This window comes from Sphingomonas sp. CBMAI 2297 (assembly GCF_029870595.1).
Lineage (GTDB): Bacteria > Pseudomonadota > Alphaproteobacteria > Sphingomonadales > Sphingomonadaceae > Sphingomonas.
Genome location: NZ_JAPDIR010000011.1, coordinates 1 through 56,199 on the forward strand (window position 1 = coordinate 1; position 56,199 = coordinate 56,199).

The 56,199-nt window shown below is 69.0% G+C and carries 54 protein-coding genes, 1 tRNA gene and 1 pseudogene (1 of these 56 only partly in view); 27 read left to right on the forward strand and 29 right to left on the reverse strand.

Features of this window, described 5'->3' with window-relative positions:
* Positions 1-247, reverse strand: a pseudogene (locus tag OMP43_RS15475) (hypothetical protein); the annotation flags it as partial.
* A gap of 154 nt (positions 248-401) precedes the next feature.
* Between OMP43_RS15475 and OMP43_RS15480 the strand changes: the two are divergent.
* The 4 genes from OMP43_RS15480 (at position 402) to OMP43_RS15495 (ending at position 3,740) form a co-directional block, all read left to right on the forward strand.
* A tRNA-Ser gene (locus OMP43_RS15480) sits at positions 402-491 on the forward strand.
* Positions 492-686: 195 nt separating this feature from the next.
* Complete coding sequence (locus tag OMP43_RS15485) at positions 687-1,472, forward strand: FadR/GntR family transcriptional regulator (protein ID WP_280280419.1); 786 nt, start codon at positions 687-689, stop codon at positions 1,470-1,472.
* Positions 1,473-1,599: 127 nt separating this feature from the next.
* Complete coding sequence (locus OMP43_RS15490) at positions 1,600-3,171, forward strand: aldehyde dehydrogenase (NADP(+)) (protein ID WP_280280420.1); 1,572 nt, start codon at positions 1,600-1,602, stop codon at positions 3,169-3,171.
* Between the two features lie 140 nt (positions 3,172-3,311).
* Entirely contained in the window at positions 3,312-3,740 is a 429-nt protein-coding gene (locus OMP43_RS15495) for a nuclear transport factor 2 family protein (RefSeq protein ID WP_280280421.1), read from the forward strand.
* 33 nt (positions 3,741-3,773) lie between these two features.
* Here the strand turns inward: OMP43_RS15495 and OMP43_RS15500 are convergent, their stop codons facing one another.
* The 4 genes from OMP43_RS15500 to OMP43_RS15515 are packed head-to-tail and all read right to left on the reverse strand — an operon-like array spanning position 3,774 to position 9,610.
* A complete protein-coding gene (locus tag OMP43_RS15500; protein WP_280280422.1) occupies positions 3,774-4,814 on the reverse strand; it encodes an aldose epimerase family protein in 1,041 nt (346 codons plus the stop codon).
* A gap of 5 nt (positions 4,815-4,819) precedes the next feature.
* The gene (locus OMP43_RS15505; RefSeq protein WP_280280423.1) at positions 4,820-7,282 is read right to left on the reverse strand and encodes a glycoside hydrolase family 3 protein; all 2,463 of its coding nucleotides are present in this window, start codon (positions 7,280-7,282) and stop codon (positions 4,820-4,822) included.
* A 43-nt stretch (positions 7,283-7,325) separates the two neighbouring features.
* Entirely contained in the window at positions 7,326-8,846 is a 1,521-nt protein-coding gene (locus tag OMP43_RS15510; RefSeq protein ID WP_280280424.1) for an ABC transporter permease/substrate-binding protein, read from the reverse strand.
* Positions 8,843-9,610, reverse strand: a complete 768-nt coding sequence (locus OMP43_RS15515; protein WP_280280425.1) for an ATP-binding cassette domain-containing protein — start codon at positions 9,608-9,610, stop codon at positions 8,843-8,845. Before OMP43_RS15515 ends, OMP43_RS15510 begins: the two co-directional genes overlap by 4 nt.
* A gap of 56 nt (positions 9,611-9,666) precedes the next feature.
* Between OMP43_RS15515 and OMP43_RS15520 the strand changes: the two genes are divergently transcribed.
* Positions 9,667-10,446 (forward strand): SDR family oxidoreductase, encoded by a 780-nt coding sequence (locus OMP43_RS15520; protein WP_280280426.1) that lies wholly within the window; start codon positions 9,667-9,669, stop codon positions 10,444-10,446.
* Positions 10,443-10,985, forward strand: coding sequence for a hypothetical protein (locus OMP43_RS15525; RefSeq protein WP_280280427.1), 543 nt, complete (start codon positions 10,443-10,445; stop codon positions 10,983-10,985). The genes OMP43_RS15520 and OMP43_RS15525 overlap by 4 nt, the downstream gene beginning before the upstream one ends.
* A 566-nt stretch (positions 10,986-11,551) precedes the next feature.
* Here OMP43_RS15525 and OMP43_RS15530 read toward each other — a convergent pair.
* Complete coding sequence (locus tag OMP43_RS15530) at positions 11,552-11,842, reverse strand: 4a-hydroxytetrahydrobiopterin dehydratase (protein ID WP_280280428.1); 291 nt, start codon at positions 11,840-11,842, stop codon at positions 11,552-11,554.
* A 45-nt stretch (positions 11,843-11,887) separates the two neighbouring features.
* Here OMP43_RS15530 and OMP43_RS15535 point away from each other — a divergent pair, with 45 nt between their 5' ends.
* The 4 genes from OMP43_RS15535 to OMP43_RS15550 are packed head-to-tail and all read left to right on the forward strand — an operon-like array spanning position 11,888 to position 13,993.
* Positions 11,888-12,280, forward strand: a complete 393-nt coding sequence (locus OMP43_RS15535) for a metallopeptidase family protein (RefSeq protein ID WP_280280429.1) — start codon at positions 11,888-11,890, stop codon at positions 12,278-12,280.
* Positions 12,277-12,843, forward strand: a complete 567-nt coding sequence (ccmA, locus tag OMP43_RS15540; RefSeq protein ID WP_280280430.1) for a heme ABC exporter ATP-binding protein CcmA — start codon at positions 12,277-12,279, stop codon at positions 12,841-12,843. Before OMP43_RS15535 ends, ccmA begins: the two co-directional genes overlap by 4 nt.
* On the forward strand, positions 12,840-13,478 hold the full coding sequence (locus OMP43_RS15545) for a heme exporter protein CcmB (RefSeq protein WP_280280431.1): 639 nt from the start codon (positions 12,840-12,842) through the stop codon (positions 13,476-13,478). The genes ccmA and OMP43_RS15545 overlap by 4 nt, the downstream gene beginning before the upstream one ends.
* Positions 13,478-13,993, forward strand: a complete 516-nt coding sequence (locus OMP43_RS15550) for a barstar family protein (RefSeq protein WP_280280432.1) — start codon at positions 13,478-13,480, stop codon at positions 13,991-13,993. The genes OMP43_RS15545 and OMP43_RS15550 overlap by 1 nt, the downstream gene beginning before the upstream one ends.
* Here the strand turns inward: OMP43_RS15550 and OMP43_RS15555 are convergent.
* The 14 genes from OMP43_RS15555 to coxB form a co-directional block, all read right to left on the reverse strand.
* The gene (locus OMP43_RS15555; protein WP_280280433.1) at positions 13,990-14,286 is read right to left on the reverse strand and encodes a hypothetical protein; all 297 of its coding nucleotides are present in this window, start codon (positions 14,284-14,286) and stop codon (positions 13,990-13,992) included. The genes OMP43_RS15550 and OMP43_RS15555 overlap by 4 nt on opposite strands.
* Entirely contained in the window at positions 14,286-15,155 is an 870-nt protein-coding gene (locus tag OMP43_RS15560) for a class I SAM-dependent methyltransferase (RefSeq protein ID WP_280280434.1), read from the reverse strand. The genes OMP43_RS15555 and OMP43_RS15560 overlap by 1 nt, the downstream gene beginning before the upstream one ends.
* Positions 15,156-15,219: 64 nt before the next feature.
* Complete coding sequence (gene thrC, locus OMP43_RS15565) at positions 15,220-16,611, reverse strand: threonine synthase (protein ID WP_280280435.1); 1,392 nt, start codon at positions 16,609-16,611, stop codon at positions 15,220-15,222.
* A gap of 132 nt (positions 16,612-16,743) precedes the next feature.
* The gene (locus tag OMP43_RS15570) at positions 16,744-17,271 is read right to left on the reverse strand and encodes an HAD family hydrolase (protein ID WP_280280557.1); all 528 of its coding nucleotides are present in this window, start codon (positions 17,269-17,271) and stop codon (positions 16,744-16,746) included.
* 5 nt (positions 17,272-17,276) lie between these two features.
* A complete protein-coding gene (locus tag OMP43_RS15575) occupies positions 17,277-17,900 on the reverse strand; it encodes an SURF1 family protein (protein ID WP_280280436.1) in 624 nt (207 codons plus the stop codon).
* Complete coding sequence (locus tag OMP43_RS15580; RefSeq protein WP_280280437.1) at positions 17,897-18,319, reverse strand: DUF983 domain-containing protein; 423 nt, start codon at positions 18,317-18,319, stop codon at positions 17,897-17,899. The genes OMP43_RS15575 and OMP43_RS15580 overlap by 4 nt, the downstream gene beginning before the upstream one ends.
* On the reverse strand, positions 18,300-19,202 hold the full coding sequence (locus tag OMP43_RS15585; RefSeq protein ID WP_280280438.1) for a cytochrome c oxidase subunit 3: 903 nt from the start codon (positions 19,200-19,202) through the stop codon (positions 18,300-18,302). Before OMP43_RS15585 ends, OMP43_RS15580 begins: the two co-directional genes overlap by 20 nt.
* Positions 19,203-19,288: 86 nt before the next feature.
* On the reverse strand, positions 19,289-19,849 hold the full coding sequence (locus OMP43_RS15590) for a cytochrome c oxidase assembly protein (RefSeq protein WP_280280439.1): 561 nt from the start codon (positions 19,847-19,849) through the stop codon (positions 19,289-19,291).
* On the reverse strand, positions 19,846-20,025 hold the full coding sequence (locus OMP43_RS15595; protein ID WP_280280440.1) for a hypothetical protein: 180 nt from the start codon (positions 20,023-20,025) through the stop codon (positions 19,846-19,848). Before OMP43_RS15595 ends, OMP43_RS15590 begins: the two co-directional genes overlap by 4 nt.
* A complete protein-coding gene (locus OMP43_RS15600; RefSeq protein WP_280280441.1) occupies positions 20,022-20,924 on the reverse strand; it encodes a heme o synthase in 903 nt (300 codons plus the stop codon). Before OMP43_RS15600 ends, OMP43_RS15595 begins: the two co-directional genes overlap by 4 nt.
* Positions 20,925-20,986: 62 nt before the next feature.
* Entirely contained in the window at positions 20,987-21,403 is a 417-nt protein-coding gene (locus OMP43_RS15605) for a hypothetical protein (protein WP_280280442.1), read from the reverse strand.
* Positions 21,404-21,782: 379 nt separating this feature from the next.
* Positions 21,783-22,673, reverse strand: a complete 891-nt coding sequence (locus OMP43_RS15610) for an aspartyl protease family protein (protein ID WP_280280443.1) — start codon at positions 22,671-22,673, stop codon at positions 21,783-21,785.
* 178 nt (positions 22,674-22,851) lie between these two features.
* Positions 22,852-24,519, reverse strand: coding sequence for a cytochrome c oxidase subunit I (gene ctaD, locus OMP43_RS15615; RefSeq protein WP_280280444.1), 1,668 nt, complete (start codon positions 24,517-24,519; stop codon positions 22,852-22,854).
* Between the two features lie 4 nt (positions 24,520-24,523).
* Positions 24,524-25,621: a cytochrome c oxidase subunit II gene (gene coxB / locus OMP43_RS15620; RefSeq protein ID WP_280280445.1), complete on the reverse strand. Its 1,098-nt coding sequence runs from the start codon at positions 25,619-25,621 to the stop codon at positions 24,524-24,526.
* 172 nt (positions 25,622-25,793) lie between these two features.
* Here coxB and pyrE point away from each other — a divergent pair, with 172 nt between their 5' ends.
* Genes pyrE through OMP43_RS15660 form a run of 8 tightly spaced genes read left to right on the forward strand, consistent with a single transcriptional unit; the run spans position 25,794 to position 32,544 of the window.
* On the forward strand, positions 25,794-26,378 hold the full coding sequence (gene pyrE, locus OMP43_RS15625; RefSeq protein WP_280280446.1) for an orotate phosphoribosyltransferase: 585 nt from the start codon (positions 25,794-25,796) through the stop codon (positions 26,376-26,378).
* 13 nt (positions 26,379-26,391) lie between these two features.
* Positions 26,392-27,144, forward strand: a complete 753-nt coding sequence (locus OMP43_RS15630) for a pyridoxine 5'-phosphate synthase (RefSeq protein WP_280280447.1) — start codon at positions 26,392-26,394, stop codon at positions 27,142-27,144.
* On the forward strand, positions 27,141-27,428 hold the full coding sequence (locus OMP43_RS15635; RefSeq protein WP_280280448.1) for a hypothetical protein: 288 nt from the start codon (positions 27,141-27,143) through the stop codon (positions 27,426-27,428). Before OMP43_RS15630 ends, OMP43_RS15635 begins: the two co-directional genes overlap by 4 nt.
* Positions 27,425-27,829, forward strand: coding sequence for a holo-ACP synthase (acpS, locus tag OMP43_RS15640; RefSeq protein WP_280280449.1), 405 nt, complete (start codon positions 27,425-27,427; stop codon positions 27,827-27,829). Before OMP43_RS15635 ends, acpS begins: the two co-directional genes overlap by 4 nt.
* Positions 27,829-28,701: a signal peptidase I gene (lepB, locus tag OMP43_RS15645; RefSeq protein WP_280280451.1), complete on the forward strand. Its 873-nt coding sequence runs from the start codon at positions 27,829-27,831 to the stop codon at positions 28,699-28,701. The genes acpS and lepB overlap by 1 nt, the downstream gene beginning before the upstream one ends.
* Positions 28,698-29,864, forward strand: a complete 1,167-nt coding sequence (locus tag OMP43_RS15650) for an AI-2E family transporter (protein WP_280280452.1) — start codon at positions 28,698-28,700, stop codon at positions 29,862-29,864. The genes lepB and OMP43_RS15650 overlap by 4 nt, the downstream gene beginning before the upstream one ends.
* A complete protein-coding gene (maiA, locus tag OMP43_RS15655) occupies positions 29,861-30,481 on the forward strand; it encodes a maleylacetoacetate isomerase (RefSeq protein WP_280280453.1) in 621 nt (206 codons plus the stop codon). The genes OMP43_RS15650 and maiA overlap by 4 nt, the downstream gene beginning before the upstream one ends.
* Positions 30,478-32,544, forward strand: coding sequence for a TonB-dependent receptor (locus OMP43_RS15660; protein ID WP_280280454.1), 2,067 nt, complete (start codon positions 30,478-30,480; stop codon positions 32,542-32,544). Before maiA ends, OMP43_RS15660 begins: the two co-directional genes overlap by 4 nt.
* A 6-nt stretch (positions 32,545-32,550) precedes the next feature.
* Here OMP43_RS15660 and OMP43_RS15665 read toward each other — a convergent pair whose 3' ends face one another.
* Complete coding sequence (locus tag OMP43_RS15665) at positions 32,551-33,642, reverse strand: glycosyltransferase (RefSeq protein ID WP_280280455.1); 1,092 nt, start codon at positions 33,640-33,642, stop codon at positions 32,551-32,553.
* A gap of 194 nt (positions 33,643-33,836) precedes the next feature.
* Between OMP43_RS15665 and OMP43_RS15670 the strand changes: the two genes are divergently transcribed.
* From OMP43_RS15670 to OMP43_RS15680, 3 genes are read left to right on the forward strand one after another with little or no spacing between them, the layout of a single operon-like run.
* On the forward strand, positions 33,837-34,769 hold the full coding sequence (locus OMP43_RS15670) for a hypothetical protein (RefSeq protein WP_280280456.1): 933 nt from the start codon (positions 33,837-33,839) through the stop codon (positions 34,767-34,769).
* Positions 34,766-35,305, forward strand: a complete 540-nt coding sequence (locus OMP43_RS15675; protein ID WP_280280457.1) for a DUF2141 domain-containing protein — start codon at positions 34,766-34,768, stop codon at positions 35,303-35,305. The genes OMP43_RS15670 and OMP43_RS15675 overlap by 4 nt, the downstream gene beginning before the upstream one ends.
* Positions 35,306-35,317: 12 nt before the next feature.
* Positions 35,318-36,517 carry a glycosyltransferase gene (locus tag OMP43_RS15680; RefSeq protein ID WP_280280458.1) on the forward strand — a complete coding sequence of 400 codons (1,200 nt, stop codon included), beginning with the start codon at positions 35,318-35,320 and terminating at the stop codon, positions 36,515-36,517.
* Here the strand turns inward: OMP43_RS15680 and OMP43_RS15685 are convergent.
* Positions 36,454-38,007, reverse strand: a complete 1,554-nt coding sequence (locus tag OMP43_RS15685; protein ID WP_280280459.1) for a hypothetical protein — start codon at positions 38,005-38,007, stop codon at positions 36,454-36,456. The genes OMP43_RS15680 and OMP43_RS15685 overlap by 64 nt on opposite strands.
* A gap of 162 nt (positions 38,008-38,169) precedes the next feature.
* Between OMP43_RS15685 and OMP43_RS15690 the strand changes: the two genes are divergently transcribed.
* Complete coding sequence (locus tag OMP43_RS15690; RefSeq protein WP_280280460.1) at positions 38,170-39,789, forward strand: alkaline phosphatase D family protein; 1,620 nt, start codon at positions 38,170-38,172, stop codon at positions 39,787-39,789.
* Positions 39,790-39,936: 147 nt separating this feature from the next.
* Here OMP43_RS15690 and OMP43_RS15695 read toward each other — a convergent pair whose 3' ends face one another.
* The 3 genes from OMP43_RS15695 to pepN all read right to left on the reverse strand — a co-directional run bounded on the left by OMP43_RS15695 (position 39,937) and on the right by pepN (position 44,655).
* Complete coding sequence (locus OMP43_RS15695) at positions 39,937-41,439, reverse strand: AarF/UbiB family protein (protein WP_280280461.1); 1,503 nt, start codon at positions 41,437-41,439, stop codon at positions 39,937-39,939.
* A gap of 37 nt (positions 41,440-41,476) precedes the next feature.
* Positions 41,477-41,962 carry a methylated-DNA--[protein]-cysteine S-methyltransferase gene (locus OMP43_RS15700; RefSeq protein WP_280280462.1) on the reverse strand — a complete coding sequence of 162 codons (486 nt, stop codon included), beginning with the start codon at positions 41,960-41,962 and terminating at the stop codon, positions 41,477-41,479.
* Between the two features lie 104 nt (positions 41,963-42,066).
* The gene (pepN, locus tag OMP43_RS15705) at positions 42,067-44,655 is read right to left on the reverse strand and encodes an aminopeptidase N (protein WP_280280463.1); all 2,589 of its coding nucleotides are present in this window, start codon (positions 44,653-44,655) and stop codon (positions 42,067-42,069) included.
* A gap of 120 nt (positions 44,656-44,775) precedes the next feature.
* On the opposite strand from pepN, the gene OMP43_RS15710 reads away from it, so the two are divergent.
* From OMP43_RS15710 to OMP43_RS15725, 4 genes are read left to right on the forward strand one after another with little or no spacing between them, the layout of a single operon-like run.
* Positions 44,776-46,464, forward strand: a complete 1,689-nt coding sequence (locus OMP43_RS15710; RefSeq protein WP_280280464.1) for a M28 family metallopeptidase — start codon at positions 44,776-44,778, stop codon at positions 46,462-46,464.
* 2 nt (positions 46,465-46,466) lie between these two features.
* On the forward strand, positions 46,467-48,053 hold the full coding sequence (locus OMP43_RS15715) for a M20/M25/M40 family metallo-hydrolase (RefSeq protein WP_280280465.1): 1,587 nt from the start codon (positions 46,467-46,469) through the stop codon (positions 48,051-48,053).
* Positions 48,050-49,684 carry a M28 family metallopeptidase gene (locus tag OMP43_RS15720; RefSeq protein ID WP_280280467.1) on the forward strand — a complete coding sequence of 545 codons (1,635 nt, stop codon included), beginning with the start codon at positions 48,050-48,052 and terminating at the stop codon, positions 49,682-49,684. Before OMP43_RS15715 ends, OMP43_RS15720 begins: the two co-directional genes overlap by 4 nt.
* 36 nt (positions 49,685-49,720) lie before the next feature.
* A complete protein-coding gene (locus OMP43_RS15725; protein ID WP_280280468.1) occupies positions 49,721-50,533 on the forward strand; it encodes an NAD(P)-dependent oxidoreductase in 813 nt (270 codons plus the stop codon).
* Here OMP43_RS15725 and OMP43_RS15730 read toward each other — a convergent pair.
* Both OMP43_RS15730 and OMP43_RS15735 read right to left on the reverse strand, forming a co-directional pair.
* Positions 50,443-51,354: an EamA family transporter gene (locus OMP43_RS15730; protein ID WP_280280469.1), complete on the reverse strand. Its 912-nt coding sequence runs from the start codon at positions 51,352-51,354 to the stop codon at positions 50,443-50,445. The genes OMP43_RS15725 and OMP43_RS15730 overlap by 91 nt on opposite strands.
* Positions 51,355-51,403: 49 nt before the next feature.
* A complete protein-coding gene (locus OMP43_RS15735; RefSeq protein ID WP_280280470.1) occupies positions 51,404-52,405 on the reverse strand; it encodes a beta-eliminating lyase-related protein in 1,002 nt (333 codons plus the stop codon).
* A 158-nt stretch (positions 52,406-52,563) separates the two neighbouring features.
* Here OMP43_RS15735 and OMP43_RS15740 point away from each other — a divergent pair, with 158 nt between their 5' ends.
* Positions 52,564-53,349, forward strand: a complete 786-nt coding sequence (locus OMP43_RS15740) for an alpha/beta hydrolase (RefSeq protein ID WP_280280472.1) — start codon at positions 52,564-52,566, stop codon at positions 53,347-53,349.
* 70 nt (positions 53,350-53,419) lie between these two features.
* Here the strand turns inward: OMP43_RS15740 and OMP43_RS15745 are convergent, their stop codons facing one another.
* Positions 53,420-55,216, reverse strand: a complete 1,797-nt coding sequence (locus OMP43_RS15745) for a PBP1A family penicillin-binding protein (protein WP_280280473.1) — start codon at positions 55,214-55,216, stop codon at positions 53,420-53,422.
* A gap of 344 nt (positions 55,217-55,560) precedes the next feature.
* On the reverse strand, positions 55,561-56,199 hold the 3' end of the coding sequence (locus OMP43_RS15750) for a serine hydrolase (RefSeq protein ID WP_280280474.1). Its footprint extends 948 nt past the window's final position; the window shows 639 of its 1,587 coding nt (coding positions 949-1,587); its start codon lies beyond the right edge, outside the window — the gene reads right to left on this strand; it ends in the stop codon at positions 55,561-55,563.

Genomic DNA, 56,199 nt, shown 5'->3' on the forward strand with positions numbered 1-56,199 from the left:
GGGCCTGGCCGGCGGGGCCGGGCGGCTGCTGTCGCGCGGGATAGGGGTCGTCCTGCGCGGGCGGCGCGTCCTGGCGCTGCTGCGCGGGGGCGGCATAGGGGTCCCGCGCGGGCGGCGGGGTGTGCAGGTCCGAATCGATCGCGGTGTTGGGATCGACCGTGGTCATCTGCTGCTGCGCCGCGGCGGGCACGGCGCCCATCGCGAGCGCGGCCGTCGCCGCCGTCAACACCAGATCCCGAACGCGCATGGTCGAATTACCCCAGCCCAGCAGATGCCCGATCTATAGAGGGCGCGGCTGTCCCGGCAATGAACGAGCGGCGGATCGAGTCGATTTCACGTCAAGCTGGGCGTTGATTGCTCGGAAACCCCTCGCTATAGCGCTCGCCTTCGAGCCGTTATCCGGAGACGTGGGTGAGTGGCTGAAACCAACGCTTTGCTAAAGCGTCATACGGGAAACCGTATCGAGGGTTCGAATCCCTCCGTCTCCGCCAACTCGACAAGCCAATGATATTACAGCCTTTTCCCAAGGCATCGCGCCAAGGCCGGCGGTTTTGCGTGCCCGGCATTTCCAACTTTTCCTACGATCGGCGCGGCTCTTGGCAGTGGGATGCAAAGGGCCTAGGGATTCGGACCATGCCCAGCTGGCAGACGAAATCTTCCGTCTTCGCCATCGCCTAGGAAATTCGATGCGAGGCGCTTCCTCCAAGCTCACCGAAAGAAAGCCCCGTTCGCGCAAGCCCCGGCCGCGTTCGCTGCGCCTGCATGGCACCGTCGCCCGGACGCTCGGCGTCCGCATCGTCTCGGGCGAGATCGCGCCGGGCGAGATCCTCGACGGCGAGATCGCCGCGAGCGAGCAGTTCAAGGTCTCCCGCACCGCCTATCGCGAGGCGATCCGCATTCTGGCGGCCAAGGGCCTGGTCCATTCCCGTCCGAAGATCGGCACCCAGGTAAGCCCGCGTCGCGAATGGCACCTGCTCGATCCGGACGTGCTCAGCTGGATCTTCGCCGGGGCGCCCGACGATGCGCTGATCGAGAGCCTGTTCGAGCTGCGTCGCATCGTCGAGCCCGATGCCGCCCGTCTCGCCGCGTTGCGCCGCACGCCCGAGCAGCTTGCCCGGATGCAGCAAGGGCTCGCCGGCGTCGATCGCCATGGCTTCGACTCCGAGGAAGGGCGATGCTGCGACGAAGCGTTCCACTCCGCGCTGCTCGAGGCTTCGGGCAATGATTTCATCATGTCGCTCACCAGCGGCGTGGCCGCGGCCATCGAGCTGACCACCGCGTTCAAGCAGCGGCACCTGCCCGCCCCGCACGACGCGCTGCCGGTGCACCTCGCGGTGCTCGAGGCGATCGAGGCGCAGGATGCCGAACGCGCGCACGATGCGATGGCCCGCCTGGTCGAGCGCGGTTTCCAGGACACGATGGAAGCGCGCAAGCCCGTGAACAGCGTCGGCAGCCGGCGCGCCGCCCGCTGAGCACCGGTCCGATCGCTCCGCCCCCCAACTTCGCAGGCGCGCCCGATTGCTTTTTGGCACGGCGCTGCCTAAGTCCCGCATGGGCAATGTTACCGCTAACGTAAATCGGAAAGACAGGAGAGCAGGCATGGCGCTGACCGGCGAATTGTTCATTGCTTCGAAGCGGGTGCGCCGCGATGGGCCGGGCTTTCGGGCCGTTGCCGCCTCGACCGGCGCGTCGCTGGAGCCGAGCTTCGACATGGCGACGCGGGAAGATGTCGAGGCTGCCGCGGCTGCCGCCGAGGCCGCTTTCCCCGCCTACGCCAATCTGCCGCGCGAGCAGCGTGCCGCCTTTCTGGAGGCGATCGCCGACGAGATCGACGCATTGGGCGAGACGCTCACCGAGCGCGCGATGCAGGAAAGCGGCCTGCCGCACGCCCGCCTCACCGGCGAGCGCGGCCGCACGTCGGGCCAGTTGCGGCTCTTCGCGAGGGAATTGCGCCTCGGCGAGTATCTGCGTGCGCGCATCGATCACGCGATCCCCGATCGGCAGCCTGCCCCCAAGCCCGACCTGCGCCTGCGCATGATCCCGCTCGGCCCGGTCGTGGTGTTCGGCGCTTCGAATTTCCCGCTCGCCTTCTCGGTCGCGGGTGGCGACACCGCCTCGGCCCTCGCCGCGGGCTGTCCGGTGATCGTGAAGGGGCATTCCGCGCATCCCGGCACGTCGGAGCTGGTGGCCGGAGCGATCGCTCGCGCCGTCGAGAAGACCGGCATGCCCGCAGGCACATTCTCGCTGATCAACGGCGCCGGCAATGAAGTCGGCGCGGCGCTCGTCTCCGATCCGCGGGTCAAGGCGGTCGGCTTCACCGGCTCGCGCGGCGGCGGCACGGCGCTGATGAAGATCGCCGCGAACCGTCCCGTGCCGATCCCCGTCTATGCCGAGATGAGCAGCATCAACCCGGTATTCCTGCTGCCGCATGCGCTCGAAGCGCGGGCCGAGGCGCTGGGCAAGGGCTATATCGCCAGCCTGACCATGGGCGCCGGCCAGTTCTGCACCAATCCCGGCCTCGTCCTGGCGCTGGAGAGCCCGGCGCTGGACCGCTTCCTCGCCGCGGCGACCGAAGCGGTGTCGGGCGTGGCGGCGCAGACCATGCTCACCCCCGGCATCCTCAAGGCGTATGAGAACGGTGTGGCCCGCTGGGCCGCCGCGCCGGGGCTGACTCGGGTCGCCCAGGGCCAGGAAGGTTCGGCCAGCTGCGGGCGTGCCGCGCTGTTCACCATGACCGGCGCGGACTTCATCGCCGATCCCAGCCATGCCGAAGAGGTCTTCGGCGCCGCCTCGCTGCTCGTGCGCTGCGCCGATCTGGACGAGATGCTCGGCGTCGTCTCGCTGCTCGAAGGCCAGCTCACCGCGACGCTGCATCTCGAGGATGCCGATACCGAGACCGCGGCCAGGCTGTTGCCGATCCTCGAGCGGCTGGCCGGCCGCATCCTCGCCAATGGCTGGCCGACCGGTGTCGAAGTGACCGACGCGCAGGTCCATGGCGGGCCGTTCCCGTCGACGGCGGACGGCCGCAGCACGTCGGTCGGCACGCTGGCGATCGATCGCTTCCTGCGCCCGGTCGCCTATCAGGACCTGCCGGCGGCGCTGCTTCCCGCCGAACTGCGCGATGGCGATGCGGGCGTGCCGCGCCGCATCGACGGCAAGCCGACGCTATAGCCTCTATCCCGCTTCCCGCCCGGGAAGCGGAAGGAGCCCGGAGTGCCGTTCGTCCCGTCCGCCGGGCGTTCGGCCCGGGCCGGGTGCGCGGCCCCATGGCATGGACCAGGCTGGAGACCTCCCCGCAACCGGAGGTCTTCATGCGCTCCCTGATCCTCGCCGCCAGCCTGATCCTCGCCGCCCCGCTCGCCCATGCGCAGGACAAGGACGAGGCCGGCGCGCGCGCCGCCGTGAACCACTATCTCGCCGGCCATGCGACCGGCAGCGCGGCCGAGTTCGGCGCGGCCTTTCATCCCAAGGCGATGCTCTACTGGAACCGCGACGGGAGCTTCGCCGAGCGGACGCTGGCCGATTTCATCGCCGCCGCGGCGACCGGAAAGCCGGCGGTGGACGAGGCGCAGCGCAGGCGCTGGATCGAGAGTCTCGACGTTACCGGCAATGCCGGCATGGCCAAGGTGGTGCTCGATTATCCGAGCGTGCGCTTTGTCGACTATCTCTCGCTGGTAAAGGCGGATGGCGAGTGGCGCATCGTGAACAAGATCTTCCAGGCCGACCGGAAAGAGCAATGACGCGGGCCCTTCCTCCTCTGCCGGGGAAGGAAATCAGGAAGCGAACGCCTCCTCGATGCTGGCGGCGGTGCGAAACCGGAAGGCGATGTCGTGGCGGTATGGCGCGCCCGGATCGAGCCGGGGCGAGGGAAAGTCCGGCCGGTTCGGGCTGTCCGGAAATTTCTGCGGCTCCAGGCAGAGCCCGGCACGCGCCGCATAGCCTTGCCCGCTCGTTCCCGGCGCGCCGCCGGCAAGGTGGTTGCCCGAATAGAATTGCAGTCCGGGCTCGCCGGAATGGAGATCGAGCACGCGGCCCGAGCCGGGATCGAACAAGGTCGCCACCCGGCGGACGCGCCCGTCCGCGCCGTCGATCACGAAATTATGGTCATAGCCCTGGCCGTGCCGAAGCTGCTCGTCGTCCGCATCGATCTCCGCGCCGATTCGCCTGGGCATGCGGAAATCAAAGGGCGTGCCGGTCACCTCGGCCAGCGCGCCGGTAGGGATCAGCCCGGCGTCGATCGCGGTGGTCCGGCGTGCGGGGATGCGCAGCAGGTGATCGAGGATCGTCGCTCCGCTCGCCTCGCCGGCCAGGTTGAAATAGGCATGATGCGTGAGATTCACGACGGTTGGCGCATCGGTGGTCGCGGTCAGGCGGATCGCCAGCCCGTCCGCTTCGATCACGTACTGGACCTCGATCGTCAGCGTGCCCGGGAAGCCGTTATGCCCCGCGGGACTGATGTGGCGGAACCTGGCCGAGTCCTCGGATCGCGCCGTCAGATCCCAATATTGCTGGTCGAGACCGAACGGCCCCGAATGAAGACTGTTCGCTCCGTCATTCGCCGCGAGACGATGGGTGACGCCGTCGAGCGTGAAACGCGCCCCGCCGATGCGGTTGGCATAGCGGCCGGTCACCGCGCCGTAAAAGCGCGGCGGCCCGCGATACTCCTCGAGGTCCGCGAAGCCGAGTACCACATTCGCCGGATTGCCCAGGCGGTCCGGCACTTCGAGCACGCGCAGCGCCGCGCCGAGCGTGATCAGCTCGGCGCGATAGGGGCCGCGGGCGATCGCGACCGTCTCGATCCGATCGCCCGCCATCATCGTCACTTGGCGCCGGGGCAGATCGAGTTGGCGGGATCCGACACGATCCGCGCATCGGCCAGGCTGAACGCCAGCGGTCCCGAGGCGCCGATCACCACCGGGGCCGAGACGGCATGCATGTCGGTGCCGTTCGCCTGATAGCATTTGAGCAGGATCTTCACCGTGCGCCACTTGCCGGTCTCGCCGGTGAACAGGCCAGTGGCATCCAGGCCCTTGCCGTCGCCCATGCCGAGCGTCACCGCGCCGGTCGCCGCGCGATCGAGGCGGTAGGTGAGAGCCAGCGACAGGTCGCCATTGGCTTCGCGGCCAAGGTTGATCGGCGCGCCGCCGCCGATGCTCAGCCGGGCCGGGCCGCCGGTCCAGCTCAGCTGCTGCGCGCCTTCCTGGGTCTGCGGTCCATCGATCGGGGCGCGGGTGATCTTCGCTTCGGTGGCGAAGGCGAAGGGCTTGGGCGTCACGCCCTTGGCGAAATAGACGCTGGTGTTGAGCGCCGAGGCGTCGAAGCCGGGCTCCTCGCCCAGCGTCGCGACCGTGCCCGGCGCGGCGTAGCGCAACCCATAACCGAGCGCGAACAGCGGATCATAGCCCGGATCGCCCTTGTTGAGCGTGAACTGGCCGGCGCCCTTCGGCCAGCTGAACGACAGCGTGCCATGAAAGTCCTTGCGCGGCTTGCCCGCCTTGTCGCCGATGATCACGTCGGCGACGCCCGCGCCTTCGCTGCCCGGCAGCCAGGCGGCGACGAAGGCGTCCGAGGCATTGATCTCGGGGTTTACCCAGAGCGGCCGGCCCGAGAGGAACACCGAGACGGTCGGCACGCCCGCGGCCTTCAGCTTCCGGAGCATGGCCAGCGCCTGCTTGTCGCCGGGCTGGAACTCCAGCGTCGCGATGTCGCCGCGCATCTCGGCATAGGGTTGCTCGCCGAACACCACGATCGCGACATCGGGCCTGGCGGTGAAGCTGCCGTCCGCCGAGAGCGTCGCGGTGCCGCCGCCGGCCTTCACTGCCTCGGCGATGCCGGCGAAGATCGTCTGGCCATTGGGGAACATCGAATTGTCGTTGCCGTCACCCTGCCAGCTCAGTGTCCAGCCGCCGGTCTGCTGCGCCATCGAATCGGCACCCGGGCCGGCGACCAGCACGTTCGCCGATGCCCTGATCGGCAACGCGCCCTGGTTCTTCAGCAGCACCAGCGACTTGGCCACCGCTTCGCGGGCGATCGCGCGATGCTCGGCATTGCCCAGCACGCCGGCCTTGCCCTCATAGGGCCGGGCGGGATCGAACAGGCCGAGCTTCACCTTCACGCGCAGGATGCGGCGCACCGCGTCGTCGATGCGGGCCATCGGGATCGTGCCGTCCCTGGCGTGGCGGACGGTGCTCTCGAACAGGCCCTTCCAGCTGTCCGGCGCCATCGCCATGTCGAGCCCGGCGTTGAAGGTCTGGGCGCAATCCTCCTTGGTGCAGCCAGGCACCTGGCCATGGCCGTTCCAGTCGCCGACGACGAAGCCCTGAAAGCCCATCCGGCCCTTCAGCACATCGGTGAGCAGCGACGTGTTGCCGTGCATCTTCGCGCCGTTCCAGCTCGAATAGCTGGCCATCACGGTGAGCGTGCCGGCCTGGATCGCCGGGACATAGCCCTGGGCGTGCGTCCCGATCAGCGCTTCCTCCGAGAGGCGGGTATCGCCCTGGTCGATACCGTCAAAGGTGCCGCCGTCGCCGAGGAAATGCTTGGCCGACGCCGCGACACGGCCTTGCTGAATGCGGTTCTTCGTGCCGGGCGCGCCCTGCAGACCGAGGATCATCTCGCCGGCATAGGCGCGGACCACCGCCGGGTCCTCCGAATAGCCTTCATAGCTGCGCCCCCAGCGATCGTTCTGCGGGACGGCGAGCGTGGGGCCGAACGCCCAGTCGGGCCCGGTCGCGGCGGTCTCTTCGGCGGTGGCCTTGCCGATGCGGCGGATCAGCGCGGGATCGCGCATCGCGCCGAGGCCGATATTGTGCGGGAAGATCGTCGCGCCGATCACGTTGTTGTTGCCGTGCACGGCGTCGATGCCGAAGATCAGCGGGATCGGCTGGTGCTTGCCGCGCGGCTCCATCGCCACCTTGCGGAAGGCCCGGGCGGTCTCGACCCAGGGAGCCTGGGGGGAGCGATCGGGCGCGCCGAGCGGCGGCGAGCTGCCGCCCGCCAGGATCGAGCCGAGCGGATACTGGCGCAGTTCCTCGGGCTTCATCGCGCCGATGTCCGCCTGGATCATCTGGCCGACCTTCTCCTCCAGCGTCATCTGCGCCATCAGGTTGGTGACGAACTTCTCGGTCGCGGGGTCGACCAGGCCCTGCGAGCCGGCGGTCGGCCATTTGGCAGGATTGGCGATCTGCTGGCCAGACAGCGTTGTCGGCGCATGCTGCGCAAAAGCGGGCGATGCGGCCCAGATCATGGTGGTCGACAGCAGAAGCTTCAGGCCTGGCCGCATTTCACTCTCCTCTTTCTTATATTCTGGTAGCGATAACAGAAATTCATCGGGCTAGTCCACGCTCCAGCCAGCGGGCGGCCGCGTCGGGGCTTGCCTTGTCGTCGTCGCGATCGACCATATAGTTGGCCCGCCGCATCCGCTCGACCGGGATCGCGCCGATGAGCGGCCTGAGCGCCGCCTGGAAGCGCAGGTCGTCGGCGCGGCCGGGAGCGAGCAGCAGGATCGCATCATATCCGGGGATCGCGCCCTTGGGATCGGCCAGCACGGTCAGCCGGTCCGCCGCGATCCTGCCGTCCGAGGAGAAAGCGGGGATCACGTCCGCGCTGCCCGAGGCAAGGGCGCGGTACATGAAGGTCGGCTGATAGGGATGGGCGGACTTGAAGCTCAGGCCATATGCCTTCTTCACCGCCGCCCATTCGGGCCGTTCGAGGAACTCGACATCGGTGGCGAGGTTCAGGCTGCCCGCGACCGGCGCCAGATCGGCGATGCTGGCGATGCCGCGCCTCCTGGCATCGTCGCTCCGCATCGCGAAGGCATAGGCGTTCTCGAACCCCAGCGAGCCGAGCAGCGTCACCTTGTGCCGGTCGCGGGCCCAGTCCGCGACGCCGCGCACGATGGCGTCACGCGGCGGCACGTCGCTGCGCCGCATCTGGTTGGTCCAGATCGTGCCCGAATAATCGACATAGACATCGACATCGCCGCTCGCGAGCGCGCTGAACGCGACCGCGGAGCCGAGCCCTTCCCGGTAGCGGACCTTGTATCCCGCCGCTTCCAGCCGGTGCCCGATCAGCCGGGCGAGGATATATTGCTCGGAAAAGCCCTTCGCGCCGATGGTGACGGTGCCGCGTGCCGCCGGCAGCGCGGGGACGAGCGCCAGCGCCATCGCGACCAGCAGCGTGCCGAGGCCGCCCCACGCCAGCCCCCGCTTCCGCTTCGCGATCCCGTGCTCGGCCAGTCCCAGCAGCCCGTCCACCGCCAGCGCGAGCGCCGCGGCGGCGATGCAGCCGGTCAGCACCAGCGACCAGTTCTGCGTCTGGAGGCCGGCGAAGATCAGGTCGCCCAGGCTCGGCTGACCCACCGTGGTCGACAGCGTCGCCGCACCGATCGTCCACACCGCGGCGGTGCGGATGCCGGCCATCAGCACCGGCAGGATCAGCGGCGCCTCGACCAGGCGCAGCTTTTGCGCCGCCGTCATCCCCACGCCGTCGGCCGCCTCGATCACCGCGGGATCGATGTTCGCCAGCCCGGTGACGCCGTTCCGCAGGATCGGCAGCAGCGCGTACAGCGACAGCGCGAGCAGCGAGGGCAGGAAGCCCAGCGCCGGAATGCCGCCGCCGACCAGCGTCGAGAGCGAGAGCAGGATCGGATAGAAGAGCGCGAGCAGGGCGAGGCTCGGAATCGTCTGGACGAGGCTGGCAAAGCCCAGCGCGACGCGCCCCACCAGCCGGTTGCGCGCCGAGATCACCGCCAGCGGCAGCGCGATCGCCAGCCCGAGCAGCAGCGCCGCCAGCGCCAGCAGCAGATGCTGGGCAAGCAGCTCGGGCACGCGGGCCAGCGGATTCACGCCTCCAGCTCCGCCAGCCGGTGCGCCTGTTCGCGCGGCACGGCGACCAGCGCGTCCGCCGCCGCGCCGCCCTTGCCGGCGAGCAGCTCGCGCGGCGTGGCATCGGCGACGATCCGGCCCTTCTCCATCACCAGCACGCGATCGGCGAGCAGCAGCGCCTCGGCCATGTCGTGCGTGACGAGGATGGTGGTGAGGCCCATCCGGTCGTGCAGCGCGCGGATCGCCTTGCCCAGCCCGTCGCGGGTGACGGGATCGAGCGCGCCGAAGGGCTCGTCCATCAGCAAGATGCCCGGCCCCGTCGCCAGCGCCCGCGCCACGCCCACGCGCTGGCGCTGCCCGCCCGAAAGCGCGTCCGGCATGCGCCCGGCCGTCTCGGGCGGCAGCTCGACCAGGTCGAGCAGCTCGAGGACCCGCGCCGCCGTCTCCTTCTCGCCCGCCAGCCGCAGCCCGATGGCGATGTTCTCGCCCACCCGCATGTGCGGGAACAGGCCGACATTCTGGAAGACATAGCCGATCCGCCGCCGCAGCGCCGGCGCCGGGCCGGCATCCACCGGCGCTTCGCCCACCAGCACCGCGCCTTCGCTCGGCACGATCAGCCGGTTGACCATCTTGAGCAGCGTCGACTTGCCCGATCCCGAGGCGCCGACCAGCGCCACGAAGCTGCCCGCCGCCACGTCCAGCGACACGCCGTCCACGGCTCTCACGCCCCCCGGCCAGACCTTGCTGACATTTTTGAAGGTAACGGAGCGGCTTTGCTCTGGCATCGCGGCGCTTTGTGCGGGATGAAATGGCAAAGGTCAAAGACAGGAGAGGCGAGGCAATGGCCAAGGCGGCATTCATCACGGGCGGCGCATCGGGGATCGGCCTCGCCGTCGCGAAGAGCCTGGCAGCGGACGGCTGGCTGGTCGGCCTGGCCGATGTCAACGCGGCGGGGCTGGAGGCGGCAAAGGCTGCGATCCCGGGGGCCGAGACCTATGCGATGGACGTGCGCGACCGCGACGCATGGCAGGCCGCGCTCGCCGATTTCGCGAGCCGGAGCGGCGGCCGGCTCGACTTCCTGTTCAACAATGCCGGGATCGCGGTGGGCGGCCAGCTCGAGACCATGTCCGACGCGGACATCGATCGCGGCCTTTCGATCAACATCAACGGCGTCGTCCATGGCGCGCGCGCCGCGCACGGCCTGCTCAAGGCCACGCCGGGATCGGCGATGATCGTCACCAGCTCGGCCGCCGGTATCTCGGGCAATGCGGGCATGTCGATCTACAGTGCCGGCAAGTTCGCGATGCGCGGCTTCGCCGAGGCGCTCAATGCCGAATGGGGACAGGAGGGCATCTATGTCGGCTCGCTGATGCCGAGCTTCATCGAGACGCCGCTGCTCAACCACGTCACGCAGGATTCGAACCGCAACGTGCGCGAATCGGTGCGCGCCGCCGGGCTGGAGATCACCCCGGTCGACGAAGTGGTGAAGACCGTCCGCCACATGCTGGACGCGCGCAAGGCAGTGCACACCCGCGTCGGCAAGACCGCGCACCGGCTCTGGTTCATGGCGCGCTGGATGCCCGGCACGCTGCGCAAGCTCCAGCAACGGGCATTCAAGTGAGCGGGCGGGAGGGCTCGGCCTCCCGGCGCCCGATCTTCCACCGCGACCGGATGGAATATTGGGCGTTCGTCGGCCAGATCGTCAGCGCGCTCGCGGTGGTGCTCTCGCTCGTCTTCGTCGGGATCCAGCTCTACGAGAGCAACCGGGTGGCGGCGCGCAGCGAGGCGAACGACACCCAGGCGCAATGGGCGGCCTTTCGCGCGTCGATCTATGGCTCGCGCGACATCGCCGAGATGTTCCGGGCCGGCATGGACGGCAGCCGGCCGCTCGATCCCGCCGACCAGCTGCGCTTCGACTATCTGATGCGCGAGCATGGCTGGGCGACCTATCAGGTCTGGCAGCGCGTCCAGGAGGGGCTGATGCCCCGCGCGCATTACGAGCAGGGCCAGGGCCTGGATTTCGTGCGGGTGATCTGCACGCCCGGCGGCGCGGCCGTCTGGGCCCGGATCAAGGCCGAGCTGCCCAGGCCCTATGCTGCCGACACGGACCGCCTGGCGGCGGACTATGCGCGCGCCAGCAAGCTGCACTGCGGATCCTAGGCTGATAGCGCCAAGCAGGCGGGAAAGGTCGCGAAGGTCGCGCTCGCAACGGCTTCCCGCCGCGCGGCGCGCAACGATGCTGGGCTCGCGGGATCCTGCTTCGCCTACCGGTCAAAGAGCGGCCGGACGCGAGCCCGGCCGGACCGGCCAAGCAGGCGAAATCCTACATTGCAAGCAGAGCGCGCCGGCCATTGCCGGTATGGAGAACGGACCCTGGGTTGGGGACTCATATTCTCCGTTGTCATCCTCGCTATCCCTTCAACCGTCATCCCCGCGCAGGCGGGGATCCAGGGCCAAGGGCAAGGACGGCGAGGCTCGCTTTGCCGTTTCCGGCAAGCATCCGCGTGATCGCTTCGATCGTCCCCTACTATCCTGGATCCCCGCCTGCGCGGGGATGACGGGCGTTGCTGATTGAGTCGTGGCCCTAGGTTGAGAACCCAAACAAGTATTTGATTTTCTACCGTCATCCCGGCCTTGAGCCGGGATCCCGCTTCTTCTTGCGCTGGCGAGACAGCGGGACCCCGGCTCAAGGCCGGGGTGACGAAGGAGGAATATGAGTCCTCAACCTAGAGCAGCGCGTCGATCGCCTGCGCCATCTGGATGTCGCGGGTGGAGAGGCCGCCGGCGTCGTGCGTGGTCAGCAGGATGTCGACCTTGTTCCACACGTTCGACCATTCGGGATGATGGTCCGCCTTCTCGGCGAGCAGCGCGACGCGCGCCATGAAGCCGAAGGCCTGGTTGAAGTCGCGGAACGCGAAGTGCCGGGTGATCGCGTCGCGCGCCGGATCCCATTGCCAGTCGGGCAGCGCCGCGAGCGATTCCTCGCGAAGTCCATCCGTCAGACGCGCCACCATCATTGCCTCCCTTGCCGTAGCTCCATTGTCCGGCCTATTCCCCCCGGCATGACCGGGCAAGCCCCAGACGCCGCCGCGATCGAGCGCCTCGCCCGCGCCGCCCTCGCACGCATTCCCGAACCGTTCCAGGCGCATCTCGCCGATATCGTGCTGGTGATCGAGGATTTCGCCGATGACGAGACGCTCGACGCCATGGGCATCGAGGATCCGTTCGACCTGACCGGCCTGTATCGCGGCCGGCCGCTGGGCGAGAAATCCGCCTGGGACGGCATGACCATGCCCGACGAGATCCATCTCTATCGCCGCCCGCTGCTCGACGAATGGGTGCATACTGGCGTGACGCTCGAATCGCTGGTCAACCATGTCGTGGTGCACGAGGTCGGCCATCATTTCGGGCTTTCCGACGACGACATGCACGCGCTGGAGGACAGCGCCGAGTGACGCGCCTGGCCCTGCGCGGTGTCGCCTGTCTGCGCGGGGGGCGGCTGTTGTTCGAGGGGCTGGACCTCGCGCTCGCGGCGGGCGAGGCGGCTTTGGTCACCGGGCCGAACGGCGTCGGCAAGTCGAGCCTGATCCGCATCGCCGCCGGGCTGCTCGCGCCCGCTGCCGGCAGCATCGAATGCGAAGGCGCGCGCGCCCTGATGGCCGAGGCGCCGGCGCTCGATCCCGAATTGCCGCTCGGCGCGGCGCTGCGCTTCTGGGCCGGGATCGATGGCCGGCCCGATGCCGTGCCGGAAGCGCTGGCGGCGGTGGGGCTGGCCGATCTGGCGCCGGTGCCCGTGCGCCTGCTTTCCACCGGGCAGCGCCGCCGGGCGGCATTGGCACGGGTGGTGGCGAGCGGCGCACCGGTCTGGCTGCTCGACGAGCCCGCCAATGGGTTGGATATCGCTTCGATCGCGCTGCTCGAGGGGCTGATCGCCGGGCACCGCGCCGCCGGCGGCATCGCCTTGGTCGCCACGCATTTGCCGGTCGCGCTGCCCGATGCGCGCGAGGTGGCGCTGTGAGCCTCTATGCCGCCCTGATCCGGCGCGAGCTGCGGCGGGCCTGGAGCACGGGCGGGCTGGCGCTGCCGGTCGTCTTCTTCCTGCTCGTCGCGATTCTCTTTCCCTTCGCGGTCGGCCCCGATGCGCAGCTGCTCGGCCGCATCGCGCCGGGCGTGATCTGGGCGGCGGCGCTGCTCGCGGCGCTGCTGCCGGTCGAGCGGCTGGTGACGCCCGACCTGGAGAGCGGGATGCTCGACCAGCTCGCGGTGCGCGGGCTGCCCGATGCCGGCGTGGCCGCCGCCAAGGTGGCCGGCCATTGGCTGGGCTTCGCGCCCGCGCTGCTCGCCGCGACGGTGATCGCCGCGGGCCTGCTCCAGCTGCCGGGTGATGCACTGGCCCCGCTGCTGCTTGCGCTGCTGATCGGCACGCCGGGCCTGGCGGCGCTGGGCGTTGCCACCGCTGCACTGGTCGCCGGGCTGCGCGGGGCGGGTGCGCTCGCCGGACTGGTGATGCTGCCCTTCGCCGTGCCGCTGCTGATCTTCGGCGCCACTGCCGACCAGCCGGGCGCGCTCAAGCTGCTCGGCGCGGTGAGCCTGTTGCTGGTCGCGGGCTGCCCGTTCGTCGCGGGCGCGGCGGTGCGGATGGGGCGGAGTTGATGTTCACGGAAGCCGACTGTCAGGGGCGGCCGGATTGGCATTTGCTGCAGAACGGCGCAGTGAATCTCTTCCATGATCCGGAGATCCTGGCGCGGGCGCGGGCCGATCTGGCTTCGCTGGGTTACGAACTGGCTGAAATATCGTGCCGCGAAAGCATGTCGAGCTTCGAACGGCAATTCTCCGACCTGCTGCACTGGGAGGACCAGTTCGGCTATGCACCCTGGTCAGGGAAGCTCGATGCGCTGAACGACGGGATGAGGGACTATCCCTTTGGCGCTTCCGAGCGGAGCGCGCTGGTCATTGACGGGTTTCACCGGCTCGCTTCGAAGGATGCGGCATATGCGCATGGCTTGCTCGATATCCTGGAGTCCGCAGCGCGGGACCATCTTCTCTTTGGCAGGACGCTTGTCGCACTGATCCAGACCGACGATCGCAGCTACCATGCGTCGGGCCTTGGCGCGCGGCGTGCCAACTGGAACTCGCGGGAGTGGCGGCCCCTCCGTCCGTACGACTAAGCCTCCGGCGGCAGTTCGTCGCCATAGACGACCATCGCCGAGCCCTCCGCCAGCGCATCGGCGGCGGCGGCGCGCAGCACGGGATCGTCGGTCGCGCCCGGGTCGGCGACTTCCATGCCCTTTTCCAGCCGCACCAGCATCCAGCCCGTGCCGAGTGCGACACCGGCGGCCTTGGCCTGCGCTTCCTCGAAGCTGTCGGCCGAGACATAGATCAGCATCGCATGGCGTCCGCCCGGCCGGCGGCCCTCGACAGTGTCCGCCACCGCGGTGGCGAGGAAGACCGAGAGGCCCATCAGCGGCTCCAGCGCGCGAAGATCGCGGTCGGCAGCTCGAGCCCGCGCGCTTCCTCGCGCACCGCCAGCTCGCCGCATTCCACCTTGCCGGGCAGGTGCGCGACATGCTGGCGCAGCAGCTCGCCGATCGCCAGCGCCGACATGCGCACGGCATAGACGGTCAGGAACAGGAAGCACGAGTTCGCGTCGAGCAGCTTCGCCGTGTCGGCGATCAGTCCGGGCAGGCCTTCTTCCAGCTTCCAAACTTCGCCGTTCGGGCCGCGGCCCCATTTGGGCGGATCGAGGATGATCCCGTCATAGCGCCGTCCGCGCCGCACCTCGCGCGCGGTGAACTTGGCGGCGTCGTCGATCATCCAGCGGATCGGCAGGTCCTCCATGCCCGAGAGCGCGGCATTGGCCTTGCCCTCGGCGACCGATTTCTTCGAGGCATCGACATGGGTGACCTTCGCGCCCTTGGCCGCCATCGCCAGGCTGCCGACGCCGGTATAGCCGAACAGGTTCATGAACTCGGGTGCGTCCATCCCGTCGACCTGGCTGCGCATCCAGTGCCAGACCGGCGCCATGTCCGGGAAGAAGGCGAGGTGGCGGAACGGCGTGTTCTGCGCGGTGAAGCGCACTTCCTCCCAGGCGAGCGGCCAGCCTTCGCCCGGCACCGGCTTGGTATAGTTCCAGCGGCCGCCGCCATCCTCGTCGGAGCCGGGGATGAATTCGCCATGCGCGTCCCAGTTGTCGGACGCCGGCGCCCACATCGCCTGGGGCTCGGGGCGGATGAAGCGATATTTGCCGTAGCGCTCGAGCTTGCGGCCATGGCCGCTGTCGACCAGCCCATAATCGGCCCAGGGCTCGCCGGTGAGAGTGATAAGGTCCATGGGGGGTCTTTAATTGGATACGGCGAAGACGCCAATTCCTCCCCGAGACAAGCTGGGGGAAGAACTAAGGGCGCGGCTTGGCGATGCCGGCGATGTATTCGCGCACCGCGTCGAGCGTGCCCGGCAGCACGTCGTAGCGCTCCTGCCGGTCGAACAGGTCGCCCACCCGTGCCGGCAGCCCCGGCCGCACGCCGGTCGCGCGTTCCACCGCGTCGGCGAACTTGGCCGGATGCGCCGTCGCCAGCGTCACCACCGGCACATGGGCGGGGATGTCCGCCCGGCGCGCGGCGGCCAGGCCGATGGCGCTGTGCGGGTCGATCACCTGCGCGGCTTCGGCCGCGGCCCAGCGCATTGCCGCGTTCATTTCGTCCGGCGCGATCCGGTCGCTGGCGAAGATCCCGGCGGCGCCCTGCTGCTGCGCATTGGTGAGGCGCATCGCACGCGTGCTCTCGAAACCGCGCATCTGCTCGGCGACGCTGGTGCCGGCCAGATCGAACAGCAGCCGCTCGAAGTTCGAGCTCACCTGGATGTCCATGCTCGGCGCCGCGGTCGGCGTGACGGTGCCCGCCGAATAGTCGCCGTTCGCCAGCGCGCGGTGGAGGATGTCATTGACGTTGGTGGCGACGACCAGCCGCTCGATCGGCAGGCCCATGCGCGCCGCGACATAGCCGGCAAAGACATCGCCGAAATTGCCGGTCGGCACCGCGAAGGCGACCTTGCGCGCCGGCGCGCCCAGGCGGACGGCGGCGTAGAAATAATAGACCACCTGCGCCATCAGCCGGGCCCAGTTGATCGAGTTGACCGCGCTGAGGCGGAAGCGGCCGGAAAAACCCGCGTCGTTGAACAGCGTCTTCACCATCGCCTGGGCATCGTCGAAGCTGCCCTCGATCGCGATGTTGTGGACATTGGGCGCGAGCACCGTGGTCATCTGGCGGCGCTGCACGTCGGAGACGCGGCCCTTGGGGTGCAGCATGAAGATGTCGACGCCGTGCCGCCCGGCGACCGCGTCGATCGCGGCGCTGCCGGTGTCGCCCGACGTCGCGCCGACGATGGTCAGCGGCTCGCTGCTGCCGGTCAGGAACTTCTCGAAGAGCAGGCCGAGCAGCTGGAGCGCCACGTCCTTGAAGGCGAGCGTGGGCCCGTGGAACAGCTCGAGCAGGAAATGGCGATGGTCGAGCTGGACCAGCGGCGTCACCGCGGCCTGGGCGAAGCGGCCATAGGCCTGCTCGCACAGCGTGCGCAGCTCCTGTTCGCTCAGATCGTCGCCGGTGAACGGCGCCATCACCCGGACGGCGGTCTCGACATAGGAAAGGCCCTGCAGCCCCTCGATGTCCTCGCGACTGAAGCTGGGCCAGCGCGTGGGGACATATAGACCGCCGTCGCTCGCCAGGCCGGCAAGGGTCACGTCACGGAAGCCAAGCAGCGGCGCACTGCCTCGGGTGCTCTGATATTGCATGAGGGCGGGGCCTAGCGGGCGTGGAGGGCGCCAGCAAGCAAGACTAGCTTTAGCCGGCCCGTCCTTCGATCATGCCCCGGGCGGCATCCCGCCAGCGCCGCTTCTCGACGCGGCGCACGTTCGCGCAATCCTTCATCGCATGCAGATAGGCCTGGAGCAGCAGCAACCGCCATCTTCCGGATCGCCTTCGAACGGACGCGGGTAAATGGCATTGCCATAGTTGCGGGCGCACTTCTCCGGCGTGTCGTCGACGATCAGGATGCGCTCCAACGGCCAGCCGCGCTTCCGGACCTTGGTCAGCGGCTTCAGATAATGCCGGTGATCGTCGGGGTAATGGAAATGGCGGTCGTCGGCCATGGGCAGGCGGCCCAGCGTGGCGCGGCTCCGGCCCCAGATGAAATGGAGGTGGGATGGATCGGGAAAGATGTGCCGCACCATTTCGACGACATAGCGATCCGATGCCGATGACCAGATCGCCAGGTCGTACCAGTCCGCGCACGCGGCAAGGAAGGCATCCAGATGCGGGCGCCGGTACACATGATAGCCGAATATCTCGAAATCGGCGGGACGATCCAGCGGCGTTTCGCGGGCATGGATCAGCGTTTCGTCGAGGTCGAGGATGAGCAGGCCCTTCCGGCCTGGCGGCGTGCCGCCCGCCATGCCCGTCACGCCTTGGGCTGCTGCCGCCATCTGAGCGCGAGCAGGTAGATCACCGAGGCGACCAGCGCGAACAGGAACCATTGCACCGCATAAGAGAGATGGTTGTTCGGCACGCTCGACAGGTCGGGCTTCGCCGTCGGCGCCAGGCCCGGCGCGGCGGTGGCCGAGATCAGCATCAGATGCTTGGGCTCGCTGTCGAACAGCCCGGCGAGGAGCGGGCGGTGATCGGGGGCATGGGTGATCGTGCCGGCCACCTGCCCGCCCTGCCACACCGGCTGGAACTTGGGATCGGGCGCCACGCCCATGTCGACCAGCAGCACCGGCCCCTCGGCGCCGGTGCGGCACTGCGCGACATGGCGATAGCCATTGGTGCCGTCGGCGGCCCGCCCGCCCTGGCTCTGCCAGCCGACCACCTGGAGGCAGAAGGCGCTGGCCCGGCGGAACAGATACTGGTCGCCCACCGGCAGGCGGGGAAAGGCCATTTCGGGCTTGTCGAAATTGGCGGCGTAGAGCGTCAGCGCGTCGTGCTTCTCCGCGCGGCGCTGGAGCTGCCAGATGCCGAGCCCGATCATCGCGGCGACGGCAAGGGTGACGATGATCGTCGGGATCAGTGGCAGGCGCGGCATCATTCGCCCCGCACGCGCCCTTCGCCCGCACGGTTGCGATATTCGAGCGCGAGCAGCAGGCCCTTGGAGAAGCGCAGCGCCAGGATCACCAGCGCCGTGGTGATCGGGATCCAGAGCAGCGCATGGATCAGCACGCCCGGCCGGAAGCCGAACTCCACCCATAGCGCCAGCGCCGTGACGAGCGCGCCGATGCCCAGGGTAAGGAACACGACGGGCCCGTCGCCGACGTTGAACCGGGTGAAGTCGAGCTCGCAGGCGGTGCACCGGTCGGCAAAGCCCGTAAAGCTGCGGAACAGCGTGGGCGCGCCGCAGCGCGGGCAGGCTCCCCGGGCCCCCGAAAGGATCGGGGGAGGCGATGCTGGACCGCCTCCCCCGGAAATGCCGTGCGTGCCGTCGGTCACGTCAGCCGTGGACCGGCGCACCCCAGCCGCCCCAGACATAGATGGAGGCGAACAGGAACAGCCACACCACGTCGACGAAGTGCCAGTACCAGGCCGCCGCCTCGAAGCCGAAATGCTGCTTCGGCGTGAAGTCGCCCCGATAGGCACGGACCAGGTTCACGATCAGGAAGATCGTGCCCACGATCACGTGGAAGCCGTGGAAGCCGGTCGCCATGAAGAAGGCGCCGCCATAGCTCGAGCCGCCTTCGGACCCGGCATGGAAGGGGAAGGGCGCCTCGCTATATTCATAGGCCTGCAGGCAGCTGAAGGTGATGCCCAGGATCACGGTGAGCCACAGGCCCTTCTTGACCGTGTCGTTCTCGCCCACGCCGATCAGGCCCCACAGGCCCTTCTTCTCGCCGCCGCGCTCATTGTGGATCAGCCCGTGATGCGCCCAGGTGACGGTGCAGCCCGAGAGCAGCAGGATCAGCGTATTGAGCAGCGGGAACTTCCAGGCATCGAGCACTTCCATGCCCTTGGGCGGCCATTGCCCGCCCACCGCTTCGACGTGCGAAGGGAAGAGCGCGAAGTCGAACCAGGCCCAGAACCAGCCGACGAAGAACATCACTTCGGAAGCGATGAACAGGATCATGCCGTAGCGCAGGTGGAGCTGCACGATCGGCGTGTGATCGCCGGCATGCGCCTCCTCGATCACCTTGCCCCACCAGCCGAACATGGTGAACGCCACGCCGACCAGGCCGGCCAGGAACACCCAGCCGCCGCCATTGTCCTTCTCCGGGGAGATATGCGCGCCGTGCATCCACATGATCGCGCCCGACGCGAGCACGAGCGCCGAGAACGAGCCGAACAGCGGCCAAACGCTAGGCGGAAGGATATGGTACTGGTGATTCTTTGCCCCGGCCATCGAACTTCCCTGCTCCTATTTTGCAGCAAGCTTTACGGTGCGAAATCGCTTCCCGCAACAATAGTCGCGCGCGTCCGGCGCCGGCGTCAATGGGCCTTGGCGGCGGCTTCCTTCACTGCCGGCGATTCGGCCGGATAGAAGGTGTAGGAGAGCGTGATCTCCTGCACGTCGCGCGTGTCGGGATCGTCGAGGATCTTGGGATCCACGTAGAAGATCACCGGCATCCGCACCGTCTCGCCCGGCTTCAGCGTCTGCTGGGTGAAGCAGAAGCACTGGATCTTGGTGAAGTATTTGCCGACGAAGACCGGCGTGACGTTGAACGTCGCCGTGCCCGTCACTTCATGGTCGGAGGTGTTGGTGGCGGTGAAGAACGCCATGTCGCGCCCGCCGATGTCGATCGTGTCCGATCGCCGCTCGGGCTGGAACTTCCAGGGAATGCCCTTGGCGACGTTGCTGTCGAAGGCGATGGTGATCTTCTGGCCGACGCTGCCCGGGGCGCGGGCCCCGCGCTGGGTGGTGCCGTTCAGCCCGGTCGCCTCGCAGAACATGCGGTAGAGCGGCACCGCCGCGAAGCCCAGGCCGGTCATCGAGCACACGCCGATCCCGGCGAGGATCGCGACGCGCAGGTTCCGGCTGATGCGGATCATCCGGCATGGCCCAGCTGGATCTTCACGATCGAGATCGCGAAGACGAGCACCACGAACAGGCCCAGCAGCACCGCCATCACCCGGGCCCGGCCGCGCTGGCGGGCGCGGATCAGCTCGGCCTCCTCGACCGGCGTCGCCGGGGCCTTGGACGGAGTCGGGATCAGATCATCGGTCATGCGAACCACCTGTCGACGACGAGCGCGCCGAAAATGACGAAGAGATAGAGGATCGAGAATTTGAACAGCCGCTTCTCGGGCGCCATGCCGTCCCCGGGCTCGGCGCGGCGGGCCGCCACCTGCACCGCCATGGCGAGGAACAGGCCGGACATCGCCGCCGCGACGATCCCGTAGATCGGCCCGGCGAGCCCCAGCGGCCAGGGCGCGGCCGCGCATAGGATCATCGGGATCGTGTAGAGCCCGATCTGGATCCGCGTCGATTTCTCGCCGGCCACCACCGGCAGCATCGGCACCCCGGCATTGGCATAGTCGGTCTTCACGAACAGCGCGAGCGCCCAGAAATGCGGCGGCGTCCACAGGAAGATCAGCGCGAACAGCAGCACCGGCATCAGCGTGACGTCGCCCGTCGCCGCCGCCCAGCCGATCATCGGCGGAAAGGCCCCGGCCGCGCCGCCGATCACGATGTTCTGCGGCGTGCGGCGCTTGAGCCAGATCGTGTAGACGAACACATAGAACAGGATCGACGCGGCGAGGATGAGCGTCGCCACCAGGTTGATCGCGAAATACATCAGCGCGAGGCTGAAGCCCGCCAGGCCGACGCCGAAATGCAGCGCCGACTGGCGCTCCATCCGGCCGGCCGGCAGCGGGCGCTGCTGCGTTCGCTTCATCTTGGCGTCGAGATCGGCCTCATACCATTGGTTGAGCGCCCCCGCTGCGCCCGCGCCCAGCGCGATGCACAGGATGGCGGTGAAGCCCAGCACGGGATGGATCGGCACCGGCGCGGCCAGCATGCCGCACAGCCCGGTGAAGACGACGAGGGTCATCACCCGCGGCTTGGTGAGCGCGAGGAAGTCGCGCCAGTCGGCGGGCAGGGTGACGGTGGCGGAAGCGGTGCTCATGGTCGTGCGCCGGCTATAGGGCCGGGTTGACCGAGGGGGAAGGGGCGGTTTGCCCCGGCCATTCAACCAAAGTCCCCATTCATCAGCCATTTGGTATCCGAGGCCGTTCGGCAATATTCCGCGAATTCGTCGCCGCGGACGAAGAGATCATAGTCGTCGTCGATCAGGAAATTCGGATCATCTGCGATCGCGGTCAGAACTGCCTTCAATTGTGCTGCATCATGGAAATGCACGAAATAATTCTCGCGGCTCGGGCCCATCGACCGGATGCGTGCCAACCGTTCCGGTTCCTCGGCCCAGGAGCTGTCGTCCCGCCCAAAGGGCCAGAGCCGGACGTGTTCGCCCCCTAAAATGCCGTGAAACTCGAATTTGGCGGGGTCGTCATGCCTCGGGTGCGCGGTCCACTGCATTTCAGGCGCACGCGATACCAGCTGGTCAAGCTGAAGCGGCTGGGGCGCGAAAAGAACTACATAGCGCATGCAGGTGAATACCAAGCGGTACCGCGCCTGCAAGGGCTGGGGCGGATCGACATTCGGCGTGGAGGAGCCGCTATGGCCCCCTCTATCCTGTCAGCCCGGCCCTGTGCCGGGGGCCACCGGGAGGCTGTCGGAAAGCAAGAAGCTCCTGGCGCTGGATTTGAGGCGCCGTGGACCCCGGCACAAGGCCGGGGTGACGATAGCGGGCGGGGCGCCACAAATGTCGATTCATTCCAGGGCGGCAAGCCCAAGCTGGCGTGTCGTCGTCCCTGCTTCTCTCCGGCCCCCTTCGGTCCCAAGGCAGCGAGTTCCCGGGCTCCAGCTCCGTTCGGAACACCTCCGTTGCGGGCCGCCATATGGGGCGGGGCGACGACGGATGACCCTATTGCTTCACCGCGCGGTCGAGCGGGATCGCCGGCTTGGGCGGCACGGGCGGCTTGCCGATCCAGGCGAGGCCGCGGGCGAGGTCGAGCGTCACCACCCAGTTGCGCAGGAACGGCATGCCGAGATTGCCGTCCATGATCATGTCCGGCGTGAAGGCATCGGGCGTGGTCGCGCGAATGTCGCCCAGCACTTCGAAATCGGCCGGCTGCTTGTCTTCCAGCTTCGGGTCCATCCCCACCAGCTCGGCGATGGGCTTGGAGACGAGCACGGTGCCGCCATTGCCCGAATCGAGCTCGAACCACAAAGTGCCCAGCCTGCTCGGTACCGCGGCCATCACCGCCAGCGCGCCGCCGTCGATCTCGCGCTTCAGCCGGATGCGCAGCGGCCGCATGCCGGCGATGCGCGCCGCCCGGCTCGCTTCCGATTCGAGCGTCATCGTGCCGGCCGCGAAGTCGAGGGTCACGGTGCGGCCCTCGAACAGGTTGAGCCCGATGATCCCGTCCAGGGCGGCGTTCTTCGGATTGTCCGCCGCCATGTTGACCAGCCCGGTGATCGGTGGCCTGGCGGCGATCCCGCCTAGCGTGATCGCGATATTCTCGCCGCAATGGGGGCCGTCGAAGCGCTTGCCCATCATGTTGTAGCCGGTGAGGCGCCCCCAGGGCGTGCAGCCGGCCCGCGTCGCGGTCTCGCGCGAGACGAGGGTGATGCCGGCGCCGGTATCGAGCAGGTACAGCCCCTTCTTGCCGGCGATCTCGGCTTCGATCGCCCAGCGGGTGCGCCACGGCGTCAGCTGGATCACCGCTTCGGGCTTGGCCGGCGGTGCCGTCTGCGCCTCGGCGGCGGGCATGGCGGCGAACAGCAGCGCGAGCGCGCCGGGCAGGAACTTCATCTCGCTTCTCCCTGGATTTCCCGGCATCGTTCCGCCTGCGCATCTTTCTCCAGGATGAACGGCGCGATTCATGCGGTCAATGCCATGCCTGGCGCGACCAAATCGCGCGGCGCCGGACATGAGAACGCCCCGGAAGTTTCCTTCCGGGGCGCTTCATGCGTCAGCCTTGCGGCCGGGCTCAGTGGTGATGCCCGTCCTCGATGACCGGCAGCGTCTCGAACTGGTGGAACGGCGGCGGGCTCGACAGCGTCCATTCGAGCGTCGTCGCGCCTTCGCCCCAGGGATTGCCCTCGGCCTTCCTGCCCGCGACCAGCGCCCAGATCACGTTCACGAAGAAGATCACCATCGAGGCGAACATGATGAAATAGCCGATCGTGGCGACATGGTTCCACAGCGCATAGGCGTCCGGATAGTCCGGATAGCGGCGCGGCATGCCCTGCAGGCCCAGGAAGTGCATCGGGAAGAACAGGATGTTCACGCCGACGAAGAAGATCCAGAAGTGCAGTTGGCCGAGCAGCTCGCTGTACATCCGGCCGCTCATCTTCGGGAACCAATAGTAGAAGCCGGCGAACAGCGAGAACACCGCGCCGAGCGACAGCACATAGTGGAAGTGCGCGACGACGTAATAGGTGTCCTGCATATAGTCGTCGACGCCGCCGTTCGCGAGCACGACGCCGGTCACGCCGCCCACGGTGAACATGAAGATGAAGCCGATCGCCCAGACCATCGGGGTCCTGAAGCTGATCGAGCCGCCCCACATGGTGGCGATCCACGAGAAGATCTTCACCCCGGTCGGCACCGCGATCACCATGGTGGCGGCGGTGAAATACATCTTCACGGTGACCGACATGCCGGTGGTGAACATGTGGTGCGCCCACACGACGAAGCCGACCAGGCCGATCGCGACCATGGCATAGGCCATGCCGAGATAGCCGAACACCGGCTTGCGGCTGAACGTCGCGATGATCTGGCTGACGATGCCGAAGCCCGGCAGGATCATGATGTACACTTCGGGATGGCCGAAGAACCAGAACAGGTGCTGGTAGAGGATCGGGTCGCCGCCATATTGCGGGTCGTAGAAGGCGGTGCCGAAATTGCGGTCGGTCAGCAGCATGGTGATCGCGGCGGCGAGCACCGGCAGCGCCAGCAGCAGCAGGAAGGCAGTGATCAGCACCGACCAGACGAACAGCGGCATCTTGTGCAGGGTCATGCCCGGCGCGCGCATGTTGAAGATGGTGGTGATGAAGTTGATCGCGCCCAGGATCGAGCTGGCGCCCGCCAGGTGGAGCGACAGGATCGCCATGTCGACCGACGGCCCCGGCTCGCCATAGGTGGAGAGCGGGGCGTAGACCGTCCAGCCCGTGCCCGCGCCGACGCCCGCGAAGGGCGAGGCGAGCAGCAGCAGGAACGCCGGGATCAGCAGCCAGAACGAGATGTTGTTCATGCGCGGGAACGCCATGTCCGGCGCGCCGATCATGATCGGCACGAACCAGTTGCCGAAGCCGCCGATCATCGCGGGCATGACCATGAAGAACACCATGATCAGGCCGTGCGCAGTGATCAGCACGTTCCAGAAGTGCATGGCGTCGTCGAACTTGGTCTCGTTGCCGTGCAGGAAGCTCAGCCAATAGGGCAGCCACTGGATGCCCGGCTCGGCCAGCTCGACGCGCATCAGGCCCGAGATGCCGCCGCCGATGATGCCGGCGACGATCGCGAAGATCAGGTAGAGCGTGCCGATGTCCTTGTGGTTCGTCGACATGAACCAGCGGGCGAAGAAGCCCGGCTTGTGATCGGCATCATGGTGGTCATGCGCATGATCATGCGCGTGGAGGGCGATATCGGTCATGGTCTCACTTGCCCGTCATGTTGCCGGCGGCGGCGTTGGCGGCCGGCGCGGTCTCGTTGGTGGCGGCCGGTTCGGCGGCGGCATTGGTCTCGGCGGCCGGCGCGGCGGCGTTCTGCGTGGCCGTGGCCGTGGCTGCCGCGGCGGCGGCGACCTCGGCCGGCATGGTGCCGCCCTTCGACTTCACCCACTGCGCGAACTCGGCCGGCGACACGGCCTCGACCGCGATCGGCATATAGGCATGGCGCGCGCCGCACAGCTCGGAGCACTGGCCGAAATACAGGCCCGGCTTGTCGATGGTGAAGCTCGTCTCGTTGAGCTTGCCCGGCACCGCGTCGAGCTTGATCCAGAAGGCGGGCACCGCCCAGCTGTGGATCACGTCCTGTGCGGTGGTGATCAGCCGGATCGGCACGCCGACCGGCAGCACCACGCGCTGGTCGGTCGCGAGCAGGCGCGGGCCGTCGGCATCGGTGCGGTAGCGCGTGCCGGCCGGAACCTGGCTCTGCTCCTTGAGCATGTTGGCGGTCAGCTGGATGCCGCCATTGTCCGGATATTCATAGCTCCAGAACCACTGGTTGCCGATCGCCTTCAGCGTGATCGCATCCTTGGGCGCCGGCTTGAACTGCGCGGCGAGCAGGCTGATCGACGGCACGGCGATCGCGACCAGGATCAGCACCGGCACCAGCGTCCAGATGATCTCGATCGTGGTGTTGTGCGCGGTCCGCGACGGCGTCGGGTTGGCGGCGCGGCGATAGCGGAAGATCACCCACACCAGCAGGAGCAGCACGAAGATCGAGATCGCGGTGATCAGCGGCAGCAGGATATAGTTGTGGAATCTGTGCGCCTCGCGGCCGTTCGGCGTCACCTGCTCCTGCAGCGTGATCGCGTCGGCGGTCGGCTGGCCGATGCCCGGTGCCGCCTTGGTCCGCGGCTGGCCCGAAGCGTCGAGCGTGGGATCGGCAACCGCCGGCGTGGCGGTCGCGGCCGGCGCGGCGCTGTTCGCGACCGGAGTCGCGCTGTTCGCGACAGGCTCCTGGGCCGAAGCGGGCGTGGCGAACGCCATCCCCGCCGCCAGGAGGATCGAAGTCAACCCAAGCATGCGCATCGTCTATCTTCACCCTGTTCCGCAAGAGCCCCGGGCTGGGAAAGGATTACCCCCAGTGCAACTGGCGTATACGAGCCACGCATCCATTCTCAACCCTTTTTGATCGCCCGTTGCGGTCGTTGGAGGGTGGTCCTAAGGGAAATCGACAATCCCGGCGACGATGGAGCGAGCATTGGAAGGCAACGCAATTCTGGACGAGTTTCGTGCTGCAGGTGCGTTGCTCGAAGGCCATTTCATCCTGTCTTCCGGCCTTCGTTCTCCCATCTTCTTGCAAAAGATGCGTATTTTCGAGGACCCCGCACGCACCGAGCGTGTGTGCAGTGCACTAGGAGCGCTGATCCGCGAATCGTTCGGGCGGGTCGACATGGTCGTCTCCCCCGCGATCGGCGGAATCATCCCAGGCTATGAGACGGCCCGCGCGCTGGGCTGCAAGGCGGTGTTCGTCGAGCGCGAGGACGGCGAGTTCCAGCTGCGCCGCGGCTTCGAGATTCCCGAAGGCGCTCGGATCGTGATGGTCGAGGATATCGTCACCACCGGCCTGTCGTCGCGCGAGTGCATCGCCGCGATCCGCCGGCATCCGGGCGAATTGCTCGGCGCCGCCTGCATCGTCGATCGCTCGAACGGCACGGCGGATATCGGCGTGCCCCTGGTCTCGCTGCTGAAGATGGACGTGCCCGCCTATCCGGCCGACCAGCTCCCGCCCGAGCTGGCGGCGATCCCCGCGGTCAAGCCGGGCAGCCGGGCGATCACGGCATAGGGAGGCGCGAAGGGTGACCGCCAAGCTCCAAGAGTCTGCGAGGGACCGCCTTCGCCTGGGCGTCAACATCGATCATGTCGCCACCGTGCGGAACGCGCGCGGCTCGGGCTATCCCGATCCGGTGCGCGCGGCCCTGCTCGCGGCCGAGGCCGGCGCCGACGGCATCACCGCGCATCTGCGCGAGGATCGCCGGCACATCACCGACGACGACATCGCCCGGCTCTCCGCCGAGCTGACGGTGCCGCTCAACCTGGAGATGGCGGCGACCGGGGAGATGCTGGCGATCGCGCTCCGCCACCGCCCGCATGCCGTGTGCATCGTGCCCGAGAAGCGCGAGGAGCGCACCACCGAGGGCGGGCTCGACGTCGCCGGGCATTTCGATCACCTCGCCCCGATGGTGGCGAAGCTGCGCGAGAATGGCAGCCGCGTCTCGCTGTTCATCGAGCCGGACGAGCGCCAGATCGACGCGGCGCTGCGCCTGGGCGCCCCGGTCGTCGAGTTCCACACCGGCCGCTATTGCGAGCTGGCCGAGGCGGACCGCGCCGCCGAGCTGCGCCGGATCGCCGATGCCGCCGCGCTCGCGGCCAAGGCGGGGATCGAGCCGCATGCCGGCCATGGCCTCACCTTCGACAATGTGATCCCGATCGCGGCGATCCCGCAGGTCATGGAGCTCAACATCGGCCATTTCCTGATCGGCGAGGCGATCTTCGACGGCCTCGCCCCGGTGATTCGCCACATGCGCGCGCTGATGGACGCGGCGCGGTGAGGCGCATTCTCTTCGCAGTGGTCGCCGCCGGTGCGATGGGCGCGGCGGTGGTTGCCGGGCTGCACCCGGTCTGGTTCGCGCTGGCGAAGCTGGGGACGGACAGCGAGATCATCGACTGGGCTTTCTGGCAGCAGTCGATGCCGGCGGTAGCGGTTGGGCTTGCGGTCGGCGCGGGAGCCCTTGCGATCGCGGATCGTCGGCCGCGCACGGCCCTGGCGCTTCTCGTGATCTCGCCGGTTGCCGCCTTTGCCGCCGGCAACGTCATTCTGGCGCTGACCCTATGATCCTCGGCCTGGGCTCGGACCTCTGCAATATCGAGCGGATCCAGAAGTCGCTGGACCGTTTCGGCACACGTTTCGAGCAGCGCAGCTTCACCGACCTGGAGATCGCCAAGGCCAGGACCCGCCCGCACAACTATGCCGCCACCCTCGCCAAGCGCTTCGCCGCCAAGGAGGCTTTCTCCAAGGCGGTGGGAACCGGGTTCAAGGCGGGTGTGTTCATGAAGGACATCGGTGTCGTCAACGCGCCCTCCGGCGCCCCTACGCTGGCATTGACCGGAGGCGCGAAGGCGAGGCTTGACGCCATCACCCCCGCGGGTCACGTCGCCATGGTGCATCTGACGCTGACGGACGATCATCCCTGGGCGTTCGCCATGGTGATGATCGAGGCGGTGAAGGAAGGTTGATGGGGGCGGACGAGCTCGCGTTGAGTCACGAAGCGTTCGAGGAAGAGGTCGAAGCCCGGCCGCGCACCGACTGGTGGGCGGAGGCGCGCGGCATCCTCTGGCTCGTGCTCGCGGTGCTCGGCTTCCACAGCCTGATCGCCAAGCCCTTCTTCATCCCCAGCGAATCGATGCTGCCCGGGCTGCTGGTCGGCGACCGGCTGGTGGTGACCAAATATCCCTATGGCTATAGCTGGGTCACGCCGACCTTCCATGTGCTGCCCTTCATGCACGGCCGCATCCTGGGCAGGCTGCCCGAGCGCGGCGACGTGGTGATCGTCACGCCGCCCGGCACCAACACCGACTATATCAAGCGCGTGATCGGTCTGCCCGGCGACACGATCGCGGTCAGGGGCGGCATCGTCTATCTGAACGGCAAGGCCATCCCGCGCCGGGCGATGGGCGCTCGCGACATCCCCGTCGATCCCAACACGCGCTGCAGCGAGGACCAGTATCCCGGCTTTCTCGTCACCCGAGCCGGCCGGCAATATTGCCGCCTGCCGATCTTCCGCGAGACGTTGCCGGGCGGCCGCTCCTACGACACGATCGACCTTGGCTTCCGCCCCGGCCGCGCGGACAATTATCCCGAGATCCACGTGCCCCGGGACAAGGTGTTCCTGATGGGCGACAATCGCGACAATTCGGCCGACAGCCGCTTCCCGCTCGCGCAGGGCGGGCTGGGCGGCCCGGTGCCCTGGGAGAATATCGGCGGTCGCGCCGAGTTCATCACCTTCAGCCTCGACGGCAGCGCCAGCTGGAATCCGCTGACCTGGCCGCGATCCTTCCGCCCCGGCCGCGCCGGCACCTCGCTTCACCCGCAACGGGACAGTCAATGATGAGCGATCCGCTTGCCTCCGATCACGTCCATGTCGTCCAGGAACCGGGACCCAACGAGCTGCGCGACCCGGTGGTCCGCGCCGAACTGAAAAGGGCGAGCGTCTGGTTCGGCCTGGGTATCGCGGTCGCCCTGTTCGTGCTGCTGATCCAGCCGATCCTGATCATCTTCGGCGGGCTGGTCTTCGCATCGATGCTGGATGGCGGCGCGCGGCTGCTCGGCCGCATCCTGCCGATCCCGCGCGCGCTGCGGATCGTGATCGTCGTCCTGCTGGTGATCGCCTTCTTCGCCGGCATCTTCTACCTGACCGGGGTGCAGATCGCCGCCCAGGCCGAGCAGCTGCGCACCACGCTGGAAGTGCAGGCGAACAAGGTCGCCCAATGGGTGGCCGATCTGGGCCTGATGCCCGGCCGCTCCGATCTCACCGGCCTCGTCCAGCAGGCGCTGGGCAGCGTCGGGCGGCTCACCTCGGCGGTGGGCTCGGTGTTCGGCGCCGTCTCGTCGCTGCTGATGATCGTGATCATCGGCCTGTTCGTGGCGCTGGAGCCGCGCATCTACGAGCGCGGCCTGCAATGGATGGTGCCCAGGGACGCGCGCGATTCGTTCGCGCTCACGCTCAGCCGCATGGCGACGACGATGCGGCGGCTGCTCGCCGGGCGCCTGTTCGGCATGCTCTTCGAAGGCGTGGTCACTGCCTTCTTCCTGTGGCTGGCCGGCGTGCCGATGGCGCTGCTGCTCGGCATCATCACCGGCGTGCTCGCCTTCATTCCCAATATCGGCGCCTTCATCTCCGGCGTGATGATGATCTCGGTGGGGTTCAGCGCCGGCACCGAGACCGGCATCTGGGCGATCATCATCTATTTCGGCGTGCAGAATTTCGACGGCTATGTCGTGATTCCGATGGTCGCCCGGCGCACCGTGGACATGCCGCCGGCGCTCACCCTCTCGTCGCAGATCCTCGCCAGCACGCTGTTCGGCGTGCTCGGCCTGGCGCTGGCCGATCCGATCGTGGCGATGATCAAGGTCGCGCTGGAGAGCGAGGCGGAGCGCGCCGCCCGCGCCGCCGACGAGGAGAGCCCCCGGCTCAAATGGCGGGTCCGGCTGCGACGGGGCTATGAGGAAGGGGCGCCGACGCCGCTCGAGCCGCCGGCGGGTGCGGCATGATCCTCTACGACTATTTCCGCTCCTCGGCGGCCTATCGCGTCCGCATCGCGCTGAACCTGAAGGGCGTGGCCTATGCCCGGCGCGACATCATGCTGCTCGAGAACCAGCAGCGTTCGCCGGAGCATCTCGCCCGCAACCCCCAGGGCTTCGTTCCCGCGCTGGAGGCCGGGGGCAAGGTGATCACCCAGAGCCTGGCGATCATCGAGTGGCTCGACGCGCGCCATCCCGAGCCGCGGCTGATCCCCGCCGATCCCGATGCCCGCGCCGCGGCGATGGCCCGCGCGCTCGTCGTCGCGGCGGACACGCATCCGCTCAACAATTTGCGCGTGATGCGGCGTCTGAAGGAAATGGGCGTGGACGAGGAGGGGCGGAACGCCTGGACGCGCCACTGGATCGCCGAGGGCTTCGCCGCGCTGGAGGCGATGGCGGGGGACGGGCCCTTTCTCGGCGGCGACGCGCCGGGAATCGCCGATCTCTGCCTGGTGCCCCAGATGTACAATGCCCGGCGCTTCGAGACGCCGCTGGACGCCTTCCCCCGGCTGGTGGCGATCGACGCCGCCGCCACCGCATTGCCCGCCTTCGCCGCCGCTCATCCCGACGCGGTGGCGCCCAAGTGAGGATCGCCGGGCTGGCGGCGGGCCTGCTGCTCGCCGTCCCCGCCCTGGCGCAGGAGCAGGAACGGGAACAGGAGCCCGACGCGATTATCGTCACCGGCCGCGGGCTCGCCGCGCCGCCGGGCGACGCCGCCTATGACGTGGTGACGATCGCGCGCGATCGCATCGCCGGCACCGCCAGCGGCCGGCTGGAGGATGCGCTGCGCGATGCCGCCGGGCTCGCCCAGTTCCGCCGCTCCGATTCGCGCTCGGCCCACCCGACTTCGCAGGGGATCACGCTGCGCGGCCTGGGCGGCAATGCCTCCAGCCGCGCGCTGCTGCTGCTCGACGGCGTGCCCCAGGCCGATCCGTTCGGCGGCTGGGTCGCCTTTCCCGCCTATCTCCCGATAAGGCTCGCCGGCGCGCGGATCGTGCGCGGCGGGGGCAGCGGCTATGCCGGGCCGGGCGCGCTGGCGGGCACGATCGAGCTGGAGAGCGGCAGCCCCGCGCAGCTTGGCCGCCTGTCGCTCGACGCGCTCGGCGGCAGTCGCGACAGCCTCGATCTCGCGGGGGTGGGCGCCGTCGAGCTCGGGCGCGGCTTCGCCACCCTCGCCGGCCAATATGCGCGCGGCGATGGCTTCACTCCGATCGTCGCGGCGGATCGTGGACCCGCCGACCGGCCGGCCCCCTATGAACAGGCCGCCATCGCCCTGCGCGCCGTCACTGCCCTTGGCGCCGATACCGAGCTCCAGGCCAATCTCTCCGCCTTCACCGACCATCGCGATCGCGGCGTCGATTTCACGCGAGTGAAGAGCGAAGGCGCCGATGCCAGCCTGCGCCTGGTCGGCCGCGGAGCCTGGGGCTGGTCGGCGCTCGCCTGGCTCCAGACGCGCGGCTTCGCCTCGGGCTTCGCCAGCGTCAACGATGCGCGCACCGTCGCCGCGCCGACGCTCGACCAATATGCCGTGCCTGCCACCGGTCTGGGCGCGCGCCTGGAGGTCGCCCCGCCCGTCGGCGGCGGCGTGACGCTGCGCCTGGGCGGCGACCTGCGCCGGGTCTCCGGCCGGACCGAGGAGCTGTTCACCTATGTCGCCGGGAGCCCGACCCGGCGCCGCGTCGCGGGGGGCGAGAGCCTGACCGTCGGCGGCTTCGCCGATGCCAGCTACGAGCGCGGGCCGCTCACGCTCAGCCTGGGCGGGCGGCTCGATCACTGGGACATTGCGGACGGTTCGCTGCTGGAGACTTCGCTCGCGCCCGGTCCGGTGATCACGGACGGCCGCTTCCCCGATCGCCGGGGCTGGGAAGCCACCGGCCGCGCGGGCGCCGCCTATCGGCTGGGCGGCGTGACGCTGCGCGCGGCCGCCTATCGGGGCTGGCGCCTGCCGACGCTCAACGAGCTCTACCGCCCCTTCCGGGCCGGGGCCGACGCCACCGCCGCTAATGCCGCGCTCGATCCGGAGCGGCTGGTCGGGGCGGAGATCGGGATGGACTGGCGCCCCGCCGCCGCGCTGGCTCTCCGCGCCACCGGCTATTGGAACCGCCTCGACGGCGCGATCGCGAATGTCACGCTGGCGCAGGGGCCGGGCAGCTTCCCCGGGGTCGGCTTCGTCTCGGCGGCGGGCTTCTATCGCCAGCGGCGGAACGTCGACGCGGTAACGGCCCGCGGCGTCGAGCTCGACGGGCGCTGGGCGGCGGGGCCGCTCAGCCTGGCCGCGTCCTATGCCTTCACCGATTCGCGGGTGTCGGCCTCGGGCGTGGCGGCGTCGCTCGACGGCCTGCGCCCGGCCCAGACCGCGCGGCACCAGGCGAGCGCGACGCTTGGCTGGGCGCGGGGCGATGCCGGGGCGTCGCTCACCGCCCGCTATGCCGGGCCGCAGTTCGAGGACGACCAGAACAGCCGCACGCTGAAGGGCGCCTTCACGCTCGACGCCGCCGCGGCGCTGCCGCTCGCGCATGGCTTCGCCCTCCAGGCGCGCGCAGAGAATCTCCTCGATGCCGAGGTGCAGGCCGGGATCAGCGGTCCGGGCGTGATCGAGCGGGCGCTGCCGCGTACCCTGTGGCTGGGCCTGCGGCTGAAGCTGCGCTGAGTCCGATCAGCGCCGGCGGCCGTCCACCATCCGGTCGAACAGTGCGAGATAGTCGGCGATCGGATCGCCCGTGGCCGTCACCGGCGCGGGCCGCACCGCGTCCGGCGCCAGCCAGTGATCGAGGGCGGCGACCAATGCATCGCCATCCTCGCGGGCGATTACCGTGCCCAGTTCCGGCGCATGGACGATCTCGCGCACCGCGACGCTCGATTCGGTGGATACTACCGGCGTCCCGACCGAGAGCGCCTCGCGCAGCACGCCGGGCACACCTTCATAGTCCGAGGTCAGCACCGCCACTGCCGCGCCCCTGAGCGCCGGCAGCGGATCGCCGGCATGGCCGGGCATGATCACCCGGTCACCCAGCCCGAGCGCCGCGATCTGCGCGTCGAGCGCGGCGCGCGCGGCGCCCTCGCCGAGCAGCAGCAGCTTCACCTGCGCGTCGGCGAGCCGGGGCAGGGCGTCGAGCAGCCGGTCCCAGCGCTTCTGCGGCTCCAGCCGCCCGACGCCGATCAGGTAGCGGCCCATGGGCAGCGCCACCGGCGTGGCACCGGCGATCGGCCGGGCGGGCGGATTGGCGATCACGCCCACCCGCTCCGGCGGCATGCCCATCTCCGCCATCGTCTCGGTCGCCATTGCCGGAGTCATTGCCACGACATGATCGAGGAAGCGCGGATGCAGCCGCAGCCAGCGCCGATAGCGCCAGGCGGCGCCGCGCGAGAGCTCGGGGCGCACCAGCGCGTTGGAGACCTTGCCCACGATCGGCGGCGCGGCGCGGCCCAGCCGCAGCCGGGCGAGCGCGGTGACGCCGGTATAGCGGTTGCCCGGGCAGAACAGCAGGTCCGGCCGTGCGCGTCGTATCTCGTCCGCGAGCCGGAACAGTGCCTGGTGGCGCCCGTCGCCCAGTTCGATCACTTCGATCCCGTCGGGGATCTCCGCGGCCAGCGGCCCTTCGCGGCTGCCCAGCACCAGGGTCACCCGGCGCCCCGCCGCCTGCCATCCCGCGGCCATGCGCAGCATCGCCCGCTCCACCCCGCCGCCCTGCAATTGCTGGGCGTAGGTGAGGATGTGCTGAGCGGTTTCGGAATGGGTGCGGTGCAACATAGGGTCTTGCGGATTGCCACTCTTAAGCCCAAATCGCCCCCGCAATAAACCGCAATCTGCTGCCACCAGCCATTTTCGTGTTGGCGTATACTGGGGGGCTGTACGCCGCATGGTGCGGATAAAGTGCTGGAAATGCCCGTTTTTGGGCGGCGGAATGTGAATCGGTGAACGAACCAGGTCTGGAGGCTTCGGTGAACACGAGCGTTGTCGAGGCCGTCCCCCTCCCGGGCGCGCCCGACCTTGCGGGTCTCGAACCCGTCGAAAAGATCAAGCGCCGCTGGCCGGCGTTTCTGGGCGGCGCGCTGACGCTGCTGATGATCGTGGCGCTGGGCCGCGAGCTGTTCGGATCGGGGCTGCAGGGCCTTTATCGCAATCTGCCCGCCAACCCGCTCTTCTATCTGGTCTTCGCGCTCTATTATGTCGGGCCGCCGACCTTCGACTATGTGATCTTCCGGCGGCTGTGGCAGATTCCGCTCGCCGGGCTGGCCGCGCTCCACAAGAAGCGCATCTCGAACGAAGTGCTGTTCGGCTATTCGGGCGAGGCCTATTTCTATGCCTGGGCGCGCCAGCGCACCCAGATGGTCGCGGCGCCCTTCGGCGCGGTGAAGGACGTGATGATCCTGTCGGCGATCGCCGGCAACGCGATCACGCTGCTCATGATGATCCTCGGCCTGCCGCTCTATCTGGGCCTGGTGCCGCCGCAGTGGAAGGGCGCGGTGCTCGGCTCGGTGGTGGTGCTGGTGCTGATGTCGGTGCCGTTCGTGCTCTTCTCCAAGCGCGTGTTCTCGCTGCCCCGCCGCGAGCTGTGGTGGGTGTTCCTGGTGCATTGCGCGCGCATCGTCACCGGATCGCTGCTCGTTGCGATCGCCTGGCACCTGGCGATGCCGAACGTCTCGATCGGCGTGTGGCTGATGATGGCGGCCGGCCGGCTGCTCGTCTGGCGCCTGCCGCTGGTGCCGAGCAAGGAGGCCGCCTTCGCCGCGATCACCGGGGTGGTGATCGGCCAGGGCTCGGCCATGTCCGAGCTGATGGCGCTGATCGCCGGCCTCACTCTTCTCGTCCATGTCACCTTGATCGGGGGCTTCAGCGTGCAGGCCCTGCTCACGAGGAACAAGCAGTCATGATCCGTTCCCTGATCGCCCCGACGACCATCGGCGCCGCGGGCGCGCTCGCCCTTGCGGCGGCGCCGGCCTGCGCCGCGGCCGCGCAGCCGGATCCGGTCGACGGCAATTGCGCCACGCGCACCGGCGTGCCGCTCTATGTGAACGTCACCGGCCTCAAGGATCGCACCGGGCGGCTGAAGCTCGAAATCTATCCGCCGAACGAGGAGGATTTCCTGCGCGACGACACGTCGCTCAAGCGGGAGAACAAGCCGTTCCGCCGCATCTGGGCGCAGACGCCGGCCTCCGGCCCCGTCCGGCTGTGCATCCGCGCGCCGGGGCCGGGCACCTGGGCGGTGCTGTTCACCCACGATCGCGACGGCAAGAACAAGTTCAACTTCTGGGAGGACGGCGCCGGCTTCCCGAGCAACCAGAAGCTCGGCCGCAGCCGCCCCAAGGTGCGCCAGGCGCTGGTCAATGTCGGGCCCGGTGGTGGACAGATCACGATCAAGGCCCAATATCTCCGGGGCCTGGGCGGCTTCGCGCCGCTCGACGACTGAGGGGCAGGGACGATGCGCATCGTCGACGTCAACGAGTTCTACTCGCCGACCGGTGGCGGCGTGCGCACCTATCTCGACCGCAAGATGGGGATCATGGCTGATATGGGCCATGAGCTGACCGTCATCGCGCCGGCGCTCGAATCGAGCGTCGAGGAGCGCCCCGGCGGCGGCCGGATCTTCTGGGTCAAGGCGCCGCCGCTGATCCTCGATCGCAACTACGGCATCTTCGTGCACGACGAGCCGGTGTGGAAGCTGCTCGACATGCTGCGGCCCGACATCGTCGAGACCAGCTCGCCCTGGCTCCCGGCCTGGACGGTGGCGCGCTGGCAGGGCGACGCGGTGAAGGTGTTCTTCGCGCATGGCGACAATATCGGCGCCTATCCGCAGCGCTGGCTCGACAGCGTGGCGACGCCGATCCAGGTCGAGCGGGCCTTTGCCTGGTACACGCGGTACATGAGCCGCTTCCTCGAGCATTACGACGCGTTCGTCACCAACGGCCCGGCGCTGGCCAAGCGGTTCCGCCGGCGCGGCATGCATGTCCACGCCTCGATGCCGCTGGGGATCGAGCGGCAATGGTTCTCGCCCGATCTGCGCGACGAGAAATTGCGCGTGGCGCTGCTCGCCCAGCTCGGCCTGCCGCCGGAGGGGCATCTGCTGCTCGGCCTGGGCCGGCACCACAAGGAGAAGCGCTGGCCGCTGGTGATCGACGCGGTCGAGGCCGCGGCAAACGACCTGCCCGTCGGCCTGATGCTGATCGGCGACGGCCCGCAGCGCCGCCAGCTCGAGGCCCGCATCGCCGGCAGCCCGCACATCAAGATCTTCCGTCCGGTCTATGACCGGGTGCGTTTCTCGCGGATCATGGCCAGCTGCGACGCGCTGATCCACGGATCCGACGCCGAGCCCTTTGGCCTGGTCGCTTCCGAGGCGCTGGCCTCGGGCCTGCCGCTGATCGGGCCCGACGAGGGCGGCTTCGCCGAGCTCGCCGATCCGCTCTTCGCCGAAACCTATCGCGCGCGCGACGCCTATTCGGCGGCCGGCGCGATCCGCCGCATGTTCGCCCGCGAGCAGGCCATTCTGCGCAACGCCGCCCGGGTCGCCGCCGGCAAGGTCCGCAGCGACGCCGACCATGCCGCCGAGCTGATGGCCTATTACGAAGGCCTGCTCGAGGCGAGGCGCGGCGGCGCCGGCGTGCGCGCCGCCGGCAGCGCATAGACCGAGATGCTGAGGTCGCCGAGCGGCCAGCGGCCGCGCAGGCGATAGCCCAGCGCCTCCATTCGCTGCACCGCCAGCTGGTGCGATGCCATGCGCTCGCCGAAATAGACCGGGCGCATCACCACGATCTCTGGCCGTTCGGCGGTGAAGATGCGGTCGATCTCCTGGAGCTGGTCCACGCCCAGCGCGCCATTCTCCCGCTCGCGCGAAAGATGGCTGGGGAAGACCCAGGGCGACACGGTGCAGCGGCCGGTATAGCCGTAGAGGATCGGATTGCCCGAATAGATGTACATGCAGCCCGGGCCGCGTCCGATGCCGTCGGCCAGTGCCTGGAGCTGCGCGGCGTTGCCGCGGTGCAATTTCACGCTGACCAGCCGGGCTTCGCCGCCGAGGGCCGCCACGAGCAGCAGCAGCGGCGCCACCCATTTGCGGCCGGTCTCGGTGCCGCCCAGATAGCCGGCGCAGCACAGGCTGGCGGGCAGCAGGACGGGCAGCGCATAGTGATTGAACCAGGTGCCGAACACGAGCAGCCCGATCACCGCGGCGATGAGCCAGCCGAAGAGCAATGCCCGCACCGGATGCTCGCGGCGCTCGCCCACCGGCACATGGCGCGAGAGCCCGGAGACGATCAGCAGCGGCGCCAGCATCAGCGCCACTTCCAGGAAGTTGCGGATCAGCACCATCGGCGGATCGCTCTGCCGCGCCAGGATCGAGCCGAAATTGGCATAGAACCACGGGTCGCCATGGCCGAGCAGGATGAACACCGCCCAGGCGGTGAGGGTGGGCAGCCAGACCGCCGCCGCCCAGAGCGCGCCGCGCCGCAGCACGTGCGCCATGCTGGTGCCCAGGCGCATCTCGTTCCACATCAGCCACAGGCCGATGAAGATCGCCTCGAAGACCACCGAATATTTGATCTGCATGGCCAGGCCGAGGATCAGCATCGCCGCGGTGGCGCGGTGGATGCGCCGGCGGTCGTCGCTCGCATCGTCGGGGCGCGGCACGATCAGCAGCACGGCCCAGGCCGTCAGCAGATTGTAGAAGACCGGCGCCTGCCCGCCCTGGCCGTCGGCGAAATTGAGCATGAGCAGATAGAGGAGCGCGGCGGGCAGGCCGCCACGGCTCCAGCCGGCCTTGTCGGCGAGCCGCCAGATCAGCAGCGCGGTGCCCACCACGGCGGCGAGCGCCATCGCCTGATAGACCCAGATCCCCGCCGGCGTGCCGAAGGCGGCCGGCAGCAGATAGACCAGGAACAGCCCGACCGGCTTGCGGTCCCAGACATCGACAAAGGGAACGGCACCGTGCAGCATCTGCTGTGCGGTGACGAGGTAGAATTCCTCATCGATATGGACGACGGGATTGCCAAAGGTGATCGCGCGCGCCGCCACGGCGGCGAGCAGCAGGATCGACCAGCGCGGCAAGGCGGCGATCGCGACGACCAGATCGGAAAGGCGAGCAGTCCGGCTCCCCAGCACTTCGGACTTGCTTGCCATCAGGAGCGCGGCGCCCCGGGCGGAAGGAGATGCAGCATGATTGTCGAAGGGACCCTTCCCGGTGAATTCTGACCCGTGCTTAGCGCCGCGCGCGCGCGCTGTCACGAACTCGCCACGAGAGCACGGCAAGGCTTGCGATGAAATAGTCCGGGAACGCTACAAATGACGCTTCGCACCGATCGCCGCTCGCTTCTCCTCACCGGCACGCTGGGCCTTGGCGCGCTGGCCATTCCGGGCTTCTCGCTGGCCCAGGCGCTGGCCACCGGCTTCACGCATTCGGTCGCCAGCGGCGAGCCCGGGCAGGACACGATGCTGCTCTGGACCCGCTATGTTCCCGCCGATGGCGGCGCGGCGAAGCTCAGGGCCGAGATTTCGAAGACCGCGGATTTCGCGAAGATCGCCTCGGGCGGCGAGCAGATCACCGGCCCGTGGCGCGACCACACCGCCAAGATCACCGTCGAGGGGCTCGAGCCGGGCACCAGCTATTTCTATCGCTTCGTCGGCCCCGATGGCAGCTTCTCGCCGGTGGGCCGGACGAAGACGCTGCCGGCGGGCAATGTCGGCCGCTTCGGCATCGGCGTCTTTTCCTGCGCGAACATGCCGTTCGGCTTCTTCAATGCCTATGGCCATGCCGCGGCACGCGCCGATATCGACCTGTGGGTGCATCTCGGCGACTATCTCTACGAATATAAGCGGGGCGGCTATGCGCCGGCCGGCGGCGCGGTGGCGGATCGCTGGCCCGAGCCGGCGACCGAGATGGTCCATCTCGCCGATTATCGCCTGCGCTATGCCAGCTATCGCAGCGATCCCGATCTGCAGGAACTGCACCGGGTCAAGCCGATGCTGATCCAGATGGACGATCATGAATCGACCAACAACAGCTGGGAAGGCGGCGCGCAGAACCATCAGCCGGACGAAGGCGACTGGAGCGTCCGCAAGGCGGCGGCGCTGCAGGCGTTCAAGGAATGGCTGCCGGTCTCGGAAACGCCCTGGGGCAGCTACGACATTGGCGGCCTGGCCACGCTGTTCCGCACCGAGAGCCGCCTGCTGGCGCGCAGCGACGAGCCCGATCTCGCCCCGCTGTTCCGCTCCGCCGACGCGCAGAAGGCGCTGATCGCCTTTCGCGACGGCGAATTGCAGGATCCCGCGCGCACCATGCTCGGCACCGAGCAGGAGGTGTGGCTCGGCCACGCGCTGCGCAAGTCGGTGCGCGCCGGCCAGAAGTGGCAGCTGGTCGGCTTCGGCACGATCATGGGCAAGCAGCGCATGCCCGAGCAGGCGCTCGACTGGATCAAGCCGGATGCCCCGGCCCGCACCCGCGCCTATGTCCAGTCGGGCGTGATCGCCAGCAAGCTCGGCGTGCCGTCGGACCTCGACAATTGGGGCGGCTTCCCGGCGGCGCGCGCGCGTTTCCTCAAGTCCGCCCAGGCGGCGGGCGCGAACCTCGTCGTGCTGTGCGGCGACAGCCACAATGCCTGGGCGTTCGACCTGGGGCAGGACGGCAAGCCCGCCGGCGTGGAGTTCGCCGGCCACAGCGTCACCTCGCCGGGCTATGAGAACAGCACCACCACCGATCCGAAGATCATCGCCGCCGGCCTGGTCGCCGCCAATCCCGAGCTGAAATGGTGCGACACCAGCCGCCGCGGCTATATGGCGCTCACCCTCACGCCGGAAAAGGCGAGCAACGACTGGGTGTTCATGGACACGATCACCCAGCGCACCACCAAGGCCAGCGTGGGGCACACCGCGGTGGTGACGCGCGGCCGCAACGTGATGGCATAGGTTGGGGACGCATCTTTTCCTGTCCCTGCCCCTGTTTTCCACCGTCATCCCGGCCTTGAGCCGGGATTCCGCTTCTTCTTCCGTGAGCGAGGCAGCGGGACCCCGGCTCAAGGCCGGGGTGGCGAAGGAAGAATGGGAATCCTCAACCTAAAGCACCAGCGCCATGGCCAGGATCGCCGCCCCGCCCAGCAGCGCGGCGGCGATCCAGCCGGCACCGCTCCGGATCGCGGCGGCGGTCGCCGTGTCGTTCGGCGGCTCGGCCTCGATCCGCCGGATCGCGGCGCGCAGCAGCCGCGGCGCATCGTCGCCGAGCCCCGCCAGCGTCCAGGCGAACATGCCGCCGCTCGCCGCCAGCCGCCCCGGCGCGAAGCGCGCCGCCACCAGCCGCGCCGCCGCCCGCCGGATCGCGTCGGACAGGTCGAAGCCCGGCGCGATGCGCGCGAGCACGCCGTCCATCGTTACAAACGCCTTGAACACCAGCAGCAGGTCCGGCGGCATCACCAGCCCTTCCTCGCGCAGCAGCCGCAGGAAATCGGGCACCATCTCCGCCATGACGATGCGCCCGCCGCCATGCCGCTGGACGATCTGCTCGGCGGCGCGATCGATGCGGCCGCGCGGCACGCCATGCCCTTCGGACCAGAGCGCCAGCGTCTCCGCGAGCGCGCGCGGATTGCCCCAGGCCAGCGATAGCACGAAGCCCAGAAACTCCTCGCGCCGTCCCGGCCCGATATGGCCGATCGAGCCCAGGTCGAGCAGCGCCAGCCGGTCGCCGGGCAGGCAGAGCAGGTTGCCGGGGTGCGGATCGCCGTGAAAGCGGCCATGGACCAGCACCATCTCGATGACGAGATCGGCGCCCAGCGCGGCGATCGCCGCGGGATCGATCCCGCGCGCTTCCAGTATTTCGGCCGAGAGCGGCTTCACGCCCTCGACATAGTCCATCACCAGCAGCGTCTCGCTGGTCCATTGCCAGTGGATGCCGGGCACGAGCACGCCGGGCTGGCCCGCCAGGTCCTCGCGGATCCGATCGGCGTTGCGGCCTTCCTGGGTGAAGTCCAGCTCCTCGAGCATCGCCTGGCGCAGCTGCCGCGCCAGCGCCACCGGCTCGAAGCGCCGCGCCTCGGCGCTGCCCCGCTCGACCAGCGCGGCCAGCTCGGCGATCAGCCGCATGTCGGCCTCCATCGCGCGGCGGATGCCGGGGCGGCGGACCTTGAGCACGACTTCGCTTCCGTCCCTCAATCGGGCGCGATGGACCTGCGCCATCGACGCGGCGGCGAGCGGTACCGGATCGAAGCGCGCAAACGCGGCCTCGGGCGGCTCGCCCAGCGCTTCCTCCACGGCCGCGCGGATCGCCTCGAAGTCCAGCGTGGGCGCGTCGCTGTGCAGCAGCTCGAGCTCGGCGATCCATTCGGGGGGCAGCAGGTCGCCGCGCGTCGCGAGGATCTGGCCGATCTTGACGAAGCTGGGCCCCAGCGCCTCGAGCGCCAGCCGGGTGCGGCGCGGGAGCGGAAGCGCGCCCGCCTCCGCCTCCGCCCCCTCGTTCGCGAAGCCCAGCCGGGCGAGCAGCACGCCCAGGCCGAAGCGCGCGGCCACGGCCGCGATCTCGCCCACCCGGTCGCGGTCGCGGGCAGTGGTGGCAATCAGCTTGATCATGCGGCGCCAACGCCGGTCCGGCGCGAACGCTCCCGCGTCAGCCGGCGCGGCGCTCCAGCGCGAGCAGATATTCCTTGGCGTCCAGCCCGCCGGCGAAGCCGGTGAGCTTGCCCGTCGATCCGATCACCCGGTGGCACGGGGCAACGATCGAGATCGGGTTGCGTCCATTGGCGGCGCCGACCGCGCGCGACGCCTTGGGGCGGCCCAGCTTCGCGGCGATCTCGCCATAGGAGCGAGTCTCGCCAAAGGGGATGGCGAGCAACTCGGCCCAGACGCTCTTCTGGAATTCGGTCCCGCGGAAATCCAGCGGCAGGTTGAACCGGGTGCGGGTGCCGGCGAAATATTCGCGCAGCTGGGTCTCGGCCGCGATCAGCACCGGATGCCCGGCATCGCCGGTCGCTTCGTCCAGCTTCACTCGGTCGGGCGAGTCGTTCTCCCACAGGATCGCGACAAGGCCCTTGGCGCTGGCGACAAGGGTGAGCGCGCCGACGGGCGAGGGGATGGTCTTGGTCGACAAGGTCATGCTGTGTCTCCTTACCCCGCCGATATGGACGGCGGCCCCGGGAATCGCTTCCCGGTGCCTGCGTTCAAAGCAAATACGTCACCCCCGCCTTGGCCGGGATGGCGCTAGTCCAGCGACTTGCTCGCCTGCTCGAACATGTCCTTGCTCAGGCCCGGCGTGGCGACGATCCGCTCCAGCTCGGCGCGCATCCTGGCCGCGCGCGCCGCGTCGAAGCGCTTCCAGCGGCCGAGTGGCGGCACCAGCCTGGCCGCGGTCTGCGGATTGAGCCGGTCGAGCGCGATCAGCTGGTCGGCGACGAAGCGATAGCCGCGGCCCGAGGGATCGTGGAACGCGCGCTGGTTGACGCTGAACGCGCCGATCAGCGCCCGTGCGCGGTTCGGGTTGGCGAGCGTGAAGTCCTTGTGCGCCGCCAGCGCCTCGACCGCCCGGGCGGTATCGTCGCGCGATGAGAGCGCCTGGGTCTGGAACCATTTGTCGAGCACCAGCGCATTGCCCTGGTAGCGCTGGTAGAAGGCCGCCAGCGCCGCCTCGCGCCGGTCCGAGTCGCCATTGACCAAAGTGGTCAGCGCGCCCTGGCGATCGGTCATGTTGTCCGCCGCCTCGAACTGGCCGAAGGCGAGCGCGGCGGCGTCGTCCGCGCCGCTCGCCGCGACATAGCCGAGCGCCACCGTCTTCAGCCGCCGCGCGCCCTTGGCGGCCGGCGAATATTCGAAGCGATTGGCCTGTGCCCCGTCATAGGCGGCGCGCCATTCACCCTCCAGTGCCTTGCCCAGGTCGGCGCGGAGCGCCTCGCGCGCCGCGAAGATCGCATCGGGATCGACCACGCCCATCTGGTCGCCGATGAAGCTGTCCGACGGCAGCAGCACCGCTTCCGCGACGAATGCCTTGTCGAGCGCGGAATCGCGCAGGGTGTTCCGCACCGCCTCGATCACCGCGCCATGCTCGCCCCTGCCGCTGGTCACGGCGGCGACCAGCGTGTCGAGCATCAGCTGCTGCATCGCCTCGTAGCGGGCGAAGGGATCGTCGTCATGCGCGGAGAGGAAGGCGAGGTCACTCGCCGTGCGGTTGGTCTCGACGATCACCGGGGCGGAGAAGCCGCGGTTGATCGAGAGCACCGGCGCCTCGGACAGATTCTCGAACAGGATCTCCTGCGCCGCGTCCTTGAGCAGGATCAGCTGCTCGTCGCACATCGGCCGCCCGGTAATCCCGCCGAACAGCTTGAGCCTGAGCGGCAGCACCATCGGCTCCTTGGCCGGCTGGCCCGGCGTCGGCGGTACGGCCTGGGCGAGCCTGAGGCGGGCGCGGCCGCCCTCCTGGCTCAGCGTCGCGGAGACGCGCGGCGTGCCCGCCTGGCTGTACCAGCGGCGGAACTGGGTCAGGTCCACCCCGCCGGCTTCCTCCATGCAGCGGACGAAATCCTCGCAGGTGGCGGCGGTGCCGTCGAACCGGTCGAAATACAGGTCGGTCGCGGCGCGGAACTTCTCGCGCCCCAGGATGGTCGACATCATCCGGATCACTTCGGCGCCCTTGTTGTAGATGGTCGCCGTGTAGAAGTTGGAGATCTCGATATATTCGTCCGGGCGCACCGGATGGGCGAGCGGGCCGGCGTCCTCGGGGAATTGCGACGCGCGCAGACCGCGCACGTCCTCGATCCGCTTGACCGCCTTGCTGCCCTGGTCGCCGGAGAAGCTCTGGTCGCGGAAGACGGTGAAGCCTTCCTTCAGGCTGAGCTGGAACCAGTCGCGGCACGTGACGCGGTTGCCCGACCAGTTGTGGAAATATTCGTGCGCCACCACTGCGGCGATCGCGTCGTAATCATAGTCGGTGGCGGTGTCGGGATCGGCGAGGATGTAGCGGCTGTTGAAGACGTTCAGCCCCTTGTTCTCCATCGCGCCGAAATTGAAGTCGTCCACCGCGACGATGTTGAACACGTCGAGGTCGTACTCGCGGCCATAGACGCTCTCGTCCCAGGCCATCGACAGCTTGAGCGCGTGCAGCGCGTGATCGGTCTTGGGCAAGTCGCCTTCGCGCACCCAGATGCCGAGATCGACCGTCCGCCCGGTCATCGTGGTGAAGGTGCCGCGATTGGCGACCAGGTCGCCGGCGACCAGCGCGAACAGATAGCTCGGCTTGGGGAAGGGATCGTGCCACTCGGCCCAGTGGCGCCCGTCGCCCGCATCGCCCTGCGCGATCGGATCGCCGTTCGCCAGCAGCACCGGGAAGCGCGCCCGATCGGCGGTCATCCGCACCTTGTACCTGGAGAGCACGTCCGGCCGATCGGGGAAGAAGGTGATGCGGCGAAAGCCCTCTGCCTCGCACTGGGTGCAGAGCATGCCCGACGAGGCATAAAGGCCCTGCAGCTGGGTATTGCGCTCGGGCGCGATCGTCACGACCGTCTCGATCTCGTGCGCGTCGCTGTCGAGCGGGATCACCAGGTCCGCGCCGTCCATGCGCCAGCCCTGGGCCTCGGCACCGTCGACCTTCACCGACTCCGCCGCCAGTCCGTCGCCGTTCAGCACCAGCGGCCGGTCGTGCGCGCCGCTGCGCGCCACCTTCAGCGTGGCGCGGACCCGCGTCGCCACCGGATCGAGATCGAAGTCGAGCGCGATCTCGGGAACCGTCCAGTCGGGCGCGCGATAATCCTCGCGGCGCGTGATGTGCGGAGTCTGCGGGGCGTTGGAAGCGTCTGCCATGGTGCCTCGGATATAAGGGCAAGCTCGGCGCTCGCCACCTTGAAAATCTGCCGGCTTGCGCCTGCGCCAAGCCGTGCTACCGAAGCGATATACCGAGTTGCCGCCGAGAGGTTCCCCCACATGATCCGCACCACCACGCCGCTGGCCCTTGCGCTGATGCTGGCGCTGCCCGCCTATGCCCAGAACGCGCCCGCTCCGGCGCCCGCCCCGGCCCCCACTGCCGCCGAGCGCAATGCGATCGTCAATGCCGAGCTGCCCGCCGACCAGGCGGCGCTCAAGAGCCATGTCATGTTCCTCGCCTCGGACGCGCTGAAGGGCCGCGAGGCCGGCAGCCCCGAATTCGACATCGCCGCCCAGTATGTCGCGTCGCAATTCTACGCGGCCGGGCTCAAGCCGGCGGGCGACGAGGGCGGCTATCTGCAGAAGGTGCCGCTGGTCAGCGCCAAGCTGGACGGCCCCGGCACGATGACGGTGACGGACAAGGGCGGCACGCCGGTCGCGCTCGAATTCGGCAAGGATTTCGTTTCCTCGGCCAATCCCGAGACGCCCAGCTACAGCGTCACCGCGCCGGTGGTGTTCGTCGGCTATGGCATCGTCGGCCAGGGCCGCGACGACTATAAGGGCGTCGATGTGAAGGGCCGGATCGTCGCCTATTTCGGCGGCGCGCCCGAGAGCTTCCCCGGCGAGGTCGCCGCGCATTTCTCCAATCCCGCCGCCAAGGCCGAGATCGCGGCGAAGCACGGCGCGATCGCTACGATCACGATTGAATCGCCGCGCGTCGGCAAGGCGCCACCGTTCAGCCTCTATATCACCTACGCGTCGCGGTCGCGCTTTACCTGGGGCAATCCCGACGGCACCGGCCATATCGCCGCGCCGGGCACGCCCTCGGCCGGCACGGTCAGCCTGGTCGGCGCCGAGAAGCTGTTCGCCGGCGCCAGGCAGAAATGGGCCGATATCGCCAAGGCGGCCGCGGCGCCCGACGCGGTGTTCAAGGCGGAGGCGTTGCCGGTGACCGTCACCGTCGCCGCCAAGACCGCGCTCACGCCGGTGAAGAGCTACAATGTCGCCGGCATGCTGCCGGGCAGCGATCCGGCGCTGTCGAAGGAAGTCGTGGTCCTTTCCGCGCATCTCGACCATATCGGGGTCGGCCGGCCCGACAAGACCGGCGACACGATCAACAACGGCGCGCTGGACGACGCGGTCGGCATCGCCTCGCTGATCGAGGAGGCCAAGCGCTTCAAGACGGCGGGCACGAAGCCGCGCCGCTCGATCCTGTTCCTCGCCGTCACCGCCGAGGAGAAGGGGCTGGTCGGCTCGGACTATTTCGCCAACAACCCCACCGTGCCGCTGTCGAGCATCGTCGCCGACGTCAATCTCGACATGCCGATCATCACCTACAAGTTCCAGGACATCGTGGTGTACGGCGCCGGCCATTCCACGCTGGGCCCGATCGTCGAGCGGGCGGGCAAGGCGATCGGCGTGCCGCTGTCGGACGATCCGCTGCCCGGCGAGAACATCTTCGTGCGCTCGGATCACTATAATTTCGTCCGCAAGGGCGTGCCCTCGGTCTTTCTCTGGCCCGGTGCCGGCGGCCCGGGCCGTGCCGCGATCGACGATTTCATGAAGAACCATTATCACCGGCCCTCGGACGAGATCGGCCAGCTGCCGGCGATCGACTGGGAATCGGGCGTGCGCTTCGTCGACGTGAACTATCGCATCGCCCGCGAGATCGCCGATGGCGAGCAGCGGCCGATGTGGAACAAGGGCGATTTCTTCGGCCTCACCTATAACGGCGCGGGGGCCAAGTGAGCATGAAGCGCGCATTCCTCCTGGCCGCGACCCTGCTCGCGGCGGCGCCCGCCTTCGCCCAGGATCTCGGCAAGGACGCGGCGGCGCTGAAGGCGCATGTCCAGTTCCTCGCCTCCGATGCGATGAAGGGCCGCGACACCGGCTCGCCCGAGCTGGCCATCGCCGAGCAATATGTCGCGGCACAGATGCTCGCGGCGGGGCTCAAGCCCGCGGGCGCGGGCGGCGGCTGGCTCCAGCCGGTGCCGCTGGTCGCCTATAAATCGGCCGATCATGGCACGCTGTCGCTCAACCGCGGCGGCGTCGAGACTGCGCTGGTCTGGGGCAAGGACTATGTCGCCCGCGCGGTGCCGTCGAACCCCAAGGTCGCGGTGTCGGGGCCGGTGGTCTTTGTCGGCTATGGCAGCGAGGCCGAGTATAAGGGCCTCAAGACCAAGGGCGCGATCGTCGCGGTGCTGCGCGATTCGCCGCACGACCTGCCGAGCGACATTCGCGCGCATTCCGGCCAGCCCGAGCAGCAGGCGGCGGTGGCCGCCCGCCACGGCGCCGTCGGCGTCATCCTGATCGAAGGCAATGCCCGCCACGCGATCTTTCCGTTCTCCGTCAGCGTCGGCTATGCGCAAAGCGAGGCGATGACCTGGGCCGGCTCCGAAGCCGGCGCCGGCGCACCGCCCTTCGCCTATGTCGGCTTCGAAGGCGCCGCCAAGCTGTTCGCCGGTTCGAAGATCCAGTGGGAGGCCGTGCTCGCGGCCGACAAGGCGGACCGGAAACTGCCGACCGGCGCGCTGGACGTAACCGCCACCGGCACCGCCAACACCGCGATCCGCACGCTCACCAGCAACAATGTCGCCGGCGTGCTGCCGGGTACCGACAAGGCGGGCGAATATGTTGTCCTCTCCGCCCATCTCGATCATGTCGGCGTGGGCAAGCCCGATGCGAAGGGCGACACCATCTATAACGGCGCGATGGACAATGCCGTCGGCACCGCCGCGATGCTGGAGGTCGCCCGGCGCTTCCAGGCTTCGGGCAAGGCGCCGCGCCGCTCGATCCTGTTCGTCGCGGTGACGGCGGAGGAGAAGGGCCTGGTCGGCTCCGAATATTTCGCCGCCAACCCCACCGTGCCCAAGGGATCGATTGTCGCCGACGTCAATCTCGACATGCCGATCCTGACCTATGACTTTGTCGATCTGGTCGCCTATGGCGCGGATCGCAGCACCCTGGGCAAGCTGGTCGAGGCGGCCGCCGCGGCCGAGGGCGTCAAGCTCGTCCCCGATCCCACGCCCGAGGAAGCCTCGTTCGTCCGCTCGGATCACTACAGCTTCGTCAAGGCGGGCATCCCGGCGGTCTCGCTCGATCTCGGGCCCGGCGGCCCGGGCGCGGCGGCGACCAAGGAGTTCCTCGACAAGCATTATCACCAGCCTTCGGACGAAGTGGGGCTGATCGACTGGAAGCAGGGGTTGCGCTTCGTCAGCCTCAACTATGCGATCGCCCGCGCCATCGCCGATGCCGATCAGAAGCCGGTGTGGAACAAGGGCGATTTCTTCGGCACGCTCTACAAGGGGCCGATGGCCCAGGGGTCTTCGGAAAAGTGATCTTCCAACGCTTCCTCCTGGCGGTGGCGGCGCTGTTCGCCGCGCCGCTCGCCCAGGCGCAGACCGCGCCGCAGGCCGGGGCCCCGCTTCCGCCCGACCAGGCGGCGCTGAAGGCGCATGTCCAGTTCCTTGCCGCCGATGTCCTGCGCGGGCGCGAGGCGGGAACGCGTGACTATGACGTGGCGGCCGAATATGTGGCGGCGCAGATGCTCGCGATCGGCCTGGCGCCCGGCGCGGCGGGAAGCTGGTTCCAGCCGTTCAAGCTGGTCTCGTACAAGCCGGCCGAAAAGGCGAAGTGGAGCCTGGTGCGCGGCGCGATGGAGATCCCGCTCCAGTTCGGCATCGACTATGTCAACACGCCGGCGCCGGCCACGCCCGATTTCAAGGCCGAAGGCGGCATCGTCTTCGCGGGCTATGGCATCGTCTATCCCGAGGGGCGGCGCGACGATTACAAGGGGCTCGACGTGAAGGGGAAGATCGTCGCGATCCTTCCCGGCGTGCCCCAGGGGCTGCCCAACGAAGTCGAGGCGCATTTCGGCGACGACGAGCAGAAGGCGGCGATCGCGCAGCAAAAGGGCGCGGTGGCGGTGATCGTGCTCGAATCGCTCGCCCAGCGCGAGCAGATCCCGTTCGAGGCGATCGTTCCCTATTATGATTATGGGCGCACCACCTGGGCCCGCCCCGACGGCACTGCCTTCGCGATCGCGGCGGGCGCACCGCCGGTTGGCTATGTCGGCCCGGCCGGCGCGGAGAAGCTGTTCCAGGGCGCGAAGATCCGCTGGGCGGACGTGCTCGCCGCCCAGCGCCGGGGCTCGAGGATTCCCACCGGGACGCTGCTCGGCACGCTCCGGGTCGCGAGCAAGACCAAGCTGGTGACGCAGGCGACGCGCAACGTGGTCGGGCTGATCCCGGGCGGCGATCCGGCGCTGAAGGCCGAATATGTCGTTCTCTCCGCCCATCTCGATCATGTCGGCATGGGGGATGCGGTCAATGGCGACCGCATCTACAATGGCGCCATGGACAATGCGATCGGCGTCTCGACCATGCTCGAGGTCGCGCGCAAGTTCGTCGCCTCGGGCGAGAAGCCCCGGCGCTCGATGCTGTTCGTGGCATTGTCAGGGGAGGAGAAGGGCCTGCTCGGCTCGGACTATCTCGTCCATTATCCGCCGGTCCCGAAGGCGGGGCTGGTCGCCGACGTCAACATGGACATGCCGATCCTGACCTATCCGCTGGTCGATGTCGTCGCGCTGGGGGGCGAGCGCTCCAGCCTCGGCCCGGCGATCGCCGCGGCGGCCGCGACCGAGGGGCTGGCCGTCGTCCCCGATCCGAGCCCGGAGGAGATGTTCTTCGTCCGCTCGGATCACTACAGCTTCGTGAAGTCGGGCATTCCGGCGGTGTCGATCGATACCGGCCCGGGCGGGCAGGGCGCAGAGGCGCAGAAGAAGTTCCTCGCGGAGAATTATCACAAGCCCTCGGACCAGATCGACCTGCCGTTCGACTGGAATTCGGCCGCCAAATATATGCGGCTGAACTATGCCGTCGCCCGCGCGCTCACCGACGCGCCCGCGCGGCCGCGCTGGAACAAGGGCGATTTCTTCGGGGTCCAGTTCGGTGGATATGGCGCGCAGTGATCCTTGCTCCCCTCCTTCGAAGGGAGGGGAAGCCAGATGCGGCTGCTGATCTTCGGCCCCGGCTATGCCGCCACCCGCCTGATCGCCCGGCTCGCCGGCCGGGCGGAAATCGCCACCGTCACTCGCGAGAGCTTCGCTGGCCGCGCGGGCGACATCGCCCGCGCCACGCACATCCTCTCCACCGTTCCGCCGGGTGAGGAAGACCCCGTCCTCGCGACCTATGGCAGCCAGATCGCGGCCGCGGGCGCCTGGATCGGCTATCTTTCCTCGACCGGCGTCTATGGCGACACCGGCGGCGCCTGGGTCGACGAGACGGCGCCCATGGGCACCGGCCGCCGCACCGCGCGGGCACGGGCGGACGCGGCCTGGCTGGCGCTTGCCGGCGCGCATGTGTTCCGCCTGCCGGGCATCTATGGCCCCGGCCGCTCCCCGCTCGACCGCATCCGCGCCGGCACCGCGCCGCGGATCGACCTGCCCGGCCAGGTGTTCAGCCGCATCCATGTCGACGACCTGGTCGAGGGCGTGATCGCCGGCCTTGCCGGGCCGCCTGGTGCCTATAACCTGGCCGACGATCTCCCGGCCCCGCAGAGCGATGTCGTCGCCTATGGCTGCGCGCTGCTCGGGCTACCGGTTCCGCCGGCCGTCCCGCTGGAGGCGGCGGGGCTGAGTCCCCGGGCGCGCGCCTTTTATGCCGAGAATCGCCGCGTCGCGAACGGCAAGGCGAAGCGGGTGCTGGGCTGGCGCCCGCGCCATGCCGATTACCGGTTGGGCCTGCGCGCCCTCAGCGCCACCACCAGTCCGGCGAGCACCAGCCCCGCGCCGCCCTCCGCCAGCGCGGACCAGCGATAGCCTTCGAACAGCGTCGAGAAGAGCATCGCGATCACCGGGATCAGCACGCTGGTATAGGCCGCCTTGGCCGGGCCGATCGTGCGGATCAGCCGGAAATAGATGCTGAAGGTCAGCGCCGATCCCAGCACGCCGAGATAGAGGATGCCGCCCGCATAGCTGGGCCGGGGGTCGAATGCCGGCGGCCCGGCTGTGGCGAGCGCGAACAGCCCGTCGATCGCCGCTCCGCTCAGCATCGCCCAGCCGAGCATGGTCGCCATCGGATAGGCCTTGGCCGTATCGGTCGCCTGCATGATGTTGGCGATCGAGGCGCACAGCACGCCGGCCAGCGCGATGGCGATGCCGAGCAGCGCCTGTGCCGGCCCCACCGGGCTCAGCCGCGCTTCGTGCAGGAACAGCAGGGCGACGCCCGCCATCGCGATTCCCGAGCCGATGAGCAGCTGGCGCCCCATCTTCTGCCCCAGGAAGATCCGCGCCAGCACCGCATTGGGCACCAGCAGCAATGCATAGACCACCGCCACCACGCCCGAGGTGATGTGCTGTTCGGCGCGATAGACGAAGTTGAAGTTGAACACGAACTGCGCGAGCCCGAGCAGCACCGCGAAGCGCACGCCCCGCGCATCGAGCCGCAGCCCGTCGCCGCGCAGCGCCGCCCAGGCGAGCATGGTCACCCCGGCCACCGCGAAGCGATAGGTGACCGACCAGCTCGGCGGCACCACCGAGAGCTGGTCGCGGATCACGATCCAGGTCGATCCCCAGATCAGCGTGACGATCGCGAAGGGGACCAGGACGGAAAGCCGGGCGGATTGGGGGGAGGCGGCCATCAGCTCCTCCCCGGGCTCGTCTGGGGGAGGAATTGGGGAGGGCCCATCCTCACAACCCCGCAATCGCGTCGGCCAGCGGCCGTATCGCTTCCTCGGCCTGGTCCCAGGAGATCACGAGCCGCGCCTCTCCTACGCCCCAGTCGTAGAAATCGAAGCCGAGCGCGCGCAGCCTCGCCGCTTCCTCGGCGCGCACCTTGAGGAACACTTCATTGGCCTCGACCGGATAGACCAGCCGCTCCCCCGCCGCCCGGGCGAGCAGCTGCGCGCCGGCATTGGCCGCGCGGGCGTTCTTCAGCCACAGGTCGTCCTCCAGCATGGCCAGGATCTGCGCGGCCAGATAGCGGCCCTTGGAGAAGAGCAGCCCCGCCCGCTTGCGGCGATAGAGCGTCGCCTCGGCCAGCTCCGGCCGGAAGAAGATCAGCGCCTCGGCACTCATCCCGCCATTCTTGACGAAGCCGAAGCTCAGCGCGTCGACGCCGGCGCGCCAGGTCACGTCGCCGGGATGGCAGCCGAGATGCGCGACGGCATTGGCGAAGCGCGCCCCGTCCATGTGCAGCCCGAGCTTGCGTTCCCTTGCCAGCGCGCCGATCGCCGCCACTTCCTCGGGCGTATAGGCCAGGCCATATTCGGTCGCGTTGGTGATCGAGATCGCGTGCGGCTGCACCTGGTGCACGTCCGGACGGATCGGATCGATCACCGCGCGGATCGCCTCGGGCGTCAGCTTGGAGCCAGGGCCCTCGCCGGCCAGCAGCTTGGCGCCGTGCGTGTAGAATTCGGGCGCGCCGCACTCGTCGACATTGATATGCGCCTCGCGGTGGCAGACCACCCCGCCATAAGGCGGGCAGAGCGCCGCCAGGGCGAGGCTGTTCGCCGCGGTGCCGGTGGGCACCCACAGCGCGCGTACTTGCGTGCCGAACAGGTCCGAAAAGGCGCCGTCGAGCGCCTGCGACCATTGGTCGCCGTCATAGGCGGTGTCGAGCCGGTTCACGCTTCCCAGCGCGGCGAGCACCTGGGGGCAGACGGCGGCGGCGTTGTCGGAGAAGAAGCGCATGGGAGAGGTCCATGCTGGGGGTCCGCCGCAACGTCAACAACGGGATTGCAGGCGTCCTTGCGATTGACTTCCCCGATCCCGCATGCGAGCCGCGCCGCATATCGGCGGCCGGGAAGGCGGCTGAGATTCTTTCGGCACGATGCCAAGGGAGATCTCAGATGCGCCGCTACCCAAGTTCCCCGTTTCTCGCCCATAATTCGGTCGGCCATGGCCCGCGGAAGGTCATCGTGCTGCACGACTGGCACGGGGATCGCACGACCTACGATCCCATATTGCCCTATCTCGACCGCGAAAGCTTCCAGTACGGCTTTGCCGATCTGCCCGGCTATGGCGCGTCTCGCGATCACCCCGTGCCCGCCGGCGTGGAGCAGCTGGCGCGCGCGATCCTCGCCCTGGGCGACGGGCTGGGCTGGCGGCGTTTCCATCTTGTCGGGCACTCGCTGTCCGCGATGATCGCGCAATGCGCCGCCATGCTCGCGCCCGAGCGGGTCGCCAGCCTTACCGCCGTCTGCCCGCTGCCGGCCAGCGGATCGCCCGCGGACGATGACGCGCTGGCATTCTTTGCCGCGACCGCCGGCAACGACGATGCCTTTCGCCGGCTGATGCGATTCCTGTCAGGCCCGCTCGCGGACGGATGGATCGAGGCCAAGCGGAAGCGCAGCCGCGCGGCTTCGGGAGCGGAGGTCAAGATGGCCTATTTCGATCTGTTCCGAACCGATTTCTCCGCGAAGCTGGCAGGGGCGGCGACGCAGGCCAATCTGATCCTCGGCGATCGCGATCCCGGCCTGGATGCCGCGGCCATGGCGCCGTTGTTCGGGCGCTGGTACGCGGATCTCGCCGTGGAGACGGTCCGCAACTGCGGCCATTATCCGATGGAGGAGGCGCCGCCCGGTTTCGCGGCCATCCTCGAGCGGCTGCTGGCGCGGCAGGCAGTCGCGCCCTGATGCGCGCGGCCGTCCCCGGAGATGCATGGCCACGCGCGTCAGGAGGCCGGCGCGGACCGTCCCGTGCCGGTCAGCGCTCCTCGCCGCGCCGATCGTCCGGGCGGAAGCGATCGGGCGGCGGCGGCGACCCGTCCGGCCCCCGGTCGCGGCGCGGGGGGCGGGGCGCGTCGATCGGCGGCTCGCCCTGCGCGTCGGGGTCGACGCCCTGCGGCACCACCTGGGTCTCGATCCCCGTCCCCTGGATGAAGTCGCCCACGCCGTTCAGCACGTCGCCCAGCGTCACGTCGTTGCCGTCGGGCTCGGTCGTCGGCTCGGGCGGCGGGATGCGCAGGTCGAGCGCGCGGGTCATGAAGTCGCGCCACACGCGCGCGGGCAGGCCGCTGCCCGACAGGCCGGGATTGGGCGAATTGTCGTCATTGCCCAGCCACACGCCGCAGACGATGCCCCCGGCATAGCCGATGAACAGCGCGTCGCGATTGTCCTGGGTGGTGCCGGTCTTGCCATAGGTCGGGATCGGCAGCGCCGCGCCGCGCCCGGTGCCGTCCTCCACCACCGTGCCGAGCAGGCTGCGCAGGTCGTCGAGCTGGCGCCCGTTGAAGCGGGTGGGGCCGCCCAGCCGCTTGGCCAGCCAGTCGCTCGCCGCCTCGTCGTCGCTCAGGCCCTGCGGCCGCACCGGATAGGCGCCGTTGGCCACCGCGGCATAGGCGGCGGTCAGCTCGAGCAGCGACACGGTGGAAGTGCCGAGCGCGATCGAGGCGTCGTCGCCGATCGGCGTGGAGATGCCCAGGTCGCGCGCCGCGCGCGTCACTTCGCGCACGCCCAGCTTCTGGGTCAGCCGCGCGGCGACGACGTTGGAGGATTTGGCGAAGGCCTGGCGCAGCGTGATCCTGCCGGCATAGCTGCCATGCGAATTCTCGGGCTTCCAGTCGCCGATCTGCACCGGGCTGTCGTCGACGATCGTGTCGGGGTCCATGCCGCTGCGCAGCGCCGCCAGATAGACGAACAGCTTGAAGGTCGATCCCGGCTGGCGCCGCGCCTGGGTGGCGCGGTTGAACGGGCTCTCGCCATAGCTCTTCCCGCCCACCATCGCGATCACCCGGCCATCGGGATGCATCGCGACGATCGCGATCTGCGACTTCTTCAGCCCCGCGCCGCGCACCGCCCGCTCGGCGGCCTGCTGCGCGGCGAGCTCGAGCGTCGTCTGCACCGTCTGTTCGGTGCCGACCCCGCCGGCCCGGTCGCGGGCCTGGGGCAGCACCCAGTCGGCGAAATAGGTGCCGTTGGGCAAGTCGTCCCTGGACCGGGTGACGTTGAGCACCGCCGGGCGGATCGCCGCCGCCCGGCCCTTGGTGATCAGGCCGGCGTCGACCATCGCGCCGATCACCAGCTTCTGCCGCTCGCGCGCGCCCTTCAGGTTGCCGGTGGGGGCGAGCCGCGAAGGCGCCTGCACCAGCCCGGCCAGCAGCGTCGCCTGGCTGAGGGTCAGGTCCTCGGGCTCGGTGCTGAAATAATGCCGCGCAGCGGCGCGCAGGCCGTACACATTGTCGCCGAAATAGACGTTGGAGAGATAGCGCGAGAGAATCTCGTCCTTGCTCAGCCACGCCTCGAGCCAGAAGGCGATCAGCACTTCCTGCGCCTTGCGGCCGAAGGTGCGCTGCGAATTGAGAAAGGCGTTCTTGGCGAGCTGCTGGGTGATCGTGCTGCCGCCCTGCGAGCCGCCGCTCTGAGTGACGTTGTGCACGAACGCGCGCAGGATGCCGCGCGGATCGACGCCCCAATGGCTGTAGAAGCGCCGGTCCTCGATCCCGACGAACGCGTTGCGGACATGCGCGGGCAGCTTCGTCGCGTCCACCGGCTCGGCGATCACCTTGCTCTCCGCCGAGGGCAGGCCGATCGCGCGGCGCGGCGCCAGCGCGGGGCATAGTCTCCGGGCGGAGGCATGCCGCCGGACAGCTCGAGCGGCGGCTCCTGCCGTTGCGGCCGCACCCGCCTGAGCGCGTCGCCCACGATTCCCTCGAGCGATGGCGGCCGCCAGGCGCGCGGCTCCGGCCTGGCCGCCGGAGCGGGCGCAGGCTCGAAATCGTCGCCGGACCGGCGCAGCGGAAAACGGACGTTCCTCGGATCGTTCCCGTCAGCCATCAGTCGTCGATTCCGCCGCTCGCATGCGGTCCTTTTAGCGCAGCATCTGTATTACTACAATAATACAGTTGATTACGGCACCGGCACGAAGGCGAGGTGCTGATAGTCATAGCTGAAGTCGGCGAGCGGCGAGAGCGGCTTCATCGTCACGCCGGCCACCTTGCCGTCCCTGATCTCGAAGCTGACCACGGCGTCCTCGCCGGCATCCTTGGCGAAGCGGGTGCGGAAGGCGTCCGGCCCCCAGGGCTCGAGCGCGCTCTTGAAGACGGGGGTCGGCACGAAGTCGATCCACAGCCTGCCGCCCTTCTGGCCCACCACCACATCGCCGTACCAGGGGTCGCGATAGCGCCCGGCATAGGCGGCGAGCGGCAGCGAGGGGCCGCCGGCCGGCGCCTTGTCCACGCCGCCCTCGACGCTCGCCAGCGCCTCGTCCTGCGCTGCCTTCTGGCGGGTGCGGTAGCTCGCCACCCAGTCGAACGCCGGCGCGTCGATCAGCCGGTCGAGGATCGCGTTGCGGATCGCGGCGGAGACGCTTTCCTCGACATTGCTCAGCACCGAGACGCCGATGCCGCGCGATGGCAGCATCCCCGAATAGGTCACCTGGCCGGACAGGCCGCCGCTGTGCTGGATCATCCGCATGCCGCGATAGTCCTGCACGAACCAGCCGAGCGCATAGGCGGCGAGCACCGGCCGCGCCGGATTGGTGTCGGT

Coding starts and splice junctions, on each gene's coding strand:
- OMP43_RS15590 (WP_280280439.1), bottom strand. CDS start 19,849: ATGATCCGCATCAGCCGGAACCTGCGCGTCGCGATCCTCGCCGGGATC.
- OMP43_RS15675 (WP_280280457.1), top strand. CDS start 34,766: ATGATCCGTTCCCTGATCGCCCCGACGACCATCGGCGCCGCGGGCGCG.
- OMP43_RS15495 (WP_280280421.1), top strand. CDS start 3,312: ATGCGCTCCCTGATCCTCGCCGCCAGCCTGATCCTCGCCGCCCCGCTC.
- OMP43_RS15685 (WP_280280459.1), bottom strand. CDS start 38,007: ATGGCAAGCAAGTCCGAAGTGCTGGGGAGCCGGACTGCTCGCCTTTCC.
- OMP43_RS15485 (WP_280280419.1), top strand. CDS start 687: ATGCGAGGCGCTTCCTCCAAGCTCACCGAAAGAAAGCCCCGTTCGCGC.
- OMP43_RS15520 (WP_280280426.1), top strand. CDS start 9,667: ATGGCCAAGGCGGCATTCATCACGGGCGGCGCATCGGGGATCGGCCTC.
- OMP43_RS15710 (WP_280280464.1), top strand. CDS start 44,776: ATGATCCGCACCACCACGCCGCTGGCCCTTGCGCTGATGCTGGCGCTG.
- pepN (WP_280280463.1), bottom strand. CDS start 44,655: ATGGCAGACGCTTCCAACGCCCCGCAGACTCCGCACATCACGCGCCGC.
- OMP43_RS15570 (WP_280280557.1), bottom strand. CDS start 17,271: ATGGCGGGCGGCACGCCGCCAGGCCGGAAGGGCCTGCTCATCCTCGAC.
- OMP43_RS15605 (WP_280280442.1), bottom strand. CDS start 21,403: ATGCGCTATGTAGTTCTTTTCGCGCCCCAGCCGCTTCAGCTTGACCAG.
- acpS (WP_280280449.1), top strand. CDS start 27,425: ATGATCCTCGGCCTGGGCTCGGACCTCTGCAATATCGAGCGGATCCAG.
- maiA (WP_280280453.1), top strand. CDS start 29,861: ATGATCCTCTACGACTATTTCCGCTCCTCGGCGGCCTATCGCGTCCGC.
- OMP43_RS15575 (WP_280280436.1), bottom strand. CDS start 17,900: ATGATGCCGCGCCTGCCACTGATCCCGACGATCATCGTCACCCTTGCC.
- OMP43_RS15700 (WP_280280462.1), bottom strand. CDS start 41,962: ATGACCTTGTCGACCAAGACCATCCCCTCGCCCGTCGGCGCGCTCACC.
- OMP43_RS15610 (WP_280280443.1), bottom strand. CDS start 22,673: ATGAAGTTCCTGCCCGGCGCGCTCGCGCTGCTGTTCGCCGCCATGCCC.
- OMP43_RS15550 (WP_280280432.1), top strand. CDS start 13,478: ATGTTCACGGAAGCCGACTGTCAGGGGCGGCCGGATTGGCATTTGCTG.
- OMP43_RS15505 (WP_280280423.1), bottom strand. CDS start 7,282: ATGCGGCCAGGCCTGAAGCTTCTGCTGTCGACCACCATGATCTGGGCC.
- OMP43_RS15735 (WP_280280470.1), bottom strand. CDS start 52,405: ATGCGCTTCTTCTCCGACAACGCCGCCGCCGTCTGCCCCCAGGTGCTC.
- OMP43_RS15490 (WP_280280420.1), top strand. CDS start 1,600: ATGGCGCTGACCGGCGAATTGTTCATTGCTTCGAAGCGGGTGCGCCGC.
- OMP43_RS15535 (WP_280280429.1), top strand. CDS start 11,888: ATGACCGGGCAAGCCCCAGACGCCGCCGCGATCGAGCGCCTCGCCCGC.
- coxB (WP_280280445.1), bottom strand. CDS start 25,621: ATGCGCATGCTTGGGTTGACTTCGATCCTCCTGGCGGCGGGGATGGCG.
- OMP43_RS15515 (WP_280280425.1), bottom strand. CDS start 9,610: ATGCCAGAGCAAAGCCGCTCCGTTACCTTCAAAAATGTCAGCAAGGTC.
- ctaD (WP_280280444.1), bottom strand. CDS start 24,519: ATGACCGATATCGCCCTCCACGCGCATGATCATGCGCATGACCACCAT.
- OMP43_RS15500 (WP_280280422.1), bottom strand. CDS start 4,814: ATGGCGGGCGATCGGATCGAGACGGTCGCGATCGCCCGCGGCCCCTAT.
- OMP43_RS15595 (WP_280280440.1), bottom strand. CDS start 20,025: ATGACCGATGATCTGATCCCGACTCCGTCCAAGGCCCCGGCGACGCCG.
- OMP43_RS15560 (WP_280280434.1), bottom strand. CDS start 15,155: ATGGACCTTATCACTCTCACCGGCGAGCCCTGGGCCGATTATGGGCTG.
- OMP43_RS15680 (WP_280280458.1), top strand. CDS start 35,318: ATGCGCATCGTCGACGTCAACGAGTTCTACTCGCCGACCGGTGGCGGC.
- OMP43_RS15650 (WP_280280452.1), top strand. CDS start 28,698: ATGATGAGCGATCCGCTTGCCTCCGATCACGTCCATGTCGTCCAGGAA.
- OMP43_RS15715 (WP_280280465.1), top strand. CDS start 46,467: ATGAAGCGCGCATTCCTCCTGGCCGCGACCCTGCTCGCGGCGGCGCCC.
- OMP43_RS15725 (WP_280280468.1), top strand. CDS start 49,721: ATGCGGCTGCTGATCTTCGGCCCCGGCTATGCCGCCACCCGCCTGATC.
- OMP43_RS15730 (WP_280280469.1), bottom strand. CDS start 51,354: ATGGCCGCCTCCCCCCAATCCGCCCGGCTTTCCGTCCTGGTCCCCTTC.
- OMP43_RS15585 (WP_280280438.1), bottom strand. CDS start 19,202: ATGGCCGGGGCAAAGAATCACCAGTACCATATCCTTCCGCCTAGCGTT.
- OMP43_RS15690 (WP_280280460.1), top strand. CDS start 38,170: ATGACGCTTCGCACCGATCGCCGCTCGCTTCTCCTCACCGGCACGCTG.
- lepB (WP_280280451.1), top strand. CDS start 27,829: ATGGGGGCGGACGAGCTCGCGTTGAGTCACGAAGCGTTCGAGGAAGAG.
- OMP43_RS15600 (WP_280280441.1), bottom strand. CDS start 20,924: ATGAGCACCGCTTCCGCCACCGTCACCCTGCCCGCCGACTGGCGCGAC.
- OMP43_RS15555 (WP_280280433.1), bottom strand. CDS start 14,286: ATGGGCCTCTCGGTCTTCCTCGCCACCGCGGTGGCGGACACTGTCGAG.
- OMP43_RS15530 (WP_280280428.1), bottom strand. CDS start 11,842: ATGATGGTGGCGCGTCTGACGGATGGACTTCGCGAGGAATCGCTCGCG.
- thrC (WP_280280435.1), bottom strand. CDS start 16,611: ATGCAATATCAGAGCACCCGAGGCAGTGCGCCGCTGCTTGGCTTCCGT.
- OMP43_RS15695 (WP_280280461.1), bottom strand. CDS start 41,439: ATGATCAAGCTGATTGCCACCACTGCCCGCGACCGCGACCGGGTGGGC.
- OMP43_RS15740 (WP_280280472.1), top strand. CDS start 52,564: ATGCGCCGCTACCCAAGTTCCCCGTTTCTCGCCCATAATTCGGTCGGC.